The organism is Sulfitobacter sp. SH22, assembly GCF_965641905.1.
Classification (GTDB): Bacteria; Pseudomonadota; Alphaproteobacteria; order Rhodobacterales; family Rhodobacteraceae; genus Sulfitobacter.
The window spans coordinates 1,256,476-1,314,146 of sequence record NZ_OZ282573.1; the positions used below are offsets into that span (position 1 = coordinate 1,256,476).

Consider the following 57,671-nt stretch of genomic DNA (forward strand, 5'->3'; position numbering starts at 1 on the left):
GCAAAAGTAGGTACAATTGAGACGTCCAAATTATCGAACTCGCTCATAATAAGGCGTAGGTAGACGTCAGGAAATGATGTCCGACCGCCGACAAACAAAATGGCCTGACGTTCTGTGCTGTTGTATCTCACTTGGTTAATAGCTTTAGGCATTGAATTTGTTCCAAATATTGGAGCGACTAGACCAAATATCACTACCAAAAAATTTTAGAGGGTTATTGATAAATCTCAATGGGGACTGACTTATCAAGGCAGGGCCTGGCAGGTTTTCGCCAAGGTTGTGGTGGAAAATTTCACCCCTGGCGGAACCCCTTCCTGACCAGAACCTAACACATCGGTTAAAAATACTTCCGGGAAACCAGAAAAACAGATTTCTACAAGCAAGTCAGAACCTTAATATAAGAATCGGGAAAAATATTCCGCATTTTATGCCTTCGATCTAAATCAAAGGGCCTATCTTTTTGGCGTAGATACTAACATTCACCCCATCCCATTGATTAGAATCTACAGTCTGAATTGCTAGATATCGCACCGCTTCTATTCACGCCAATCTGATCTTGTCGCAATGATGTGACGTTCAACAGGAACCGGCATTCAAATAGAAATCCCACCTTTTAGATGAGCGGTGGATCTGGCGGATGCCCCCAAAGAAAGCATTTATCATGTCAAATGGTAGACACGGACACCACCACGGTGGCAACAACTACGTACCGATGGGCAACCAAAGCCAGGAACAAGATCAGGCGCAGGCCGAAGCACAGCTTCAGGCGCAATTGCAGGGTCAGGGCCAGCTTCAGGGTCAGGGCCAATCGCAAACCAGCGAAAGCGAGAACCTGAACGGCAACGGTAACCTGAATGGTAACGGTAACCTGAACGGCAACGGTAACCTGAACGGTAACCTGAACCTGAACGGAAACGAAAACAACGCTTCCAACACCGCCACAAACGAGGCCACCAACACGTCGACCACGACTGTGACAGTCGATGTCGGGGTCACCGGCGCCTTCGATATGACGGACTATGTGCCATCGGACGATGACTTTGCAGACATCGACCTGAGCGGCGGTGCGTCTGTCGACAATATCCTGATGGCCAAGGGCGATGTGAACTTCGACCCCGGTAACGAGATGAACCTCGATGACATCCTGACCGACGCGCTGACCGGTGCCGGAAATGATGTTGGCCTTGTGAATGCACAGTCGAACAACCTGATCGACAGTGATGTTCTTCACAATGCAACCGTGGGCGGGTCGCTGACCAACAACGGCAGCGCGCATGGTGGCACCGCATCCTCAGGTGACGGCATCGGCACTGGCGCTGCTGCTGCAGAACCCGACTTTGGTGGCCACCCTTGGAAAAATGGTCCTCACGACGATGACGCCGATGGTGCTGTTGCCGGTACATGGGGCAGCGGAAACGGTGATGACGGTTATGTCGCCGGTGAATCCCTGTCTTCGGCATCTGCAACCGTTGATACCACAGCGTTCAACCAGAGCATTGTGATGGGTGCCAACATCCTCGGCAACACAGTCGATATGTCCGTGGTCGGTGGCAACATGAACTCCACCTACATCGGTGACGACAGCTCAGACGGCGCATAAACCGTTTGACCGTGACCGGCCCTACCGGTCGCCAATAACAACACCTCGCGCGAGAACAACTCGCGCGGGGCGCATAAAATTCCGAGGCACCACCGAGCAGATAATAATAATAACTGGTGGTCAAAATGCTTATCGATAGAACATCCGAAATCGTTGCCCATTTTATTGGTGCATTTGAAACGGCCTTGGACGGTTCGAGGTTTAGAAGCGAAATTGATGGTTTTCGTCATCGCCAAACTCAAGACCCCTCCTTTGACGATCAATCCTCACAGACGGTAGCTGCGCGCGCTCCATATGCGCTGGATGGATATGCAGCGGGTCTGTCGCCCTTATGGCTCACACCCGATGCCCCCGCACCCCTTGCGGTGTCAGGTCACCATCCCCTTCAATTGCCCTTCCTCAAGGCAAAGGCGGAACTGGTCGTCGACGATGCCCAGGACTTCCCGTTTTTTGAACCGGCCAAGCAGAGTGCTGGCGGTTTCACGGTGTCATCCCCGATGCCCGGCTCGGTTGCATTCGTCTCTCAGCAAACCAACTATCTGATCGATCACGACTTTTTCGGCGATATCGACGCAGGGAGCTTCATTGCCCCCGACATACTGGACCAGCAGCTTGAGACCCTGTGGCAAGCGGCCCAGCCGATGATGCCGGGCACAAATGGCGACCCGCTTACCCTGATCCTTGAGGGGTCAACGATGGGTGAAACATTCGCTGAGAACTACTTGGAAAGTGCCTCGGCCGCAGAAGCAATGGGCGGACAGGTGTCATTTCTGTCGGGTCCGGCCATCGGTGAAATCACCGTCAACGGGGCCGACCAAGACGCCATGCCCGATCTCGACAATCTTCTTCCCACATATCTGCAAGCCAAAAACGACGCGGCCCAGGCAGAGGATGCCATGGCCGCCGACAGCTTTCTCACCCCGACGGGTAATGCGGGCACTGCCGCCGCGTTTTTCGACGTCGAAGCCGGCCACAGCGTCATTGCAGGCGGCAATATGGAGATCAACGAAACCGTGATCGTTGCCCAACATGTAGATGCGCCTGTCATTGCAGTTATGGGCGATATGGTAGCGATTTCGGCGATTGCACAGGTCAACGTCATCCATGACTACAATTCCGGCGCGACGAACATCTCGCCGATGAATACATCCATCAATGCCGCGATGTTCGCCTCACAGCACAGTGTAACGTCAGATGCGGCACCAACTGCTGCCTTTCCGGTGAATGTCACAGCGATTGTCACGCGCGTCGATGCCGATCTGATTTCGGTCAACTGGATTCATCAATACAACTACATGTCCGACCATGACACGGCCCAGATCACCTTCTCGGGCGAAGACAGCTTTCTCGATTTCGGCGACAACGTGCTGTTCAATCAGGTCAGCCTTTTGGAATTTGCGCAGGGCTATGACCTGATCATTGTCGGCGGAAACATGTACGATATGTCGCTGATTTTCCAGACAAATATTCTGTTTGATGACGATGCGGTGCATGTGGCGGGGGCCGGTCCCTATTCTGCCTCCATGGGCGACAATCTTGCCTATAACATGGCCTTGATCCAGTCGAACTCCATCGACAGCTACATCGAGATGGACAGCATTTTCGCCCAAGCAGGGGCCGATCTGGCAGCAGGGGCGCGCGTGTTGTCGGATGACGTTCAAAACCACGAGGTGTTCGACGGCCATGCCCCTTTGAACATCCTGTATATTTCCGGCGACCTCATCAACGTCTCTGCAATCGAACAGACCAATATCATCGGCGATGCAGATCAGGTCGCGTTCGAAGTCGAAGCGCTTTTGGCCGGGTCGGATTCAATTCCAACCACCACGACCGGGTCAAACGCCGCAGTCAATATGGCGACGATCCAGAACTACGGGGCTGATTCAACGATCATGGTGGGCGGCGAGGTCTATGACGACCTGCTGCTGTATCAGGCAGAACTGATCGACACAGACGCCCAGCCCCTTGGCGCGCCCCCCCTCGCCTCAGAGGCGGTCGTCTTTCTTGCCGAGGATATGATCGACCCCGACCTCGGCGACACCGGAATGGTTTCGCAATCTCCGGATTTCACCAGCTCTGACGTCGACATGATGGGCTCCATCGTAACCTGAAGCATTTGAATTACCGGAGAAGCGCCTTGAAAGACTCTGACCACACCAGTGAACCATACCCGCACGAGGCAACGAAGTCGGAACCTTTAAAATTGAAACCCGAAATGGGGGCCGAGGTAATGGACAAACTGTCTGATGGCCCCCATTCCGGCCCCGTCATCGACCAACCCAGCAACGCAGACCGGCAAAAGGAAGCGACCCTTGCAGCGGCGGGCGGTGGTGGCGGCAAAGGCGCGGATACGGTACCCTTTCACAAGCGGATCGGGCCTGACGGTTTTGCCGATGCCCTGAAAAAAGGCGTGCGGGCGGTCCGGCGCAATCTCATGTTCGTCATGATCCTGACCCTTGGGACCAATATCCTGATCCTCGCGATCCCGATCTATCTTTTCCAGATTTCGGACCGGGTTTTGACAAGCAGGTCCGTTGATACGCTGGTGATGCTGACAATCGTGATCGTTGGCGCGATTTTGGTGCAAACGATACTGGATTCCCTGCGACGGTTCATCCTGATGCGAAGCGCCGTTGAAGTGGCCGCGCGTCTGGGGGCCCCGATCCTGAGCGCCGCCGCCCATGCCTCGTTGCAGGGCAACGGCAAGGAATACCAGACCCTGTCCGACCTGCAGCAGGTGCGCGGGTTCCTTGTGTCAGGGACGCTGATCTCCTTTCTGGATGTCCCCTTTGCCCCGCTGTTTCTATCGGTGATTTTCCTTGTCCACCCGCATCTTGGCATGATCGTGGTCAGCAGTTCGTTGCTGTTGCTTGTCATCGCAATCGTGAACCAGAAAATGACCGCCAAACCCTTTGCCGAGGCGAACATGGCCCAAAGCCGCGCGAACATGCATCTCGATTCAATGGCCCGCAACAGCCAGATTATCAACGCGATGGCCATGGTGCCCGAAGCCGTGCGCATCTGGGGCAAGGACACGGCAGGCTCACTTACCGCACAGGTGCGTGCCCAGGACCGCAACATCATTTTTGCCTCCATCAGCCGGGGCGCGCGGCTGTTGACGCAGATCGGCATGTTGGGTTGGGGGGCCAATCTGGCACTGCAAGGGGAGATCACCGGCGGCATGGTGATTGCGGCCTCTATCATCGCGGGGCGCGCGCTGGCCCCCATCGAAGGGTCGATCGAGGGGTGGAATTCGTTTCTGTTGTCGCGCGCGGCGTATGGGCGGATCAACGATCTGATGCGCCGCTCGCGGGTGCGGTTCGAACGGCTGGTTCTGCCTGATCCACAGGGCCGTCTTGATGTTGAACGCCTGCTATATGTGCCCGGCGGCACCAAACAGGTCATTCTGAACGGGCTCAGCTTCCACCTTGATCCCGGCGAAACCCTTGCTGTCATTGGCAACTCTGGCGCGGGCAAAACCACCTTGGGGAAAATGCTGGTCGGCTCCATTCTGCCAACCTCGGGCAGTGTGCGTCTGGACCTGATGGATATCCGCAACTGGGACCCGCGCCAACTGGGCGAAAGTATCGGATATGTGCCGCAAGATGTGCAGCTGTTCCCCGGAACGATCAAAGACAACATCGCCCGAATGCGCGACGACGCCACTGACGCAGACATCCACCGCGCCGCAGTGCTGGCAGACGTCAACGACATGATTGCAGCCCTGCCCCACGGCTATGAAACCATGGTCGCCGCTGACGGATCACCGCTGTCGGGCGGGCAAAAGCAGCGTGTCGCCCTGGCGCGCGCCTTCTTTGGCAAGACCCGCTTGCTGGTGCTTGACGAACCGAACTCCAACCTTGATGCGGCAGGCGATCTGGCCCTAGCGCGGGCCATCCAGCACGCCAAAGACAACAAGATCACCGTTGTTGTCATCACCCAAAAGCCGTCGCTTTTGAAGGTTGTCGACAAGATCATGATGGTCGCGGACGGGAATGTTGCGCTGTTTGGCTATCGTGATCCGGTGTTGCAAAAACTCGCCGAACGCAGCGCAAGCGCGAACGCCACCCCACAGGAGATTTCGTCATGAGACATGCCCCAACCGCGATTATTGACGCCACATGGTATGACGATGTGCCCCGGTCGATCAGGGGTCACGTGATATTCGGCACTTTCCTGATCATCTCCGCATTCGGGGGTTTCGGATATTGGGCCACCCAAGCGCCGCTTGCCGCGGCGGTTGTGTCGCAAGGCAGCTTTATCGCCACCGGACGCAACAAGATTGTCCAGCATCTGGAGGGCGGCATCATCGAACAGATCTATGTCGCCGAAGGTGATATGGTCGAAGCGGGGCAAGTTCTGGTCCGGCTCGACGAGACATCGGCGCTTGGCAAGGAACGGGAACTTTTCCTCAGGCAGGTTCGACTGGAAGTCGCTCAGGCGCGGTTCAATTCCGAATACAAACAAGAGAACACGCTCAGGTTTCCGCCGCATCTGGAAAAACTGCGCGCCGATCTGGAAGTCGCCACAATGATGGAGAACCAGTCTTTGGGGTTCACCGTGTCGATGCAGGGCCTGAAAAACGACATCGGCCTGCTGGAGCGCAGCATCGAGGCGCTTGGGATCAGGTCAAGCGGCTATCAAAGCCAGCTTGAAGCAACGCAGATTCAGGTCGCCATTCTGGCAGAGGAACTGGCCGATAAACAGACGTTGCTAGACCGCGGTCTTGTGCGCCGGACCGACGTAAACACCGTTCGACGCGCCATTGCCGAAGCCGAAGGTCAGGTTGGCCGCCTCACCGCCGAGATAAACGAGATTTCCGAAGTCCGCGATCGCTATACCGCGCAGATTGAACAGACTTTGGGGGAACACCGTGATAAGGCGCTTGATGAATTGCAGGTCGTAGAGGCGGAACTTGACGGCATTCGCGAACAGGTGCGCACGGCGCAAGAAGTGCTCAACAGGGTCGATATCACGGCCCCTGTTTCAGGCACGATCGTACGGCTGTATTACCATACGGCGGGCGGTGTGGTTGAAAGCGGCAAAGCCATCGTCGAGATTTTGCCATCGGCCGAACCCCTGATCATCGAAGCCCAAGTCCCGCGTACGAATATCGACAGTGTCAAAATCGGCTTGCACGCAACGATCCGGCTTTCTGCCCTGAACCAACGCACCACGCCGGTGCTTGAGGGCAAGGTTTTCTATGTCTCTGCGGATACGATTACCGACCAGAATTCAACCGCCCAGCAAGAGGTATACCTGACCCGCATTTCGATCGAACCCGAAGAATTGCTGAGAGTGCCCGGTTTTTCCCCCACCCCCGGGATGCCGGCAGAGATCATGATCCAGACCGACGAACGGACCTTCGTGCAATATCTCATGAAACCGATCCTCGACAGCATGTCGCGCGCTTTCCGCGAAAGGTAGCGATCCGTCGCGCGCGACAGGCATAGAGCGCCAGATCGGGTGGTCGTGTGTCGCGCGCGGTGCGACGTCGATCAAGCTATTGATATGTAGAACTCTTCTATCGGAACGCCCCCTTGGTTCGACCCCATGCAGGCACGCGTGCAAGGCGCGCCCCCTCGCGATGGGTCCGAAACAGCACCGGATTGAAGGCCGCCTCGCCGCCAATCACACAAAGCGTTCACCAGCCCCCCAAACCGCAGTTGCAAGGATCACGCAGCGGGTAGCCCCTAACGCCCCACAGCGGCTTTGATCCTTCCATTGTATGCGGTAGGTACAGTCAAACCGAATGATGCGGCGTCAGCTTTGCAAGCTTGCAAAGCTGGTTCGGCGGGTGCACTCGAAATAACACAATGAACTGTAATATGCTTGAACCTGACCAGCTCCCTCGCACGTTGAACGACTATTATAACCGTGCCCGTGACAGCATGAGTTCGGAAAACCGCGCATATTTCCTGTCCGGTGCCGGCGGCGAAGAAACGTTGTTGGCGAATGAAGAGGCCTTTGTTCGCGCACGCATCACGCCACGGCCGCTGCGCGAAATGGGCGGCGGATCAACGGCGACCTCAGTGTTAGGCCAACGGCTTGCGGCACCCCTTCTGATTGCGCCCTTTGCCTATCACCGGTTGCTGCACCCTTCGGGTGAGATCGCAACGGCCCAGGGTGCCGGGGCACAGTCGATCAAGATGATCCTCAGCGCGCAAAGCAGTGTGGAGTTGACCAATGTGCAAGCGGCTGCGCAAGGCTGCGACTGGTTCCAGCTTTACTGGATGGGCAGCCGGCAGGCCACGCTTGAGCTGGCGGAAATGGCCTTGGCGGCGGGGTTCGGCACGCTTGTCTTGACCATCGATGCACCAGTGCAAGGCGTTCGGGACCGCGAGATAGAGGCCGGTTTTCAATTGCCGCCTGACATGAGCGCGGTGAATTTAGCGCGGTTCGCCCCGCCCCGTTTCACCGCACCAGACGAAGGGCAATCGTTTATTTTCGACCGCATCGCGCATCATTTGCCAAATTGGGACGATGTCGCCTGGCTTGTTGAAACGGTGCAGGTGCCGGTTCTATTGAAAGGCATCCTGCACCCCGAGGATGCCGCCCGCGCGGTCTCCATCGGGGCCGCTGGCGTGATTGTATCGAACCACGGCGGGCGTGTCCTGGACAGGGCCCCTGCGACCCTCGACGTGCTGCCGACAATCGTCGAACGGGTCGGGCCGGACTATCCTGTGCTTATGGATGGCGGCATCCGCCGCGGTGTCGATATTTTCGTCGCTCTTGCCTTGGGGGCAAAGGCCGTTTTGATCGGCCGCCCTGTGGTGTGCGGTCTTGCCGTTGCAGGTGAACTGGGCGTCAGCCATGTGTTGCGCCTGCTGCGCGACGAATTGGAGGTTTCCATGCTGCTGTGCGGATGCGCCAGCATCGACGACATCACGCCGGATATGGTTCACCTAAAGCTGTAACGCAGCGGGATCATCAGGGTGAATTGATCACCAACTAGGTAATTGGGCGGTGTCGGCATCTTTTCCAACTGCTCGACCGTCCTGACCGCTGCGCCATCAAGGATCGGCGACCCCGAAGATTGCGCCACTTCCGTCGACACCAGCACCCCATAGCGATCAAGGGTAAAACGGATCTGGACCTCCCCTTCGATGCGGGCACTGCGTGCTTTTGCCGGATAGGTCTTGGCCCCGCTGATCAACAACACAATGCTCTTTTGCCAGTCGCGAATTGCCTCGGTCTGCTTGGCGGTCAAGCCTTCGCTCGCCGCTTCGGCACTGTCTGCCTCGGTTTCGGCCTGCACCCCTGCGACCGACTGCTCGGAGGCTGCGCGGTCCTCGGCCCCGACCTGACTTTCCGCGTCGATCTGGTCGGGGTCATGCTCGGTGGCGATCTCTTCGGCAAGATTTTCCGTTTCGGCTTCGGGCTCCGGCGCGGCAACGCCGAATTTCAGGCTTTCATCTTCGACATCATAGGGGATTTGGCTCAGGATAGGCTGTTCGGCGGCCTGCGCTGCCTCAACCACCTCGGGGCTTTCGGTCACGGTCGGGGCCTGCTGGCTTTCCTCTTGGGCGAGGCTGTCCTCCTCCAAGGCGGACGGGGCCGCGATGATATCCGACAGATCAAACATGATCGCACCCGTGATGCCTTCGGGCTGGGTTTCATCCAGCTCGGGCTCGGGTGTCTTGCTCAGGATTTGCGCCGGAAATCCGATGTGCAAAGCGGCGCTGAATGCGATGGCACCCAGCCAGAAGACCGGCTTTGTGCTGCGCGTCGTATAGGTCAGGCTCATGGTTGATCTGCCGCTAACGCCCCGTCCGCATCGGGGGTTTGGGCGACGTTTTCATCCAGCCCGACCAGACCGACTTTCAGAAAACCATCGGCCCGAAGGACATTCATGACCCGGATAAATTCGCCGTAAGGCACTGATTTGTCGGCGCGAATGTAAATGCGCGTGTCACGTTTTTGCAGCGTTGCAATGCCAACGTCGATAAACAGCCTGTCATGGGTGGTGCTGGTCTCTCCGACCGACAGGGCCAGATCTTCGGTGATGGTGATAAACACCGGATCCGCCGACCGCACCGGAGCATCGGCAACCGCCACGGGCAATTCAACCGGAATATCGACCGTGGAAAGCGGCGCTGCGATCATGAAGATGATCAGCAGAACCAGCATGACGTCGATAAAGGGTGTGACGTTGATCTCGCTGTTTTCGCTCAGATCACCATCATCGTCAGCGCGAAGCCGGGAAGCCATGTCGATTACTCCGCCGCTGGTACTGAAACTGATGCCAGCCGGGGCTGACGCGGCTTTGCGCTTTCGTCCTTGGTGGCCAGATCAAGATCGCGCGACAGGGTGCGTTCAACAAGCGCACCGGCATCCGCCAGCATGACCTTGTAGCCCCCCATGCCACGCGCCAGAATGTTGTAAAAAATCACGGCGGGAATAGCGGCAACAAGCCCGATGGCGGTGGCCAGCAATGCCTCGGCGATACCCGGTGCGACGATGGCCAGATTGGTCGTGTTGCTTTCTGAAATGGAGATAAAGCTGTTCATGATCCCCCAGACCGTGCCGAACAATCCGACAAACGGCGCGGTTGACCCGACATTGGCCAAAACCCCCGCGCCAAGGCTCATACGCCGTGCGGCTCCTGCCTCGATCCGCGAAATCTCGGAACCGACCCTTTCCTTGATGCCCGCTTTCATCGCGGCCCCCTCGCCCGAACAGGCCCGCTCGCGTTGTGCGGCGCGCACCATCTGCCCGACAACCCCCTGTTTGCGCGCAAATTTTTCTTGCGCGGCAAGCAACGTTCCTGACCGGTCCAAGTCACGGTAGCGGCGGCGCAGCACGCCACGTTCCCACCGCAGGATCATGATTTTGGCCGCAAAGATCACCCAAACCAAGGCAGAGGCGAAAAGCAGCGACAGCATGACGCCTTTCACCACCCAGTCAGCCGCCATGAACATGCCAAGGGGCGACATCTCGTTGTGGCCCGCGTCCTCAAGCATCGTTGTGAAGGTTTCAAGATCAAACGCGGCTGCCGGACCAGCGGCGGCGATCCCAATGAAAATAACGGCGGAAATCGGGGAATATTTCATGTCTCAGGTCTCTGCCCATGTGCGAATAAGGTTGTGATAAATGCCGGTCAGCCGGACCGTTTCGGTGGCGTTTGATCCGATTGTTGTGCTGAGCGACTGAATGGATTGATCCAGATCGAACAAGATCCGGCGATGCGCGTCGGACCTGATCATGCTTTGCAGCCAAAAAAACGACGAAACCCGCGCGCCACGGGTAACGGGTGTCACCTCATGCAGGCTTGTCGCCGGATACAGGATCATATCCCCGGCGGGCAGTTTCACCGTTTGCGTGCCGTAATGGTCCTCGATCACAAGCTCGCCGCCGTCATAGTCCTCGGGCGCGCTTAGAAACAGGGTCATCGACAGATCAGTGCGCAGACGTTCCTGGGTCAGCGGGTTGACCCGGATCGCGTTGTCGATGTGCGACCCAAAGGTTTCCGCCTGCTCGTATTTGTTGAACATGGGCGGCAAAATGCGGGCCGGCAGTGCGGCAGAAATAAACAGCGGGTCTGCCGTCAGTTTTTGCAGAATGAACTTGCCCAGGGTCTGGGCGGCATCCGATGCGGCTGGCAACTGCTGGTTCCGCTTCACCTCGATGGATTGCGGGCCGGCGGTGGTTGATCCGTCTTCCCAATCGGCGGCATCCAGATGCGCGCGCACCTGATTGACCTCATCTTTGCTCAGGACGGAGGGGATCGTGATTAGCATGGCAGAACCTCTGGTCGGTGCGGGCAACCCGAAAGCTGCCCGCAGTGATGGTTTTCGGATTAGAATTTCATTTCGTACGAGACCGAAATTTCACGGCCAGGTGCGACATAGGTGAAGGGTGTTCCCGAACGGTAGGCAGCGTCATAGACGATCGTGTCTGCGACATTGGTGATGCCCATCTTGAGCGTGGCATTATCGGCAACTTCGTATTCACCCAAAAGATCGAAGGTCCAGGCATCCGGCAGGGACCGGCCATTTGCAGCCGTGCTGCCCAGATCAATCGCGCCCTGATAGTTGACACGCCCGCCCAGCATCAGCTTGTCGGTGACCTGATACGTCGCAAGAATGTTGATCTGTTCATGGGCAACATTCGCCACCGACAGACCGACATTGTCACTGTCTGCGCTCTCCAGAATTTTGCTGTTCATGAAATTCGCACCGCCAAACAGGCTAAGCCGGTCATTCACTTTGCCAGCAACCCCCAGTTCGAGGCCGCGGATACGGTATTTCAACGTATCAGAGGTTACAGTCGCCCCGCGCGGTCCGATATCTTCGCGGGCATTGTCCTTGGTCGTTTGATAAAGCGCCGCCGTCAGCAACAGATCAGGCGAGAAGCTGAACTTGGCCCCCAGTTCGAGCGAGGTGTTTTTTTCCGGTGCCAACCCCGAGCCGTTGGTATCAAGGCCGCCGTAAAAACCACCGCCCGCTTCCAGCTCTTGTCCGGCCGGATTGGTCGAGGTTGCCGCCGCCCCATAGACATTCAGCCGGTCGCTGAGGGCGTATGTCGTGCCAAGGTTCCAGTTGAACATGACGTCGTCGCGGGCAAGGGTATAAGCTGTCCCGCCGCTGATGCCCGACCGTTCGATATCATAGATATCCACCCGCACGCCGCCGTTTACCTTCAGCCGGTCCGACAAGGTGACCGTGTCGAGCGCATAAAGCGAGGTGGTTTTGACCGTGGTCGCTGTGACATCCGTGCCCAGTTGCGGTTGCTCGCCGCTCCAGCAGCCCTCTGCGATGGGGTCAGGGTTAATTGCGTCGACGGTGCAGCCGTTCTGACCTGAGGGCGGCAGATAGTCTTCACTGCTCAGGTTTGAATAGCTCCGTTTTTCGATCTCTTCGCGCGATGCGGCCAGACCAAAGACAAACTTGTGATTTGCCCCGCCGAAATACCTTTCGCCTGCCAGCTCAAGCACATTGGCGATCACATCGGTTTCCTGATTCCAGCTTTTGAAGCTCAGCCCGACCTGCCAGTCCTCCGGATTGGCGGAATCGTTGTCGATCAAACGGCTGGGTGCGGTCAGGACATAATCATTCGTGGATTTCGACAGCCGCAAGGTGTTGGTAAGCGTCAAACCGTTGCCAAAGGAATATTGCGCCTTTGCCGTACCCACCGTTTCTTCGACGGTCTGGAAATCGCGCCCCGGAACACCATAGAATGTGGTACGGTCGACCCCGTATTCCGTCACCGGACCCACCACACCCAGATCGGCATTGTTCACAAACGGCACCCCCCAATCGGGTGTTTGCTCGATCTTGGTGTAGCTCAGGTTCCCTTCCAGTATCAGCGCCTCGGTCGCCTTGAAACGCACCGCCATTGCAGCACCTTCGCGGTCGTCGGTCACAACATCACGCCCCGCCACGGCACCGTCTTGCAACAGCCCGTTGAACCGCAGCTGAACGCGGTCATTGATCACCTTGTTGGTGTCGATGGTTTGGCGCACGGTCGATGCGTCGGTGACGGTCGTGACGATGCGTGTGAAATCAATGTCCTGAGGGCTTTTGGAAATGATATCGAGCGCACCACCTGTGGTCCCCCGCCCACCGACAGTCCCCGCCGGCCCTTTGGTGACTTCGACCTGTTCGGTGTTGAATGTCTCGGCGACGCCGGTGCCCGGGCTACGAACGCCATCGGTATAGACGTCGTTATTGGCCTTGAACCCGCGGATATAAATGTTGTCCCCGAAAGAATTGCCGCCTTCGCCGAACCCAAGCGATATCCCCGGCGTCGAACGGGCGATCTCTCGGACGCTGGTCGTACCGGTGGTTTCCAGAACTTCCTGGGTGATGGCCGTCACAGTCCGAGGGGTGTCTTTCAGCGGGCCGGGCATCCGGCTGTTTGCAAGGCTATTGGCTTTGAACGGGGAATTCGGATCTGCATAGCTACTTCCACCCGCCGCCGCTTTTGCCGCGGCAAGGGCTGTGGCTGCTGCCAGTTCCTGTGCTTCGCGCTCTGCCGCTTCTTGCGGGGCGCATACCGCCGTTCCGGCCAATGCTGGCGTGCAGACCGCAGGTGCTGCCACGCGCGGTTTCGCAGCGCGGCGCGGTGCAGGCTTGGATTTTGCAGGTTTGCGTACCGGGCGCGCTTCTTCGGTGGTTTCCACCTCGACCGTGGGCAGAATGATCAGATCGGTGTCCTGCGCGGACGCACCTGTCGTCATACAGGCCATTGCCAAGGAAGCCCCAAAGCCCCCGATAATAAGGGCAGAGTTTCTTTGGGGTTTGCCCGAGCAAACGCTATTTTCAGGAATTCGACGCATTGGTCCCTCGCTATGAATGTTCAACTTTTACGCTGGCTGCTCATAGAGAGGTTCGCTTGCTTTAGGCGGGAACGCTTAATCCGACTGTTTTAGTAAGTAAAGGCCTTTTCTTTGATTTTTTGATGGTTTACGGGCACTCACCCCGCCCAGACCGCTGAATGCAGATCAAAGGTTGGAGATTCCAGTGGAAGCTTGGTACCCGATAAAGTTCTCGGCCGATGTCCAGCGTGCCTATCCCCTGCACCTGATGCAAAGCTTCATGCCACCTGTCAGATTGGCATCGGCCTGATTGCTTTTATCGGCCATGGGATTTGGGATTTAGGATCAGATGCTATACCCCGACGTGTTAAGCAACACGCCATCACGGCCCGATTCAATGCCAGCCGTCCCTGCTCTGGCACGATCCAAACTTGCCCAAGCCGCGCAGGCCCCCGTTCTGCCCTTCGCAAAAGCTGCCCTGCGGGGGCTCTCTTGGATGCGCCACAGAAAAAGGGGTGCCACAAAGACACCCCAAGGTTCACATGACCATGCTCATTAGTTTACCGCTCGTTTTGTCTTATGCCTGCGGCTTGGTCAGCGTCAGGGGCGAGCGCACCCGCCCCGGATTCAATTTCAATTCGGCGTGGCGGTCGGGGTTGGTTTTGCCCCTGACAAGCGGCACCAACCGCCCGACCGTCACTATTTCTTAGCTACAGCCGGATGTCCCGCCGCAGGTGTTGCACTTCATGCAGGTGCCGTTGCGGACCAGCGTGTAATTGCCGCATTCGCCGCAGGCTTCGCCCTCATAGCCCTGCATTTTCGCCTTGGTGCGCGCGTCGATCCCGACAGCACCGCTGGAAACTGCGGTGGTCGATGACATCGACGTGGACACCGATTGCGCAACCGCAGTAGTTCCGGCGTCCAGCACCGCAAGATCGGCCATGCCGTGCCCGCCTTGCATCAAGACCAGTTCCTGCGGCATCCGGTTGCGCAGATATCCGGTGGAGCTGATCTGTTTCAGCACTTCCAACGACCGCGTCGCGGCGCTCTCGGAAATCTCGGACACGTTGCGCACGCCTTCTTCTTCGCCGCGACCGATGGTGTCGAAGGACGCGCCTTCGGGTTTCACATGCGCCAGATCGGTGCGGTCCAGATAGGACACAGCCAGTTCGCGGAAGATATAGTCAAGGATCGACGTTGCATTCTTGATGCTGTCGTTGCCCTGAACCATGCCTGCGGGTTCGAACTTGGTAAAGGTGAAGGCATCGACGAATTCCTCGAGCGGCACGCCATATTGCAGACCAACCGACACGGCGATGGCAAAGTTGTTCATCATCGCGCGGAAACCCGCACCTTCCTTGTGCATGTCGATAAAGATTTCGCCCAGCTTGCCGTCGCCATATTCGCCGGTGCGCAGATAAACCTTGTGGCCGCCAACGATGGCCTTTTGGGTATAGCCCTTGCGACGCTGAGGCATCTTTTCGCGGTGCGATTTGATGATCTCTTTGACGATGACCTTTTCGACGATCTTTTCGGCCAGAACCACGGTTTTTTCGTGCATGCTGCCCGATTCCAGCGTTTCTGCTGCTTCGTCATCATCCTCGACCAGCGCCGATGCCAAAGGCTGCGACAGTTTCGATCCGTCACGGTACAAGGCGTTGGCTTTGACACCCAGCGACCAGGACAGTTCATAGGCTTTCTGGCAGTCTTCGATTGTCGCGTCATTCGGCATGTTGATCGTCTTGGAGATCGCACCCGAGATGAACGACTGTGCCGCTGCCATCATGTAGATGTGGCTGTTAACCGACAGATAACGCTTGCCTCTTTTACCGCAGGGGTTGGCGCAATCGAAGATATTGTAGTGCTCTTCCTTGAGGTGCGGTGCACCTTCCAATGTCATGGTGCCGCAAACATGGTCGTTGGCCGCATCGACATCTTTCTTGGAGAACCCAAGGGATTTCAGCAGGTCGAATGTTGGATCATTCAGCATTTCCGCCGGGATACCAAGGACTTGGGTGCAGAATTCTTCGCCCAAAGTCCACTGGTTGAACACAAAGCGGATGTCAAAGGCCTGCGCCAGCGCCGCGTCAACCTTGGCCAGTTCGTTCGCGCCAAAGCCATGGCCCACAAGTGTGGTGTGGTTGATGCCCGGTGCGTTGCCGATGCTGCCGTGACCGACGGCATAGGCGACGATCTCTTCGATCTGGGCCGAACCGTAGCCCAGCTTTTCCAAGGCCGCCGGAACCGACTGGTTGATGATCTTGAAATACCCGCCACCGGCAAGCTTCTTGAACTTCACCAGCGCAAAGTCGGGTTCGATCCCTGTGGTGTCACAATCCATCACCAGACCGATGGTGCCTGTGGGGGCAATCACCGACACTTGTGCGTTGCGATAGCCGTGCTTTTCACCAAGGCGCAGCGCTTCGTCCCATGTGGATGTCGCGATGGCCAGCAGGTTTTGCTGCGGGCAGTTTGCGTGATCCAAAGGCACCGGCTTGACCGCCAGCGCTTCGTAGCCATCGGCATTGCCCATCGACGCGTTGCGGTGGTTGCGGATGACGCGCAGCATGTGGGCCGCGTTTTTCTTGTAGCCCGGGAAGGCCCCCAATTCGCCCGCCATTTCGGCGGATGTGGCATAGGAAACGCCGGTCATGATCGCGGTCAGGGCACCACACAAGGCGCGGCCTTCGTCGCTGTCATAGGAATAGCCCATGTTCATCAGCAACCCGCCGATGTTCGCATAACCCAGACCCAAGGTGCGGAAGTCATAGGACCGCTGCGCGATTTCCTTGGAGGGGAACTGCGCCATCATCACCGAGATTTCGAGTGTCACAGTCCACAAACGCGAGGCGTGCATGTAGTCTTCGACCTGGAATTCGCCGTCCTTGAGGAAGGTCAGAAGGTTCATCGACGCAAGGTTACAGGCCGTGTCGTCAAGGAACATGTATTCGGAACAAGGGTTTGACCCACGGATCGCGCCGTCTTCGGGGCATGTGTGCCATTCGTTGACGGTGTCGTGGTACTGGATGCCCGGATCGGCACAGGCCCATGCGGCGTGGCCAACCTGTTCCCACAAATCGCGGGCACGGATGGTTTTCGACACGCGGCCTGTGGTGCGGTCCAGCAATTCCCAATCGGCGTCTTTTTCAACGGCATGCAGGAAGGCGTTGGTCACGCGGATCGAGTTGTTGGAGTTCTGGCCGGAAACCGACGAATAGGCTTCGGAATCCCAGTCGGTGTCATAGGTCGGGAATTCGATCGAGGTGTGGCCCTGCTTGGCATAATCCAGCACGCGCTTGACGTAGGTCTCGGGGATCGCGCATTTCTTTGCGTCCTTGATCGCGGCTTTCAACTGCTCGTTCTTGGCGGGGTCATAGGCGTCGGCCTGAATGCCGTCCCATGCTTTGATCGCCGCGAACAGCTTGTTCAGCTCGCGTTCGTGCATCTTCGATCCGGCAACGATGGACGCCACTTTTTGCTCTTCGATGACCTTCCAGTTGATGAAGTCTTCGATATCGGGGTGATCCGCATCGACGATCACCATTTTCGCAGCACGGCGCGTGGTGCCACCGGATTTGATCGCACCGGCAGCGCGGTCACCGATTTTCAGGAAACCCATCAGGCCAGACGATTTGCCACCGCCCGACAGCCCCTCGCCTGCACCGCGCAAGCTTGAGAAGTTGGTGCCTGTGCCGGACCCGTATTTGAACAGGCGTGCCTCGCGGACCCACAGATCCATGATGCCGCCATCGCCGACCAGATCATCCGCGACAGACTGAATGAAACAGGCGTGGGGCTGCGGGTGCTCGTAGGAGGATGTCGAGCGGGTCAGCTTGCCGGTTTTGTAGTCCACATAATAGTGACCCTGCGCCGGACCATCGATGCCGTAAGCCCAGTGCAGACCGGTATTGAACCACTGCGGGCTGTTCGGGGCACCGGACTGGGACGCCAGAATGTGGCGCATTTCGTCGTAATAGGCTTGGGCGTCTTCTTCGGTGGTGAAATAGCCACCCTTCCAACCCCAATAGGCCCATGCGCCTGCCAGACGGTCGAAAACCTGCTTTGAAGACGTCTCGCCGCCCATGGTCGCGTCATCGGCAGGAACCGAGCGCCACAGGAATTCTGGCACGCCCTTTTCTTTGACCTTTTTGGTCGCAGAAGGCACGCCGGCTTTGCGGAAATATTTCTGGGCGATCACATCAGAGGCGACCTGGCTCCAGCTCGAGGGGACTTCGACGTTATCGAGGTGAAAAACAACCGATCCGTCCGGGTTGCGAATTTCGGAAACCGTGCTCACGAAATCCAGCTTTGCATATGCATCTTGCCCGGATGTGGTGAATTTTCTTTCGATCTTCATATCTGTCGCCCCATGTGCTCAGCTCAATTTCAAATGACAGGTCCTGACATTGCAGACCGCCCCAACTGCACCGACTTGAGAAAGAGACTGCACCCGCGCGTGACCAATCTGCCCCGCACCAAGCGTTCAAACGTGCGTTGAAGCTGCGTTTGCCTGTCCTGCCTCATTGGTCCGCCGCCTAGCGTTTACCACTAGATGTAGTGGCGTGACCGTCGATTTACACAAACTGACGTATAGAGGCCTATCGGGTCAACGAAAATATTCTGGAATTTCGCGAAGTTCAGGGTTGACCGAACCGGCATTTCTTGAGGCGACCGGACCCGCGGTGATTCAACCCAACGATATACACAAGCTGCCCGTTTTGCCGCCCCTCGAGCCCGCGTGTGGATAAGTCAATAAACCCCAAGGTTTAGCGGCAACCCCTCATCCATCACTTGAGATATCCACACAGTGCTTCACAGCCCTCTGGGGATAATTCGCAAATCAGCATGAAGTAGAAAAAGAATTGCACCACACAAGATGAAGTCCGATTATTGGGTAACCCGACAAGATGTAGACAGTGCTGAAACACAAATACAGCGTTCTGATCTGCATAAAGCAGATCAGGAACACTATATGTGGTGGTTCTTAAAGTGGTCGGGGCGAGAAGATTCGAACTTCCGACCCCCTGTACCCAAAACAGGTGCGCTACCAGGCTGCGCCACGCCCCGACTGAGGCTTACTTAGCCAAAGGTGATCTGATTGAAAAGCCCTAACTTCACAGAAATCGACCGAATTAGCAGGGCCATGCCGGGTTGTGCGCACTAAAGGCCGGATGGCGCAGTTCAGAGCCTGTTTTAATGCCCATTCGCCGTGCCAGCCCGCCATTTATTTCCAGCACCGACAACAGGTTCTCGCCACCCGAGATTACGGTCTCATCCAAAGGCACCGCATTTTCATGGATGTGCTGCACGACACCACGGGAATCAATGAACAACAGATCCAAAGGAATCAGCGTGTTGCGCATCCAGAAGTTCATCGCTTGCGGGCGGTCATAGACAAACAACATCCCCACACCCATGGGCATCGATTTTCGAAACATCAAACCCTGGGCACGCTCGGCCGCGTCATCGGCAACCTCGACCGAGAATCGGGCCTGCCCCCATTCGCCACGTAACGCGACAGACGTGTCAGAACAGCCCGCTGCCGCCGCCTGCCCCGTTGTGCAGGCGTTCAGCGCAAAAAGCGCCGCAAAAAGCGGTGCTAAATAGCTTTTTCGCAATTTAGAATAACGGTTTCCCATGCACGTACCTCAGCGGCCATCTTGCCGCGCTCGCCATTGATCACCCGCAACGCCAAAGCCTCGCCCGGTTGCAGATCGGACAGACCAGACTGGCGCAACACTTCGATATGCAAAAAGATATCATCACTTTTGCCAAACACATTGGCAAAGCCGAACCCTTTGGATTTATCGAACCACTTTACCCGCGCAGGTTCAATCGGTGCCGCAGCCACAATCGCGGGATCAACCCCGACGATTTCGTCCAAGGCAGCGGATTGGCTGGTTTCCGGAGGGTGTATTGCGTGAATTTGCGTCGCCTGGACACCGCGGCTTGTTTCATGTGCGCTCAATTCAACCCGCGCACCATCCGCGATCGAGCTTTGACCGTAATTGCGCAAAACGTTTACATGCAGCAATATATCTGCCCCGCCCTGATCGGAAATGACGAATCCGAACCCCTTGGAAGGATCAAACCATTTTACGGTTCCCGAAATAATATCTGGGGTATGCTCTAAATCTGACACAAATAACCTTTGGTATTCTAAGTGTAGCTCGCCTTCATAATAATCCGGCGCTTTGTTCCATATGATATTATGGGTTTAACCTTGTTACAGTCCAGTCTGATGAAACATCCGCCCGACGCCACACGAACCGGTCATGCAGCCGAAATTCGCCATCTGCCCAAAATTCGATCTCTAGCGGTGCCAAACGATAGCCCCCCCAGAACGGCGGGCGGTCAGGGTCTGTGCCCTGCCTCAGGGTGACCTTGGCAACCTCGGCCATCAACGCGGCGCGGCTGCTCAGCGGGCTGGACTGGTCCGACGCCCATGCACCCAACCGGCTCTTGAGCGAGCGGGACTTGTAATATTCATCCGCTTTCGGCCCGTTTTCCTTGGTAATCAGTCCCCGCGCCCGCACCTGACGGCGCAGTGATTTCCAATGCATCACAAAGGCGGCCTTGCCCGCGTGATCAAGCTCTTGCGCCTTAGCGCTGGTGTAATTCGTATAAAAAACAAAAGCATCGTCTTCGATGTCCTTGAGCAGGACCATCCGTGCATTTGGCATGCCTTGGGCGTCTACCGTCGACAAAGCAATCGCATTTGGGTCGTTCACCTCGGCCTGCGTGGCCTCGGCCAACCAGCGCTGTGCAATTTCAAACGGATTATCCCCCGCAAACTTGCCTTTACGCGCGTCACTATCTCCCACTGAACCTACTCCCCCTGCCCCAAAGCGCATCTTAGCAAGCCCGTATAACATTTGACACGGCCAAACAACGAAAAGTCGCGCACTCAGAATGAAATGCGCGTATTGGTTGCTCTCGCATGTCTCGGTTTGCCCAGCCTTGCTGAAAAACAATCAATGGCATAAACCAGTGTCAACATAACAAGATAGTCGAAGGAAAAAGAATGGCAAATGACCTGATGGCAGGCAAACGTGGGCTCATCATGGGTCTTGCGAATGACAAGTCGATTGCCTGGGGCATCGCGCGCGCCCTTGCAGATGCAGGTGCCGAGCTGGCATTTTCCTATCAAGGTGACGCCCTGAAAAAACGCGTTGATCCTTTGGCCGCCCAATTGGGCAGCGATATGGTGCTGCCCTGCGATGTCGGCTCGGAAGAGTCGATTGACGCGCTGTTCGACGGCATCAAGGAACGCTGGAACAGCATCGACTTTGTCGTCCATGCCATCGGCTTTTCCGACAAGAACGAATTGCGCGGCCGCTATGTCGATACCAGCCGCGGCAATTTCGCAATGTCGATGGACATCTCGGTCTACTCCTTTACCGCCGTGATGCAACGCGCGGAAAAAATGATGACCAAAGGCGGCAGCGCCGTCACCCTCACCTATTATGGCGCTGAAAAAGTCATGCCCCATTATAATGTCATGGGCGTGGCCAAGGCCGCCCTCGAAGCATCGGTCAAATATCTGGCCGAAGACCTTGGCAAGGACGGCATCCGCGTCAATGCCATCAGCGCGGGCCCTATCAAAACACTCGCGGCCTCGGGCATCGGCGATTTCCGCTACATCATGAAATGGAACGAATACAACTCGCCCCTGCGCCGCAATGTCACGATTGATGACGTCGGCAAATCCGCCTTGTTCCTGCTCAGCGATCTGGGGTCCGGGACCACGGGCGAAAACCTCCATGTGGATGCAGGATATCATGTGGTCGGCATGAAGGCCGTCGATGCACCCGATATGGCAAAGGAATAAACGGATGAGCAAAGACCCCTCGCGCCTGCCCCATGAAAAGGGCTTTCACATCAGCTGGGACCAGATCCACCGCGACAGCCGCGCATTGGCCTGGCGCCTGGACGGGTTGGGCCCCGATGATGGCGCATGGCGCGCCGTCGTGGCGATCACACGCGGTGGCATGGCCCCCGCGATGATCGCAGCCCGCGAACTCGACATACGCACCGTTGATACGATCTCGATCAAATCCTACGACCATCAGGACCAGTCCGACGCCGTCGTGCTCAAGGCACCGGATGCCGAGCTGATGGGCGACGGCACCGGTATCCTGATCATCGACGATCTGGTGGATTCCGGTAAAACCCTTGAAATCGTGCGCAAACTTTATCCAAATGCACATCTGGCCACAGTCTATGCAAAACCCAAGGGCCGCCCGCAGGTTGATACTTTCATCACCGAGGTCAGCCAGGACACATGGATATTCTTTCCATGGGACATGGCCCTGCAATATGTCGAGCCGTACCGCGGCAAGGACTGAGCCAGAAAGATTCTATGCCTTCGGCGAGGATTTTAGACCATTTGGAATGAAGACGCGCACTGCGTCCCGCTTCTCTGGCTCCTAAATATCCTCGCCGAAGGCATCCGCCCTTGACCACAGGAACCTGCATCCGATGTTGACGCGCACCGCTTCCACCTTTGCCCCGCCCGTGATGGAGGCCCGCCGCTGGTTGGCAGGCGTTGAATTCCCGGCAGACCGGCCGTTGATCAATGTCAGCCAGGCCGCCCCTGTCGATCCGCCCCCGCAAGCGATGCGCGAAGCAATGGCGCAGGTCGCTTTGACAAATGACGACGCACATCTTTACGGTCCCGTGCTGGGGTTGCCCGAGTTGCGGGCCGAGCTGGCGTTGCAGAGTTCGGCGCATTACGCGGGTCGAATTGACGCCGCGCAGACTGCAATCACCTCCGGATGCAATCAGGCTTTTGCCGCGGCCATCGCAACCTTGTGCAGCGAGGGGGACGAAGTAATCCTGCCAACCCCTTGGTATTTCAACCATAAAATGTGGCTGGACATGTCAGGCGCGACTGCGGTTGCCTTGAAGACCGGGCCTGACCTCTTGCCGGACCCCAAACAGGCGGCGGCGCTGATTACGGACCGGACCCGTGCAATTGCGATTGTCACGCCGAACAACCCCGGCGGTGTCGAATATCCTGCCGAACTGGTTCAGGCGTTCTTTGATCTGGCGCGCGCCCATGGCATCGCCCTGATCGTGGATGAAACCTACCGCGATTTTGACAGCCGGTCAGGCCCGCCTCATGCGCTGTTCCAGGATCCGGACTGGCAAGATACGCTGATACATCTTTATTCCTTTTCCAAGGCATACCGCCTGACCGGCCACCGCGTCGGCGCGATGATCGCATCCCCTGCACGGCTGGCCGAGGTTGAAAAATTTCTGGACACCGTCGCCATCTGTCCCGGCCAGATCGGCCAGCATGCAGCCTTGTGGGGGATGCAAAATCTGTCGCAATGGCTGGCGGGTGAACGCGATGAAATCCTCGCGCGGCGCAAGGCGATCACCGACAACATGCCCAAGCTGGACGCCAAAGGCTGGACGCTGTTGGGGCTTGGCGGGTATTTCGCCTATCTTGCGCATCCTTTCGAAGAGAGATCGGACCAGCTGGCCCGGCGGATGGTGCGCGAGCAGAGTATTCTGTGTCTGCCCGGCACGATGTTCTGCCCTCAGGATGACCCCAGTGGCGCGTGTCAGGTGCGGATCGCCTTTGCGAATCTGGATGCGGATGGAATTGCCGTGCTGTTTGACAGGATGGCCCGGCTTTAACGGACCTCTTGCCCCCCTGCCGCGCACCGCATAGATAGGTTCAAACGCGCTAAAAGGGTAAGATCATGAAAGCCAAAGGCAATAGCCTCACGAAAACCGCAGTCTGGGTATTGATGGGCCTGCTGATCCTTGGCCTTGGCGGCTTTGGCGCGGTCAACCTGTCGGGCAATATACGCACGGTTGGCAAGGTCGGGGACAAGGAAATCTCGGTCGATAACTATGCCCGCGAGCTGCAACAGCAGATCCGCAGTATTGAAAGCCAGACCGGCGAAACGCTGCCCTTTCAGCAAGCTCAGGCCATCGGTCTGGATCGCGCCGTTTTGCAGCGCCTTGTCCGCCTGCGCGCGCTGGATAACGAAGCCGAGCAGATGGGCCTGTCCATCGGCGACGAGAACCTGCGCCAGCGGATCGTCGAAATCCCTGCGTTTCAGGGTGTGAGCGGCGATTTTGACCGCGAGGGGTACCGCTTTGCGCTTCAGCAGGCCGGGCTGAGCGAGAGCGAGTTCGAAGTGTCGTTGCGCGAAGAAGCGGGCCGCACCTTGTTGCAAGACGCGATCACCAGCGGCGTTGCCATGCCCGATGCTTTTGCCAAGACGTTGGTCGATTATGTCGGCGCGAAACGCAGCTTTACCTGGGCGGCCCTGAACGAGGTCGATCTGGCCGCACCCGTTCCTGCCCCGACGGATGCGCAATTGCAGACCTATTATGATGAAAACACCGATCAGTTTATGCTGCCTGCCAGCAAATCGATCACCTATATTCTGCTGACCCCCGGCGACGTGCTGGACGAAGTCGAAGTATCCGACGCTGATTTGCAGCAAGCCTATGAAGAGCGTTCCGCCGAATATATCCAGCCCGAACGCCGCCTGGTGGAACGTTTGGTTTTTGCCGACGAGACAAGCGCCGATCAGGCCGCAGCAGCGCTTGAAGTCAATGGCACAACCTTTGAAGCACTGGTTCTGGACCGGGGTCTGGCCCTTGAGGATGTGGATATGGGCGATGTGGCCCAGCAGGATCTGGGGGCCGCTGGTGATGCGGTCTTTGCCGCCGAAGTCGAGGATGTCGTGGGGCCGCTGCCCACCAATCTGGGCCCTGCATTGTTCCGCATCAACGGTGTTTTGCCGTCGCTGAACACCACCTTCGAAGAAGCCCGCCCCGCCTTGCAGCAAGATCTTGCAGGCGACCGTGCGATCCGCCAGGTCGAAGTCCGCGCCCGCGATCTGGACGATCAGCTTGCCGGTGGTGCCACGCTTGAGCAACTGGCCGAAGAAACCAAGATGACCCTTGGCAAGATCGAATGGACCCAAGACAGTGACGAAGACATCGCCGGTTACGCCGGTTTCCGCGAGGCCGCCGCGGGTCTGACCGCAGATGATTTCCCCAAGATCGACCAGTTGGAAGACGGCAGCGTTTATGCGATGCGTCTGGACGGCACATTGGATGAACGCGCCAATCCGTTTGACGACGCGCGCGCTGATGTTGTGGCCGCCTGGACAGCCGATCAGGTCAGCCAGGCGCTTGTCGCGCAGGCGGAAACCGCCAAAACCGCGCTTGAGGCCGGGTCTGATTTCGAAAGCCTGGGGCTGACCCCAACAGCACAGACCGACCTGACCCGCGATGCGGTGATCAACGGCACCCCGTCCGACATGTTGAAACTCGTATTCGACGCCGCCCCCGGTGATATCCGCGTGGTTCAAGGCGATGATACTGTCATTGTCCTGCGGGTTGATGGCGTGACAGACGCGCAGGAAAGCGCGCAAAACCAGCAACTTCTGGCGCAATTGGCTGGTCAGCTCAGCCAGCAGCTTAGTCAGGATATCTTTGCGATCTATTCTGACGATGTGGTGCGCCGTGCGGTTCCGCTGGTCGATCAACAGGCGGTGAATGCCGTCCATGTGAACTTCCCCTAAAGAAGGCCCCCCATGTCCCTGACCCCTGATTTCGACAGCTTTGCCGCAGGATATGCGGCGGGTAAAAACCAGATCGTCTATACCCGTCTGGCCGCTGACCTTGATACGCCTGTGTCCTTGATGCTCAAGCTGACGGGAGATGCGCAGAACGCTTTTGTGCTGGAATCTGTCACGGGCGGCGAAGTGCGCGGGCGCTATTCGATTATCGGGATGAAACCTGATCTGATCTGGCGCTGCAAGGGCACGACATCGGCCGTGAACCGCGCCGCGCGCTATGATGCGGATGCGTTTGAAGATGTTGCCGGCAACCCGCTGGATACCCTGCGCGGGCTGATCGCTGAATCAAAGATCGACCTGCCTGCCGACCTGCCCCAAGCCGCCGCCGGTCTGTTCGGCTATCTGGGCTATGACATGATCCGGCTGGTTGAACATCTGCCCAATGTGAACCCCGATACGCTGGGTCTCCCGGATGCGATGATGCTGCGCCCGTCGGTGATTGCGGTGCTGGACGGTGTCAAAGGTGAGGTGACAATCGTGTCCCCCGCTTGGGTGTCCGACGGCCAATCCGCCAAGGCCGCCTATGCGCAGGCAGGCGAACGTGTGATGGATGCCGTGCGCGATCTGGAACGGTCCATGCCCGGCACCAGCCGCGATCTGGGCGAGGCGCATGAAGAATCCGCACCCGTCAGCAATTTCACCCGCGAGGGCTATAAATCCGCGATCGAAAAGGCCCGCGAATATATCGTTGCGGGCGATATCTTTCAGGTGGTGCCGTCGCAACGCTGGGCGCAGGGTTTCTCGCAGCCGCCGTTCTCGTTGTACCGCAGCCTGCGCCGCACCAACCCGTCGCCGTTCATGTTCTACTTCAATTTTGGCGATTTCCATGTTGTGGGGGCCAGCCCTGAAATCCTTGTCCGCGTCTTTGGCAAGGAAATCACCATTCGCCCCGTTGCAGGCACCCGCCGTCGCGGGGCCACCCCCGAGGAAGACCGCGCCCTTGAGGCAGATCTGCTGGCCGACCAAAAAGAACTGGCCGAGCATTTGATGCTGCTGGATCTGGGCCGCAACGATGTGGGCCGTGTGGCCAAGATCGGCACCGTGCGCCCCACCGAAGAATTTATCGTCGAACGCTATAGCCACGTGATGCACATCGTGTCCAACGTGGTGGGCGAATTGCGCGACGACCGGGACGCGCTGGATGCGTTCTTTGCCGGGATGCCTGCGGGCACCGTGTCAGGTGCCCCCAAGGTCCGCGCGATGGAGATCATCGACGAGCTGGAGCCGGAAAAACGCGGGCTTTATGGCGGCGGTGTCGGCTATTTCAGTGCGGGCGGTGATATGGACATGTGCATCGCCCTGCGTACTGCCGTGATCAAGGATAAAACCCTGTATATTCAAGCGGGTGGCGGGGTTGTCTATGACAGCGATGCCGAGGCGGAATATATGGAAACCGTGCATAAATCCGACGCCATCCGCCGTGCGGCTGCCGATGCGGCGCGGTTCTCGGGACGAGGTAACATCTAAATATGCCCAATCAGGTGCCTTTTGAAATCGCGGGTCAAAAGGTGGCTCCCGGCACCCGCGCACAGTTCGACCTGCCGATTTCGATCTTGCCCGATCACACGCCTGTGGGCCTGTCGCTTGAAGTGATCCACGGCAAGCGCGAGGGCCCCACGATGTTCGTCAGCGCCGCTGTGCATGGCGATGAACTGATCGGGGTCGAGATCGTGCGCCGCTTGCTGCGCACCCCGCAGCTGAAATCCCTGCGCGGCACCTTGCTGGTGGTGCCTGTGGTGAACTCTTTCGGGTTTATCAACCGCTCACGCTACCTGCCCGACCGCCGCGATCTGAACCGCTGCTTTCCGGGGCATCCCTCGGGGTCTTTGGGGTCTCGGCTCGCGCATATTTTCCTCAATGATGTGGTTTTGCGCTGCGATTTCGGCATCGACCTGCACTCAGCCGCGATCCACCGGACCAACCTGCCGCAGGTGCGGATTTCGCCCTCCGATCCGGTCACGCGGCGCATGGCGATCAACTTTGCCGCCCCGGTCGTTCTGACCTCGCCGCTGCGCGACGGATCATTGCGGGCCGTTGCATCGGCCAAGGGCACGCCCGTGCTGCTGTACGAGGCGGGCGAAGGGTTGCGTTTTGACGAAATGGCTGTGCGGGCGGGCGTTGCCGGTATCTTGCGGGTCATGCATGCCGAAGACATGCTGCCCGCCAAAGGCATCGCCCCCTCGCGCCGTCAGTCCCATGTCTGTTCCAGTTCAACCTGGCTGCGCGCCCCCGTGGGCGGGCTGCTGCGCACCTTCCGCGCCGAAGGTGAAACGGTCAAGGAAGGCGACGCGCTGGCCACGGTATCCGACCCGTTCGGCAAAACCGAAGAAGATATTATCGCCCCTGCTGACGGTATCCTGATCGGCCGTGCGATCCTGCCGGTGGTGAACGAAGGCGATGCCGTGTTCCATCTGGCCAAGCTGCTGCCGCGCGCCGTGGCCGACACGGTCGAGGACATGATCACACAGCTCGAAAGCGATCCGCTGTTCGACGAAGACGAAATTATCTAGCGTTATTCGCCTTTTGCATTCAACAGCACGGCAGAAATCGGGGCCAGCGCGACCTGGCTCGCGCGGTCCTGCAACCCCCAGACCAGCAAGGCCGATATCGTCTCGGGGCGCATCCGGCCCAGCATGATCACCGATCCTTCGATCCCTGCTTTGAACGCCGCCTGATCCAGAAAACGGCGGATCACGGTGGGCGTCTGGTCTTTGCTGTCAAAGTCGCGGAAGATCGGGGACGCGGGCACGCCTTCCTTGACCGCCAGCTTTGGCATGGTGTTCAAACCCTTGTCCTGACTGACCAAACCATAGCCGCCTTGCGCAAGAATTGCGGTGACCTGATCCGCGACGTCGCGGTTGGGCTGCAAGCCTGCCCCCGTCCCTTCCAACACGCCCACAACTTCGGGCATCCGGCTGAACGCGACCGCTAAGGTGGTTTCTGCATCAGAGGCTATGGCACCTTCCGGCAGGTCAACCATGGCCATCACTTCAAAACCTTCGTTGCGGTAAATCGCCATACGTTCGGCAGCGTCGGCAAGGGTCATGTCCACGGCAAAGCTGATCGGATAGGGAAAACTGCGCAGGGCGGCAATGCCCACTTCGCCCCCATCAAGATCACTGCCTTGGTCGATCAGCAAAATGCTCATCAACGGTTTTTCCTGAGTATTTGCAAAGGGTTGTGAATAGCGCGTAATTGCCCGCGCGCCGATGGACGGCGCGGCTTCGGCATCGGTCTGACCGCCGCTGCTTGCCGTTGGCAAGCGGTTGATCGTAACGCGTGCGCCGCCGTCATCCGCAGTCGGGGTATCACCTGTCGGTATCGCTGTGCCTGTTGTTTCAAAAGCGCGGCGGGTTTGGATGGTTGGCACCGGCGTTTCTTTTGGCTCGACAGTGACTGTCTTGATCTCGGGAACCTCGGCTGGGGGCTCTGCTACCGGTGCCTCGACAGGCTCTGCGACGGGGGCCTCCTCCACAACCACTTTCTCGACCGGCGGTACAGACGGGGCCGTTGACACGGGGGGGGCTGCCTGGGTCACGATGTCGACGGTATCAGGGGCCGGCGGCTCCATCGGGGCAAGCGCCAGCGGGTTTTGCAGCACCGGTTCATCCGCGGAAATATCGGGTGCTGTGCTTTCGGTCATTTGCGCTGGCGCTTCGATATCCTGAATCGCCTCGGGTTGGGCAAGCGGGGCAATCATGGCCTCGATCTTGACGTCTTCAACGCTGTCTTGCAGCGGAGCTTCGACCACCGCAACCGGCTCTGTCACGGGTTGGGTTTCATCCATCTCGGGGATGATTGCAGGAACGCTTGCGGGCTCTCCCGTATCGATCTTGGCCGGTCCGGTATCCGCAATTTTGGGTGGCGTGCTGATCGGCACCATGAAAGACACGATACCAGCCACCAAAATGCTGAACACACCACCAATGATGATGCCTCCAAGAAAACCGCGTGCCATGATTGAAATACTCCTGCTTTTTGTTCCTGCATTGGCCGCTCTGCGGACCTGGTGCCCTTGACGATAGGTCTTAAGCCTGAACATGTAATGGCGAACATTATACCGTGGTTTGGTGCCAATCCTCTAGCCCTAAACCCCCGCCTGAACGCAAAGAATTGCCCTATGCTACTGCTGATAGATAATTACGACAGTTTCACTTACAATTTGGTGCATTATCTAGGCGATTTAGGAGCCGAGGTCGATATTCGGCGAAATGATGCCATTTCCGTTGAGGATGCCATCGCGATGAACCCTGCGGGCATCATCCTGTCCCCGGGTCCGTGCGACCCCGATCAGGCGGGCATTTGCCTGCCCTTGACCAAAGCGGCCGCCGATGCGGGTGTGCCGCTGCTGGGGGTGTGTTTGGGTCATCAGACCTTGGGTCAGGCATTCGGCGGCAAGGTCGTGCGCGCCGGCGAGATTGTGCATGGCAAGATGGGCCAGATGCACCACACGGGCAAAGGTGTCTTTGCCGGCCTGCCCTCGCCCTTTGCCGCGACACGGTATCATTCGTTGGTGGTCGAACGCGCCAGCCTGCCCGATTGCCTTGAGGTTACGGCAGAACTTGAGGACGGCACGATCATGGGACTTCAACACCGCGAGTTGCCCTTGCACGGTGTGCAGTTTCACCCCGAATCCATCCGGTCGGAACATGGCCACCAGATGCTGCAAAACTTTCTCAACGTCATAAAGGTGCCCGCATGAGCGAACGTCTGAAACCGCTGATTGATGCGGCTGCGACTGGCCCGCTGACCCGCGATCAGGCCGAAGAGGCCTTTGAAATCCTGTTCGATGGCGAAGCAACGCCCAGCCAGATCGGCGGGTTTTTGATGGCGCTGCGCACGCGCGGCGAAACCGTGGATGAATATGCCGCTGCCGCCTATGTCATGCGCGCTAAATGCCATCCGGTGACTGCGCCCGAAGGCGCGATCGACATTGTCGGCACCGGTGGCGACGGCAAAGGCACGTTGAACATTTCAACGGCAACCGCCTTTGTGGTGGCGGGCGCTGGCGTGGTCGTGGCCAAACACGGCAACCGCAACCTGTCGTCCAAATCCGGTGCCGCCGATGCGCTGACCCAGATGGGTCTGAAGGTCATGGTCGGCCCCAAAGTGGTCGAGGCCTGCCTGAAAGAGGCCGGAATCGGTTTCATGATGGCCCCCATGCACCATCCCGCCATCGCCCATGTGATGCCGACCCGGTCCGAACTGGGAACCCGCACGATTTTCAACATCCTCGGCCCGCTGACCAACCCGGCCAGCGTGAAACGGCAACTGACCGGTGCCTATCGCCGCGATCTGATCCGGCCCATGGCAGAAACCCTTGGCGCATTGGGGTCTGAAAAGGCGTGGCTGGTGCACGGGTCCGACGGCACCGATGAATTGACCATCACCGGGGTCAGCTGGGTTGCCGCGTTGAACCCCGACGGCACCATTACCGAATTCGAGATCACCCCCGAGGACGCCGGCCTGCCCGTGCATCCGTTCGAGGATATCGTCGGCGGCACCCCCGAAGAAAACGCGATTGCGTTCAACGCGTTGCTGGATGGCGCGCCCTCTGCCTATCGCGATGCGGTGTTGTTGAACGCCGCCGCTGCTTTGGTTGTCGCCGATGCCGCGCCCGATCTGAAAACCGGCGTTGAAATGGCCCGCGCCAGCATCGACAGCGGGGCCGCGCGCGACAAGATCACCCAAGTGGCCCGCATCACGCAAGCCAGTTGATGTTCGATCTGTCCACCCTTGGCGCGTGGCGCGATCTGCCGTTTTTTGACGAAACCCTGCCGGGGATCGAAGCTGCCTTGGCGCAGGACGATCGACTGATCCTGCCGCCACGGGATCAGGTATTTGCCGCCCTTGAACGGACCCAGCCCGATGACGTGCGGGTGGTCATCCTTGGTCAGGATCCATACCCCACGCCGGGCCACGCCCACGGGCTGGCGTTTTCGGCTGCCGCTGACACACACCCCCTGCCACGGTCTTTATCAAACATATTCAAAGAGATGCAGGCCGACATTGACGCATCACCCGAAGATGCCGACCTGCATTTCTGGGCCGCACAGGGTGTCTTGTTGCTGAATACCACCCTCACCGTGCCTGCGGGTGCGGCGGGTGATCATGCGAAACTGGGCTGGCACATCCTGACCGCGCAAATCCTGCACCGCCTGTCCGACCGCCCTCGCGTCTATCTGCTGTGGGGGGCCCATGCCCACAAGGTCGCCAAAGACGTGGACCCGCGCGCGAACCTCAAGATCGAAACAGCGCATCCATCGCCCCTGTCTGCGCGGCGCGGCTTTTTCGGCTCGCAGCCCTTTTCACGCAGCAATGACTGGTTGCAGGCACAAGGCCAAACCGCCATAAACTGGGCAACCCCGGAGACATCATGACAGACACCATCCTAGACAAGATCAAAGCCTACAAGCTCGAAGAGGTCGCGGCCGACAAAGCCGCAAAACCCCTTGAGGCCGTGGAGGCCGACGCCCGCGCCGCATCACCCGTGCGCCCCTTTGCCGATGCCCTGTTCGATGCCGCCCGCGAAGGGTACGGCCTGATCGCCGAGGTCAAGAAAGCCAGCCCGTCCAAAGGGTTGATCCGCGCCGATTTCGACCCCGCAGCATTGGCAGCCGCCTATGCGGCAAGCGGTGCGACATGCCTTTCAATCCTGACCGACACGCCCAGTTTTCAGGGTGCCAAAGACTACCTTGTCGCCGCCCGCGAGGCCTGCACCCTGCCCGTCTTGCGTAAAGATTTCATGTACGACACCTATCAGGTGGCCGAAGCCCGCGCTTTGGGGGCTGATTGCATCCTGATCATCATGGCCTCGGTCAGTGACGCACAGGCCCTCGAGCTTGAGGACGCCGCCGCCGAATGGGGCATGGATGCCCTGATCGAAGTACATGACAAGGCCGAACTTGACCGCGCCGCCCAGCTGAAAAGCCGGATGATCGGCATCAACAACCGCAATCTCAAGACCTTTGAAACCTCGCTTGATACCACGCGCAGCCTGTCCAAATATGTCGATATGGACAAGATGATCGTGTCTGAATCGGGGCTGAACACCCCTGATGATCTGGCAGATATGGCGAAATACGGGGCGCGCGTGTTCCTGATCGGCGAAAGCCTGATGCGTCAAGACGACGTAGAGGCCGCCACACGCACGCTTCTTGCCAATCCGTTTCGCCCCGGAGGGATGTAAATGAGCCTGACGCATTTTGATGGCAAGGGCGATGCCCATATGGTCGATGTCTCGGACAAGCCGATGACGTCGCGGATCGCTGTCGCTGAGACCTACATCAAGATGCAGCGCGAAACCTTTGATATTATTACAGAAGGTCGCGCAAAAAAGGGTGACGTGATGGGCGTTGCGCGTCTGGCTGGTATCATGGCCGCCAAACGCACATCCGATCTGATCCCGCTGTGTCATCCGCTGCCGATCACCAAAGTATCGGTTGAATTGACCCCAGACGCCGACCTGCCCGGCCTGCGCATCGAGGCGACAGTGAAAACCACCGGCCAGACCGGCGTCGAGATGGAGGCATTGACCGCCGCATCCGTCACCGCACTTACCGTCTATGACATGGCCAAAGCCGTGGACAAGGGCATGGAAATCGGCGGGCTGCGCGTCATGCTCAAGGACGGCGGCAAATCGGGCCGCTACGAAGCATCATGATTTCAGTCGAAACCGCCCTGTCGCACCTGTTTGATCTTGTCGCCCCCATGGGTGTTGAAACCGTCCCCCTGCGCCACGCCGCAGGACGGGTATTGGCCGAAGACGTCACGACACCCCTGACCCAACCGCCCTTTGCGGCCTCATCGATGGATGGCTATGCCCTGCACCGCGCCGAGGTTGAGCCCGATGCGATGTTCAAGGTGATCGGCGAAGCCGCCGCTGGCCACCGCTTTGACGGGGTCGTGAAAGCCGGACAGGCCGTGCGGATTTTCACCGGTGCCCCGATCCCCGAAGGCGCTGATTTCGTCGTGATCCAGGAAGACACAAGCCGCCGTGGCGATCTGCTGATGCTGGGCCATGACATTGACGGCAAAGACAATATCCGCCCCGCCGGTGGTGATTTCAAAGCCGGCGATGTGATGACCGCCCCGCGCGTCTTGCGGCCCGCCGATATCGCCCTGCTTGCCGCGATGAACATTGCCGAAGTGCCCGTTCACATTGCCCCGCAGATCGCGATCATCGCCACGGGGGATGAATTGGTGCAGCCGGGTGAAACACCCGGACCCGACCAGATTATCGCGTCAAACACCTATGGTCTGGCTGCGATGCTTGAACAGATCGGGGCGCGCTGCCGGTTGATCCCCATTGCGCGGGACACCGCCGCATCGCTGACCCAGTCGTTCAAACTCGCCCAAGGGGCCGATCTGATCATTACCATTGGCGGGGCCTCGGTCGGAGATCACGATCTGGTTGCCCCCGTTGCTGCCGAACTGGGCATGGAACAGGCGTTTTATAAGGTCGCGATGCGCCCCGGAAAACCGTTGATGGCCGGAAAACTGGGCAAGACGCCGATGATCGGCCTGCCGGGAAACCCCGTGTCTGCCATGGTCTGCGGCGTGGTGTTTGTGGCCCCCGTGCTACGCAAGATGCTTGGGCTGGCTGGCAAAGCTGCCCCCCGTACCCCGATGCCGCTGGCCTTGGATCTGCCCAAAGGCGGGCCGCGCACCCATTTCATGCGGGCCTTGGTGCGCGATGGTGCGGTGCATCCGGAAAGCAATCAGGACAGTTCGTTGCTAAGCGTTCTGGCCCAGGCGGATGTGCTGATGATACGCCCCGCCGATGATCCGGCGCGCCAATCGGGCGAAATGATGGAGTGTATCCCGCTGTAGCGTTGACACAAAACAAGAACATCACTAGAACAAACCCAAACCAATAATCTCAGGGGATGTTCGGATGCTAACCAAAAAACAACTCGACCTGCTGGCTTTCATTCACAAGCGCGTTCAGCGCGACGGGGTGCCGCCCAGCTTTGACGAGATGAAAGAAGCATTGGACCTGCGGTCGAAATCCGGCATCCACCGTCTGATTACAGCGCTTGAGGAACGCGGATTTATCCGCCGTCTGGCCCACCGTGCGCGCGCGATCGAGGTTGTGAAACTGCCCGACAGCATGGGTGGATTGCCCGGTTCCGGCTTTACCCCCCGCGTGATTGACGGGGATCGCCCCGACGCCCCGCCGCCGCGCGCCGCCCAGTCTGTATCGGGGTCCGCGACGGATATTCCGATGATGGGCCGCATCGCCGCCGGTGTCCCGATCGAGGCAATTACCACAATGACCCATTCCGTGGCTGTTCCGGGCAACATGATCAGCGGCAGCGGCGAACACTATGCCCTTGAAGTCAAAGGCGATTCGATGATCGACGCGGGCATTAACGACGGTGACGTTGTGGTGATCCGCGAGACCTCTGTCGCGGATGACGGCGATATCGTGGTGGCACTGGTCGACGATCACGAGGCGACGCTCAAGACCTTCAAACGCCACGGCAGCTCAATCGCGCTGGAGGCGGCGAACCCAGCCTATGAAACGCGGGTGTTCCCGTCGGATATGGTCAAGGTTCAGGGGCGTTTGGTCGGTTTGATCCGCACCTATTGATCTGGGAACTGGCCGGATCAATCATCTGGCCAGTGCGTCCACAACCGCGAGCCCGCCCTTTGGCGGGCCGTTTGCATTTTGATCTGCCCGTTTTCCAGACGCATCGAAATCGCACCGGTCTGACGCAGATATTTCGGGTCAAGGATCAGGCAATCGCCCAAGCTCTTTTCAAGCACCACCGAGGTCACGATGATCTGCCCTGACGTGCAGCGCCCGAATGCCGCAACGGCGCGTTTGCCTGACAGGTGGATGATTTGCTGGCCCGCGACCCGCATATCCGGCCGCCACCGGTCAGCGGCATCCGCCTGCATGGTCCCGTCCCCGTCATTCTCCAGCCAGTTTCGGGCGATAAACCCTGCCCCTTTGGCCTTGCTCAGGGCGCGTCCTTGCGGGGTGATGATGCCAACCAGATTTCCTGTATCCGCGATCAACACCATGGGCCGCTCTGCCTGATACCACAGGGCGAATCCCGCGATCACAGCCGCAATACCCGCAAACCGCAGCCGCCCCTGCCACAACAGCACCCATAAAAACCCGAGCGCCAGCAAGGGCAGCACCCAGACCCCCGGCCCTTTTACATGACCCTGCGCACCTTCGATATCCGCCACAAACGCCGCCACAGCCAAGATCCAGCGCAGGCCCAGCCCCATGATCCACAGCGCAAGATGGTCCAGCCCCAAGGGGGCCAGCACCAGCGCCCCGACCGCCGCAGGCATCACCAGCAGCCCCATCAAGGGCACAGACAGCAGGTTCGCGATCAGCCCGAAATGGGCAATTGTATTGAAATGCGCCGCCCCCACAGGGGCCGTGAACAGCCCTGCCACCGCAGACGATATAAAGGTCGCCACCGCCGGGGCCAGCCATTTGGGGCCCAGCGACAACTGCCCGTCGCGCAGCCAGCCGAACACCGCCACCAACGCCGTCGTCGCCGCGAATGACATCTGGAACCCCGGCCCCATCAACGCCTCTGGCCGCAGGATCAACACCAGCGTCGCGGCTATCGCCACGGCCCGCAGGCTAAGCGCGCGCCGCCCCAGCATCAGCGCCCCCAAGGCCACCGCAACCATCACAAACGCCCGTTCGGTCGCCACATTGCCCCCCCGACAGCGCCAGATATCCGGTCGCGGCAACCAGCGCGCCCGCCGCCGCAATACTGCGCGTCGGCCAGCGGAGCGCGACCCAAGGGACCAGGCTGAGGACCAGACGCAATGCCCCGAACACGACCGCGCTCAGCAACCCCATATGCAGACCCGAAATCGCCAGCAGATGCGCCAGATTGCTGGCCCGCAGGTCAAACAGGGCGGTTTGGCTGATGGCACTGCGATCCCCCGTTGTGATCGCGGTTGCAAAGCCGCCGATATCGCCCCCGAGCGCCGCTTGCACGCGGGCGGACGCCGCCATGCGCACCCGCAGCACCATCAGACCGGCGCGGCCCTGCGCTGCGGGTGCTGCCCCCAGCACCGGATTTCGGGTATAGCCGACAGCCCCCAAACGCGCGAACCACGCATGGCGCTGGAAATCAAAGCCGCCCGGTTCAACCGGACCGCTGGGGGGCGACAAATGCCCCGTTGTCATCACGCGCAACCCCGGTTCGGCGGCGATGCTGTGGCTTTGATCGCCGTGCAGCGACACCCGCACCCGCATCGGTGTCCGCTCGGCAGACACCCTTTCCAGCACCACGCGGTCAAGGGTCAGGCGCAGCGCGTCGGACTGGCTGCGGTCAATCCCGACGATCCGCCCCTCGATTGCACCGTAATAGCGCCAGCCCAACACCGGCCCGCCAACCGCATGGGCGCGCAAGGCGGCCAGATCAAAGCCGATCATCCCCAACGCAACGGCCACCGCAACAGGGGCCGCCGCATCGGGCAGGTGCCGCGAGAGCAACAGCAACACCCCCGCGCCCGCCATCAGCCCCAGCAAGACGGGCAGCGCGGGTTCGGCCCTGACCATGAAATAGCCGCCGATCCCGATCGCCAGACAGACGGGCACCCAGCCGAACAGATGGCCACGCTGCTGTAACATCATCTGCGACAGACCTTGCATCAGGCCCATACTTGCCCCCGATCCCCGCACTGGCTAGATAGACCCTGACGCTACCCGCTGCGTGGTTAGCAAAAGATAAACGGCCCCCTGCCAGAGCGGGGAAACCGTACCATTTCACTGAAAGGACACCCCATATGACACAGCCTGTCGTCACCCGCTTTGCCCCTTCTCCGACCGGCTATCTGCATATTGGCGGGGCGCGGACGGCCCTTTTCAGCTGGCTTTATGCGCGCGGCCGTGGCGGCAAATTCTTGCTGCGCATCGAAGACACCGACCGTGTGCGCTATACCCCCGAAGCCACCGATGCGATCTTGCAGGGCCTTGCGTGGCTGGGGCTGGATCATGACGGTGATGTTGTCAGCCAGTTTGAAAATGCCGCGCGTCACGCCGAGGTCGCCCTTGAACTTCTGGCTGCCGGCAAGGCCTATAAATGCTTTGCCAGCCAGGAAGAAATCGCTGAATTCCGCGATACGGCAAAGGCCGAAGGCCGCAGCACGCTGTATCATTCGCCTTGGCGCGATGCTGACCCATCGACCCACCCTGACGCGCCTTATGTTGTGCGCATCAAGGCCCCCCAAACCGGCGAGACGATCATCCACGACCGCGTGCAGGGCGATGTGAAAATCGGCAATGACCAGCTGGATGATATGGTTCTGCTCCGCTCTGATGGTACCCCGGTTTATATGCTGGCCGTTGTCGTTGACGACCATGATATGGGCGTGACCCATGTGATCCGTGGCGACGACCACCTGAACAATGCCGCACGCCAGATGATGATCTATCACGCGATGGGCTGGGACGTGCCGGTTTGGGCGCATATCCCGCTGATTCACGGACCCGACGGCAAGAAATTGTCGAAACGCCACGGGGCTTTGGGCGCGCAGGAATATCAGGCGATGGGCTATCCTGCCGCCGGTATGCGCAACTATCTCGCCCGTCTGGGCTGGAGCCATGGCGACGACGAGTTTTTCACCGACGAGCAGGCAAAAGAATGGTTCGATCTGGACGGCATTCGCAAAAGCCCCGCACAGTTTGATTTGAAAAAGCTGGAAAATATCTGCGGCCAGCATATTGCCGTCGCCGATGATGCCGCATTGCGGCACGAGATCGAGGGATATTTGGCCGCCGCTGGCCTGCCTGCCCTCACGTCGCAACAAGGTGATGGTTTGGAACGGGCCATGTATTGCCTCAAGGAACGCGCCAAAACCTTCCCCGAACTCCTTGAAAAAGCAGAGTTTGTTCTGGCCAGCCGCCCCATTGTACCGGACGAGAAAGCAGCCAAGAACCTGGATGATGTATCCCGTGGTATACTGAGCGAATTGACGCCGCAGTTGCAGAATGTTAACTGGGACAGAGAAACGCTAGAAGAGGCGTTAAACGGCTTTGCAGCCGCACATGATACTAAATTTGGCAAGTTGGCTGGGCCTTTGCGCTCTGCCCTTGCAGGTCGGACAGCGACCCCGTCGGTATTCGATATGATGCTGATTTTGGGGCGTGACGAAAGCCTTGCCAGATTGCAGGATGCAGCAAATTGAGAGATGCTTAAGCAAATCTCAACTTAAAGCGAGATAACACAACGCACGGGCCACTTCAGGCCGGTGCCGGACGGTGGGCAGAACGCACATCGCCAACGGTAGAAAGGGACTTCATGGCCGAGAGTACAAAATCAGCAACGTTGACCATCGACGGTAAAAGCTTTGAATTACCTATTTATTCCCCGACTGTAGGGCCGGATGTCATGGATATCCGCAAGCTTTACGCGCAGGCGAATGTCTTTACCTATGACCCGGGTTTTACGTCTACTGCCGCTTGCGACAGCACGATCACCTTTATTGATGGCGACGAAGGTGTGTTGCTGCACCGTGGCTATCCGATTGATCAGCTCGCCAGCGAGTCGCATTACCTTGAGGTGTGCTATTTGCTGCTGAACGGCGAACTGCCGTCGCCAACACAGCTGGAAGAGTTCGAGGAACTGGTCACCAACCACACCATGATCCACGAACAGATGATTAATTTCTTCCGTGGTTTCCGCCGTGATGCGCATCCAATGGCGATCATGGTCGGCGTTGTGGGCGCAATGTCTGCATTCTATCATGACAGCACCGACGTGAACGACGCGCACCAGCGCGAAGTCGCGACGATCCGTTTGATTGCCAAGATGCCAACCATTGCGGCGATGGCGTATAAATATACCATCGGCCAACCCTTTATCTATCCACGCAATGACGTCGATTATGCCGGTAACTTCCTGCGCATGTGCTTTGCCGTCCCTGCAGAAGATTACGTTGTTGACCCGATCCTGGCCCGCGCGATGGACCGGATCTTTACCTTGCATGCCGACCACGAGCAAAACGCCTCGACCTCGACCGTGCGTCTGGCGTCCTCCTCGGGCGCGAACCCGTTCGCCTGTATCGCGGCGGGCATCGCCTGTCTTTGGGGCCCTGCCCACGGGGGTGCGAACCAGGCCTGTCTTGAAATGCTCAAGGAAATCGGCACGCCGGACCGGATTCCAGAATTCATCGCCCGCGCCAAGGACAAGAATGATCCGTTCCGTCTGATGGGCTTTGGCCACCGGGTTTACAAAAACTTTGACCCGCGCGCGACCGTGATGAAGGAAAGCGCGGACGAAGTTCTCGAACTGCTCGGCGTTGAAAACAACCCGATCCTGCAGGTCGCCAAGGAACTGGAAAAACAGGCACTGGAAGATCCGTATTTCGCGGATAAGAAGCTGTTCCCCAACGTTGATTTCTATTCCGGCATCATTCTTGAGGCCATGGGCTTCCCGACGTCGATGTTCACGCCTATCTTTGCATTGGCCCGCACCGTTGGTTGGATTTCCCAGTGGAAAGAACAAATTAGCGATCCACAGATGAAAATCGGCCGTCCGCGCCAGCTGTATCTGGGCGAAGGCAAACGCGATTACGTCGACATCGAAAAACGCTAATCGCAGCGTAGAAATGACGAAAACGCCCTGCCATCTGGCGGGGCGTTTTTCGTTGGGGCCATCCTGTGATTGATCAAAATCAATGACAATTGCGCCGGTAAATCACAGCACCCACTGGAATTAGAATCACGGTCAAACCGGCCGGCTGATCAAAGCCGCCAATTCGCCCAAATTGTTTCGGCCTATTTTCCGGTATATCGAAACCAAACCGCAGAATTACGACATTTCTGTGTTTTTGTTTCCGCCTGTTGGACAATCAGCGAACTTGATTGACCCACACCCCCGATCGTCAATAGATTAACGATAATTGCTGAGGTTTAGCATCTGTCCTTGCCGTAAAATAACGCAGGGTTTGGCAGGCTGGCTGGCATCTCGCTTAAAAAAACAAAGGATGCAGTGATGGCAGTTCCAGCTTCTTATGCCGGTCTAGAATGGGACACTGCGACCAGCCTGACATCCAAAAACGCCTTGAAACAGCATTCACCGCAAGGGTCTTTGGTGCACGACAGCGACCAGAATTGTGATCAGATCGCGGTCGTCTATAACAAAGGCCAGACACCCCCCCGAATTACGGTCAAGCAGGTATCTGGCTCGGTTCATACGGTCCTGGCGGACGGGATTGCCGTGGCTGTGGTTGCCAGCGCAACACGCCCCACCTTGAACCCCGACGACGTATTGCTGATCGAACGGTCGGTCTGACCGATCCGCTTACCGCCCTTCGAACTTCGCAATCCGCTTTTGCAAAAACGCGATCACACCCTCTTTGAAATCCCGCGATTGGCCGCATTTGCCTTGCTCGCGGGCTTCTAGTGCCAGCTGGCCCTCAAAGGAATTGTCCCAGCTTTCACGAATGGCCTTTTTGGCCGAGGCATAGGCCAGCGTCGGACCGCTTGCCAGTTGCGCTGCTTTTGCACGCCAATGGGCGTCAAAGCCCGCATCCGGCACCGCTTCCCAGATCATCCCCCAGTCATCCGCCTGACGGGCGCTGATCTTGTCTGCGAACAGGGCCGCGCCCATTGCCTTGGCCATGCCCATCTGACGCGGCAGCGTATAAGTGCCGCCTGCGTCGGGGATCAGCCCGATGCGGGTAAAAGCCTGAAGAAAATAAGCCGATTCCGTTGCAATAACGATGTCGGTCGCCAGCGCCAGATTTGCACCCGCACCGGCTGCGGCACCGTTTACCGCGGCAATGGTCGGCACCGGGCAATTGGTAATCGCGCGCAGCATGGGGGCGTATTCATCGCGCAGGGTCCGTTCCAGATCCATAGACGCACCGCCGTTGCTGTCGCCCAAATCCTGGCCCGAACAGAACGCCCGCCCCGCCCCTGTTACGACCACGCAGCGCGCCTGTTTGCCGCCCTGAACGAAGGCATGTTCGATCTCGGCACGCATCTGGGTGGTCAGCGCGTTCATCTTGTCAGCGCGGTTCAGGGTGATCACCGCAAGGCCATCGGTCACGTCAAAATTTAGGGTCTGGTAGTCCATCAATCAGGTCCAATCTGCATGTTTGCACGCAGTGTACCCAATGCCGCCCTCAGGGCCAGCGAAACCAAGCGTTATTTGTTCAGAATATCATCCAAACGGGCCTGTTCTTCAGCGCTAAGCGGGGTTTGATCCGCGGCGGGTGCCGTAGACCGCCCGCGCAGATAGCCATAGCCCAGCCCCGCAGCAAGCAGCAGCATCAACGGCCCCGCCGCCCAAAGCAGCCAGGTCGACCCCGACGCAGGCGGATTAAGCAGAACATATTCGCCATAGCGGTTGACGATGAAATCCACCGCTTCCTGGTCACTATCCCCCGCAACCAGCCGTTCGCGCAGCAAAATCCGCAGATCGCGGGCAAGGCTGGCGTTGCTCTCGTCGATGCTTTCGTTGCGACACACAAGGCAGCGCAAGCCCTTTGACAGGTCGCGGGCCCGTTCCTCAAGCACCGGATCCGACAGGATCTCGTCCGGTTGCACGGCCCAGGCGGGGGTGACCACCAGCAGCATAAATGCGATCAAAAGCGCCCTCATTCTGCTGGCACCTGTGTTGGTCGTTTGGCCGCACCGGCTGCGATACGAAACCGCCTGTCCGACAAGCTTAGCAAACCGCCCAAGGCCATCAGCGCACAGCCGATCCAGATCCAGTTGGTCAACGGCTTGATATATGTCCGCACCACCCAGCCGCCGTCGTCCTGTTCATCGCCAATCACCACATACACGTCGCGCGCGAGGTTATAGTCGATTGCCGCTTCGGTCGTGGGCATTTCAGCGACGGGATAAAACCGCTTTTCGGGCCGCAATTGCGCGATTTCAACACCGTTCTGGAACAAGGTCACATAGCCGGTGGTCGCCATATAGTTCGGGCCTTGCAACCGTTCGACGTTATCGAGCTGAACGGTATAGCTGCCCACCTCGACCGAGCCGCCGATAGGAACGGCACGAATGTCATCCACGCTCCACGCGGTGATGCCGGCAATGCCGGCCATGGTGATCCCGAGCCCGGCATGGGCAAGCATCTTGCCCCAATCGGCCCGTGGCAACCGTGTCAGACGGCGCAAGCGCCCCTGCCCGCGTCCGGTACGCCCCAGCAGGTCAACAACCGTCCCCATCACGATCCACGCGCCAAGAAACAAGCCGACCGGCCCCAACAGGCTGCGCCCGCTCTGCATCGCAAAGGCCAGGCCGCCAACCGCAATCGCCAGCACAAACACATAGCGCAGCGGCTTTAGCGCGCGCCCGATCTGCGCACGTTTCCACGGCAAGGCCGATCCGATCGGCAGGACCAAGCCCAGCACTACCATAAAGGGCGTGAATGCCGCGTTAAAGAACGGCGGCCCCACGCTTAGCTTGCGGTCAAAGAACATCTCGGCCAGCAGCGGCCACATCGTCCCGATAAAGACGACAAAACACGCAACCGCCAGCAACACGTTATTCACCAACAAGGCGGATTCACGGCTGACAATGCCGAACACGCCCTTTGCCTCAAGCGCGGAGGCACGCATGGCAAACAGCACCAAAGCGCCGCCCATGAAGAACGCCATGATCATCAGGATAAACACACCGCGTTCGGGGTCGTTGGCAAAGGCATGCACGGACGTCAGCAAGCCCGAGCGCACGATAAATGTGCCGATCAGCGAAAAGCCGAAAGCAAGGATCGCCAGCAGGATTGTCCAGCTTTTCAGGCTCTCGCGTTTTTCCACCACGATGGCAGAATGCAACAGTGCCACCGCCAGCAGCCACGGCATAAACGAAGCGTTTTCAACAGGATCCCAGAACCAGAAGCCGCCCCAGCCCAATTCGTAATAGGCCCACCAGGACCCAAGCGCGATGCCGATTGTCAGGAAAATCCAGGCCGCCAATGTCCAAGGGCGCACCCAACGGCCCCAAGCGGCATCAATGCGCCCTTCGATCAGCGCTGCAACGGCAAAGCTGAAGGTCATCGACAGGCCGACATAGCCCAAATAGAGGAACGGCGGGTGAAAGGCCAAACCGGGGTCTTGCAACAGCGGGTTCAAATCCTGCCCGTCAAAGGGCGGTGTCGCCAGACGCAAGAACGGGTTCGATGTGAACAGGATAAAGCCATAGAAAGCGACGCCAATCGCGGCCTGAACCCCCAGCACACGGGCCCGCAGGCTTTGAGGCAGGTTGCCCCCGAACCAGGCTGCCATGGCACCAAACAGCGATACAATCAGCACCCAAAGCAGCATCGACCCTTCGTGGTTGCCCCATGTGCCGCTGATTTTATACAGCATCGGCTTCATCGAATGGCTGTTCAACACCACCAGTCGAAGCGAGAAATCAGAGGTGATAAACGCCCACATCAACGCGCCAAAGGCCAATGCCGTCAGGGCAAATTGCGCACCCGCGGCGGGTTCGGCAACGGCCATCCACCCGGGCCAGCGTTTGTAGGCACCAATCAGGGGCACGACCATCTGAAAGATGGCCACACCAAAGGCGAGGATAAGGGCGAAATGTCCGAGTTCTGTAATCATGGTGCATTATAGGCCGCAAACGCGCCCCATGCCATGCCGATTAACGCCCTCGTAGCGCGCAAAGCGTCGCAGCTAGGCCGCCGCTTTGCGCCAATCCTCAAGTGCAGGGTTATCTGCGGCCTCGATCACCGCCAAAGACAGGGCCGCATCGCCCCCCGTAGCAGCCACCTGCACCGAATCGTGGCGCAGCGCGTTGATCGACCGGATATTGCCCACCACCTGCGGCACCTGCGCAATGGTTCGCACGATAGAGCGTTGGAATTCCTGGGTTTTCACCTGATGCCGCGCCCCGAAATAGAACGATACGATCACCCCCAACAACCACCAAAGCGGCTCTGGCACCAATGCGATCCCCTGCATACGGGCCGCAAACCAGATCGGGTCGACCATGGCCGCTACGAAAAGCCCAAGCGTGCCAAGCGCAAGCGCAGGGCGTGGCACCCGGTTCAACCCGTCCATAAACCGGTCAAACCCGCCTTTGCGTTCAATCGCGAATTCGGCGGCATATTGCGCCATCGCCTGATCTTGCGCCTCGGCAGAGCGTTGCGCGCCTTTTTCGGCGTTTTCGCGAAACACTTCAACCGTGTCGCGCACCATCGCCCCGCCATTGCCAAACACCAACCCAACGACCTTGTCGATCAACCCCATGACGCTGTCCTTTCGCTGAATGCCGATTGGCTTAGGTGGTATTTCGGGGCGATAAATGCCTCGGCGCGCGTGATCCAACCGCCTTTGCCGCCTGCCCGCGTGCGCGCATATTTGCGGCTTGCAGGTCGCCGATCCGCCAGTGTGAAATAGTAATTCCGCCGGGCAATGCCGTAAGCATCCACCAATTCCTGCGGGGCTTTGGCATAGGCGTCCTGGGCTACCGCATGGCTTTGCGCCCCCAGCACGCCGTCGACGGCGATATCGTACCCCATGCTGCGCAAAAGCCGCTGCAAGATCTTCACCGCATTGCTGCCTGCGTTAACATACATATCGAAAACGCTTGGGTGCAGCGCATCGGGCAGCCCTCCGATCAAAGGCGCGTGGAAATAATGCCGGATGAATATATTAACCGCGTCGGATTGGCTCAGGCTGCGCAGATCGCGTTGATCGACCACACCGTCGTGGTTCAGGTCGATCCCCAATCGCCGCATCGTGTGGATCGTAACGCCAAAATTTGTCGCCCCGCCCGGATCATCGGGATCATTCACAAACCCGCCTTCACGGGCCACGATGTCCCTCGCGATGTCTTTGACAGAATACATTGAACGGCCCCCTTGCACATTTCACTGCGACAAGGGTGCTGGGTCATTCGTTAACTTAGGGAAAGCGGCCCGTTCGGTCCTAGCTTTCAGGCTCGACGTAAACACCTTGCGCCTTGAGGGCGTCAACGACCTCTTTTGGCATGTATGTCTCGTCATGTTTGGCAAGGATTTCAGTCGCTTCGAACACGCCGTTGATGTAGCGCCCTGTGCCGACCATCCCTTGGTTTTCCTCGAACAAGTCGGGCAAAACACCGGTATAGGTGGCCGGAATAACCGCCCCGCCATCGGTCACGGAAAAGCGGATTGTCTCTCCGTCACCGCGCACAAGCGACCCTTCGGCCACCAGCCCGCCAATGCGAAACACCTCGTTCGGGCCGGGCGGTTCCGCGATCACCTGACTGGGGGCGCGGAAAAAGTTGATCCCGTCGCGCATCGCGTAACCGATCAATGCGGTGGACAGAACCAATGCCACCACCGCCACTGCGATCACCTGAATTCGACGCTGCTTTTTAAGACTTTTCATCGGACCTCAAGGGAATAGCGGAGCCATCATCAGCCCCTCTGTCTCTTCAATACCTAACATGACATTGGCATTTTGCAACGCCTGCCCGCTTGACCCTTTGGTCAGGTTATCAAGTGCTGCAATCACAATCGTGCGCCCTTCGATCCGGTCTGCAACAACACCGATGTGGCAAAAGTTCGATCCGCGAATGTGGCGCGTGCTGGGGGCCTCGCCCATCGGCAATACCTCGATGAACGGCTCGTCGGCATAGGCCGCCATGAACGTATCGTGAATGACCTGCGCATCGCCTTTGACATACACGGTCGCCAGAATGCCGCGGTTGGCGGGAATCAAATGCGGGGTGAACTGCACTTTGACCGGGCGGCCCGCGATGGCCGAAAACTCCTGATCGAATTCACCCAGATGCCGGTGCGTACCGCCGACGGAATAGGCGTGGTACCCTTCGGACAATTCGGCATGCAGCAGGTTTTCCTTGAGCGACCGACCCGCACCGGAAACGGCGCATTTCAGATCAAGGATGATATCATCCAGATCAATCACACCCTTTTCGATCAGGGGACGCAGCGCAAACTGCCCTGTCGCCGCATTACAGCCCGTACCCGCGACCAAACGCGCGGTCTTGATCTCGTCGCGGTAGAATTCGGTCAGCCCGTAAACCGCCTCTTTCTGCTGCTCCAAGGCGGCGTGGGGGTTGCCGTACCACTTGGTATATTCTTCGGGGTCGCGGAGCCGGAAATCGGCAGACAGGTCCACGATTTTCAGGTCCTTGGGCAGCGCCGCGATCACTTCCTGACTGGTCTTGTGCGGCAGCGCGCAAAAGCACAGATCGATGTCCGAGAAATCAATATCCTCGATCAAAACAAGCGCCGGAAGATCCAGATGGCGCAGATGTGGAAACACTTCGGCCATGGTCTGACCCGCCTTGGAGTTCGCGCCCAAGGCCTTGATTTGCATCGAAGAATGGTTGGCGATCAACCGGATCAGTTCAGCGCCGGTATAGCCGGAGGCACCAAGAATAGCGATGTTATACATTGTGTCGGGTTCCGTTCGGAAAAATATCAAAGGGTCGTTAAGCGGCTTGAAAAGTCAACGGTCGTCGCAAGAACTGCGTCGCCCTGCTGCTGACTTTCTTGGGGTCGCCCGTGGTCAGAAATGCCGCCTCGCCCGTGCCCATCATATTGGGATGGCGTTTCAGATAGTCACCCAGACTGCGCGCCACCAGATTGGCCTGACTGAACACTTTTACATCCGGTCCAAGCGCATCCTGAAAGGTTTCCAGCATCAGCGGATAATGGGTGCACCCCAGGATTGCTGCCTGCGGCTTTGGCATTTTGCGCTGCAAGGCGTCCACGTGGCTGCGCACCAGCGCTTCGGCAAGGATGAAATCACCGTCCTCGATCGCGTCCACCACCCCCCCACAGGCCTGCGCCTCCACGTCGACGCCAATCGCGCGGAACGCCAATTCACGTTGAAACGCGCGGCTGGCCACTGTGGCAGGCGTCGCAAACAACGCCACATGTTTCAGATCGACTTCGCGCGGGGGTGAATTATCGCCCCACTCGCGTTCGGTCATCGCCTCGATCAAGGGCACGAACACCCCCAAAACGCGCTTGTCGGCTGGCACCCAGGATTCCTGCATGCGCCGCAATGCGGCCGCCGATGCCGTGTTGCAGGCCAAGATCACCAGATCGCAACCCGCGTCAAACAGCCGTTGGGTCGCAGCGACGGTCAGATTGTAAATGTCATCGGCAGTGCGCACGCCATAGGGCGCATGGGCGCTGTCGGCCAAATAGACGAAATCAACGTCAGGCAACTGCTTTTGCACTGCATCCCAGACGGTCAACCCGCCGAGGCCCGAATCGAAAATACCAACTGCCATATTCTTTTGCCGTCACCTGTCGGCGCGATGCCGATCTTCAAATTCAAAGCCCAGATCAAAGGTCTTGGCCGGGTCTGGTGACAACTCATACGTGGCTTTGCGCAGGAAATCCATCATCGCTTTTGCGTCTTTTGCCAAAGGGTTCAGCACATTCCTGCCGATCGGCTCCCCGATCACCACGCGCACCGGCGTATCGACACGTTTGCGGAATTCCTTGATCAGCAGACCCAAGCGCAAACTGCTGTGCAAATGGCTGGCAATCTGGAACAGACGGCTGGTGTGACCGTCGAAATAGATCGGCACAACAGTGGCTTGCGACTTGCCGATCATCCGCGCGGTAAAACTGCGCCAACCGGGGTCCATCGGCTTGGAAAACGGCCGCGCGCCGGTGCTGACCGTGCCACCGGGAAAGACGCCGATTGCGCCGCCCTGCCCCAGATAATCAAGCGCGGTCTTGCGCGTGTGCAGGTTCAGGGCAAGTGCTGCCTTGTCCGCGTCAAAGCTGATCGGCAACAGGTGCCGGTTCAAATCAGGCGCACGGTTAAACACCGAATGCGCCATGATTTTAAAGTCACCCCGCGTGCGTGACATGATATGGCCCAGCATCAGCCCGTCCAGAATACCATACGGGTGGTTTGCCAAGAATATCACAGGCCCCGTGGCGGGAATGCTGTCCAGACTGCCACCCACCACGTCAAGGCTCAGCCCATAGCGCTGCACCATCACGTCAAAAAAGCACCCGCCGGCGGCCATGTCCTGCTCGTACCCCGACGCCCGCTTGATCAGCCCCAACCGGCCCGTCGAATTCTCGATCAAGCGGATGAAGGCACGGCCCGGCTTGCTGCGCACCGAATGGGCATAGCTGATTTCGCGGGCAAAAAACGGTTTTGGCTGGCCCATTTCAGGATCCCTCTTGGATGACGGTCTTGCCATATGCCGTTTTCATGACAAGCGCATGACAGCCAGCCCCTATTCTGCGGCTTTTGACGTCGTTGTGCCTCCTGTGCGGATCACGGCCAGCAGTTCCTCGCGACGTTTGGCTGCTTTTGCCTCGTTCGCCTGCTTGACGGGGCCAAAGCCGCGAATTTGCAAGGGAAGCTCGGCCAGCGCGATGATCGCCTCGCGGGTCTGGTCGGTCAGTTTGGGCAACACGTCTTTCATGTCGGCCTCGTACTGCTTGATCAGCGCCCGCTCCATCCGGCGTTCCTCGGTCCGGCCAAAGGGATCAAACGGCGTGCCGCGCAAAACCTTGAGCCGTTTGAGCACCGACAACGGCGTTTCCAGCCATTCGCCAAAGGCGCGTTTCATCGGGCGTCCATCCGCGCCGGTTTTTGACAGCATCGGCGGGGCAAGGTTAAAGGTGATCTTCGGGGCACCGTCGAATTCGGCATCCACCTTGGCCCGCGTCGATTTGAGCAACCGCGCAACCTCGTATTCATCCTTGTAAGACAACAGCTTGTGATAGCCCAAGGCCACCGCTTCCTTGAGCGCTTTGTCGGTGATCGGCTCCAGCATTCTGGCATAGCGTTTGGCCAGCCCCTTGCCCTGATAATCTGTCAGGTGGTTCATCCGGAAGGCGATTTTCTCGTCCAGCGTTTTTGGCATTTGCACCACATTGGGCGTGATGACCTGCGCGGCCTCGGCAGGATAAAGCACGGCCCAACGGCCCAGCTCGAACGCTTTGAGGTTGCGTTCAACCGCCGCCCCATTCAGCCGGATCGCGTCTTGAAGCGCCTCAAGCGACAGAGGGATAAGCCCCTTTTGCCACGCCGCACCAAAGATCATCATGTTGGAATAGATCGAATCCCCCAGCGTCGCCTTGGCCAGATCCGACGCATCAAACAGCGCCACATCGTCTTTCAACCGCGCCTCAAGCGCGAGGGTCAGGCGGTCGTAGGGCATCTTGAATTCCGTATCACGGGTGAAATCGCCCGTGATGATCTGATGCGAGTTCACCACAGCGCCTGTGCGCCCCGTGCGGGTCAGACCCAGCGTTTTGGTGCCCGCAGACACCACCAGATCGCCCCCGATCAGCGCATCCGCTTCGCCGGTCGCCACGCGAATGGCGCTGATATCTTCGGGGCGGTTGGCCAGACGGCAATGGATGTGCACCGCACCGCCCTTTTGCGCCAGCCCCGCCATTTCCATCATCCCAGCGCCTTTGCCGTCAATCTGCGCGGCCTGCGCCAGCACGGCACCGATGGTCACAACGCCCGTGCCGCCAACGCCCGTGATCACCACGTTGAACGTGCCATCAATGGCAGGCAGCGCAGGCATCGGGAGATCGGGTATTTTGACTTCGGTTGTCGGGTCTTTGCGGATTTTAGCGCCTTCAAGCGTTACGAAAGACGGGCAAAACCCTTTGACGCAGGAAAAATCCTTGTTGCAGGACGATTGATCAATCATCCGCTTGCGCCCCAGTTCCGTCTCTGCCGGAACGATGGATACGCAGTTGGATTGCACCCCGCAATCACCACAGCCTTCGCAGACATCGGTGTTGATGAACACGCGCTTGTCGGGGTCGGGAAACAGCCCGCGCTTGCGGCGGCGGCGTTTTTCGGCAGCGCAGGTCTGGATATAGACGATGGCACTGACGCCTTTGTGCTTGGTGAAATTCTGCTGAACCGTTTGCAGCTCGGCACGCTCGAACATTGGCACACCCTTAAAGGCCGCCGGGTCCACGTCTTCTTTCTCGTCGTAAACCACAGCGATGTTCTTGACCCCCATCGCGCCCAGCTCTGCCACGATGCGCGGTGCATCCAGATCGCCTTCGTTATGCTGGCCGCCGGTCATGGCAACTGCATCATTATACAGGATTTTATAGGTAATGTTGGTCTTGGCCGCGACGGCAGCGCGGATCGCCTGAATGCCCGAGTGGTTATAGGTCCCATCCCCGAGGTTCTGGAACACATGGTCACGGGTCGAGAAATGCGATTCACCGATCCAGTTCGCGCCCTCGCCCCCCATGTGCGTGTAACCGGTGGTCTCGCGGTCCATCCACTGCACCATGTAATGGCACCCGATCCCCGCATAGGCGCGGCTGCCTTCGGGCAGTTTGGTCGACGAATTATGCGGGCAACCCGAACAGAAATACGGGATACGCGCGGCGATATCTTCGGCATTGTCGGCACGGCGCGCCGTGTCCAGCGCTTCCATCCCGGCCTTGATACCATCAGTGTTGCGGCCTTCCTCGATCAGGATATTGCCCAGCTTTTCGGCGATCCAGATCGGGTCAAGGGCCGCACGGGTCGGGAACAGCTCTTCGCCATGCTCCATCCCGGCACCACCCCCCTTGTGCCAGCCATAGACCCGGCGGTGCGTGTCCGAGAACAGGGCCTCTTTGATCTGGATCTCGATCAGCTTGCGCTTTTCTTCGACCACAACAACCAGATCCAGCCCCTCGGCCCATTTGTGAAAGCCCTTCATATCCAGCGGAAAGGTCTGCCCGACCTTGTACAACGTGATGCCCAGCCGTTCGGCCTCGTTCTCGTCGATGTTCAGCAGGCTCATGGCGTGCAGCAGGTCCAGCCAGTTCTTGCCCGCCGCCACAAAGCCGATCTTGGCACCGGGCTTGCCCCACATGCGCTTGTCGATCTTGTTGGCATGTGAAAACGCCTCGGCGGCAAAGCGTTTGTGGTCGATCATCCGCGATTCCTGCAAATGCGGCGTATCAACCAGCCGGATGTTCAACCCACCCTCGGGCATGTCAAAATCAGGCGTGACCAACTGCATCCGGTGCGGATCACCATTCACGACCGATGTCGCCTCGACCGTGTCTTTCATCGTCTTCAGGCCAACCCAAAGCCCTGAAAACCGCGACAACGCCCAGCCATAGATGCCGTAATCCATAATCTCTTGCACACCGGCAGGGCTGACGATGGGCATATAGGCATCCATCATCGCCCATTCGGACTGGTGCAGCACGGTCGAGGATTCGCCGGTGTGGTCATCCCCCATCGCCATTAGCACGCCGCCATGCTTGGACGACCCCGCCATATTGGCGTGGCGCATCACATCGCCCGACCGGTCAACCCCCGGCCCCTTGCCGTACCACAGGCCAAAGACACCGTCGTATTTTCCCTCGCCGCGCAATTCGGCCTGTTGCGTGCCCCACAGGGCGGTCGCGGCCAGATCTTCGTTCAACCCGGCTTCGAACAACACGTCATATTCCGCCAAAGGCTTGGCCGCGCGTTCCATCTGCAAATCAACGGCACCCAGCGGCGATCCGCGATAGCCGGTCACATAGCCCGCGGTGTTCAGCCCGGCGGCGCGGTCGCGCGCCTTTTGCATCATCATCATACGCACCAACGCTTGCGTACCGTTCAGCAAAACGGGGGACTTTTCCAAGTCAAACCGATCATTCAAAGAAATCTTTTGCGTACCCATGGCGCGTCCTCCCCTACGTGCGATTGATGCATAAGGATCAATCTAGGTCATAAACGCTGACCTGTCTAGCGTTGTGTTTCCGTCCACCAACCGGGCAACCTGACGAAAAAATAGACATACGCCACAGGATGTTTATCCTTTGGATATAATGTTGCAGCGCAGCATGGCGTAGGGTTGTTTTTAGTATGCATTTAGCGCAAACACAGTGATCTTCAGGAAAAGATCATCCTTATAAAGGAAGTCCTCATGGATTGGGACAAGCTTAGAATTTTTCATGCTGTCGCGGATGCCGGCAGCCTGACCCATGCTGGCGAAAAGCTGAACCTGTCCCAATCCGCCGTCAGCCGGCAGATTCGCGGGCTTGAGGAACAGCTGAACACCAATCTTTTCCACCGACATGCGCGCGGGCTGATTCTGACCGAACAGGGCGAATTGCTTTTTGATGCCACCGCCGCGATGAGCAAACGGCTCGATACCGCCGCCGCACGGATTCGCGACAGCGAAGAAGAAGTGTTTGGCGAATTGCGTGTCACCACCACCACCGGCTTTGGCACCCTATGGCTCGCCCCGCGCCTGCCAAAGCTTTACGAGAAATATCCCGACCTCAAGGTGGACCTGATGTTGGAAGAACGGGTCCTGGACCTGCCCATGCGCGAGGCAGATGTCGCCATTCGCATGAAGGAACCGTCGCAGGCCGATCTGGTTCGCAAGAAGCTGATGATGATCAAGATGTGCCTTTATGCGTCGCCCGCCTATCTGGCCGAACACGGCACGCCCCAACGGCTGGAGGATATGTCCGACCACCGGCTGATCTGCCAGAACACCGACAGCGATCAGGTGAATGCCGGTTTGCAGCTGGTCCAGCAGTTGATGATGTATGATGTGCGTTCGATGCTGACCGTAAACAACTATTTCGGCGTGTTGCAGGGCGTGATCCACAATTTGGGCATCGGCGTCTTGCCCGATTACCTGATCGAAGACTTCCCCGACCTTGTTCAGGTGCTGCCTGATATTGAGTCGGCTGACGTGCCGGTGTTCCTCGCCTACCCCGAAGAATTGCGCGCCTCCAAGCGGGTTGCCGCCTTCAAGGACTTTGTCCAGGACGAGATTATCACCCACCGCAAACACCTGCGGCACCGCAAAAACGCCTAGCCATGCATTTTTCGCATAGCGGTCATGCCGAAATAATTCAAGTTCAGCCTTGATCCGAGCACAACCGCCGCCTAATTGGGCGGTATGGAGACAGACGCCTTCGGGCTGTCACTTCATACCTCCCTGTTGGACTTGGCCGAGCTTTATGCTCGGCCTTTTTTTTGCCAGCCCGCCAACTGCGCCTTTACGTGCTGCCTTTGGCCTTTTCCCCGCGCCAGCCTTACTCTAAGAGTACCGCCATATCTGCCAGGGGGATATCCGCACCATGACCGAACCAGCCATCACGCCAGACCTTATCGCCAGCCACGGGATCAATGACGACGAATACAAACGTCTTCTTGATATCATCGGGCGCGAACCCACCTTTACCGAGCTTGGGATCTTCTCGGCCATGTGGAACGAACATTGTTCCTATAAGTCGTCCAAGAAATGGCTGCGCACCTTGCCCACCGAAGGACCGCAGGTCATTTGCGGCCCCGGCGAAAACGCGGGCATCGTTGATATCGGTGACGGCCAGGCGCTGGTCTTCAAGATGGAAAGCCACAACCACCCGTCGTATATCGAACCCTATCAGGGTGCGGCGACCGGCGTTGGCGGCATTTTGCGCGATGTCTTTACAATGGGTGCCCGTCCCATCGCAGCCATGAACTCGCTCAGCTTCGGGTCGCCCGATCACCACAAGACGCGCCAGCTGGTGCACGGTGTGGTCGCGGGCGTTGGCGGCTACGGCAACTGCTTTGGCGTGCCGACCGTCGGCGGCGAAGTCCGCTTTGACACGGCCTATGACGGCAACTGCCTTGTGAACGCATTCGCCGCCGGTCTGGCCGACACAGACAAGATTTTCTACTCCGCAGCCTCGGGCGTCGGCATGCCTGTTGTGTATCTGGGTGCGAAAACCGGCCGCGACGGTGTTGGCGGTGCCACAATGGCATCGGCCGAATTTGACGACACAATCGAAGACAAACGCCCCACAGTGCAGGTCGGTGACCCCTTCACCGAAAAGCGCCTGATGGAAGCCACGCTTGAATTGATGGCCACCGGTGCCGTGATCTCTATCCAGGATATGGGTGCCGCGGGCCTGACCTGTTCCGCGGTTGAAATGGGCGACAAGGGCAACCTTGGTGTGCGTCTGGACCTTGAAAAAGTGCCAACCCGCGAACTCAACATGACCGCCTACGAAATGATGCTGTCCGAATCCCAAGAACGCATGCTGATGGTTCTGCGCCCCGAGCTTGAGGCCGAAGCCAAAGCCGTGTTCGACAAATGGGACCTTGATTTCGCCATCGTCGGTGAAACAATCGCCGAGGACCGCTTCTTGATCGTGCACAACGGCGAGGTCAAAGCCGACCTGCCGCTGAAAGCGCTGTCAGGCAATGCCCCCGAATATGACCGCCCCTGGGTCGAAACCCCTGCCGCCGAACCCCTGTCGGATGTGCCCGGTGTTGACCCGATCGACGGCTTGCGCGCGTTGGTGGCCAGCCCGAACTATGCTTCCAAAGCGTGGGTTTACGAACAATACGACACCATGGTCATGGGCGACAGCACCCGTACCCCCGGTCTGGGATCAGGCATTGTGCGGGTGCATGGTACCGACAAGGCCATCGCCTTTACCTCGGATGTGACGCCGCGCTATGTCAAAGCCAACCCCTTCGAGGGGGGCAAACAGGCCGTCGCCGAAGCCTATCGCAACCTGTGCGCCGTTGGTGCCCTGCCCTTGGCGACAACCGACAACATGAACTTTGGTAACCCCGAAAAGCCCGAGATCATGGGCCAGTTCGTCTGCGCGATCAAAGGCATCAGCGAAGCGGTATCGGCGCTGGACATGCCCATCGTGTCGGGCAACGTGTCGCTGTATAACGAAACCGACGGCAAAGGCATTCTGCCCACCCCCACCATCGGCGCTGTGGGTCTGCTGAACCATATCGACGACATCATCGGCAAAGACGTCCGGGAAGGCCATGTGGCGCTGGTTCTGGGCGCGACAGAGGGCCATCTGGGTCAATCTGCCCTGCTGCTTGAAGTGTTCAACCGCCGCGATGGCGATGCGCCAAGCGTCGATCTGGCAGCCGAAAAAGCCCATGGCGAATTTATCCGCAACAACCGCGCGATGATCAAAGCCTGTACCGACCTGTCCGACGGGGGCCTTGCCCTGGCCGCCTTCGAAATGGCGGATGCAGCGGGTGTTGGCGTTTCGCTCGACTCGGCCGACACGCAAACCTTGTTTGGCGAAGATCAGGCGCGCTATCTGATTGCGTGCAACTTTGATCAAGCCGAAGCGTTGATGATTGCAGCCTCCCAAGCCGGGCTGCATCTGGAAAGTGTCGGCAAATTCGGCGGCGATCAGGTCACCCTTGGGGGCGTCACCGCACCGCTGGCCGAACTGAGCGCGACGTATCGCAACACCTTTGCCGAGACCTTTGCCTAATTCACATAGGCAAGTAATCTAAAACCCCAAAGCCCCGTCAGACATCTGTTTGGCGGGGCTTTTTCATGGGTGATTTTTCATGAGTGATGGCGTCAGGACTTCGGGGGTTCCAGCATCCCCATCAGCCGCGCCTTTTCCCCCATATCATCGGGCCGGGAAATCACCTGCGCCAGCTCTTCCAAAGACGCGATTGAATGACCGGCGCGAAAGCTGTCCACATGGGGCAACATCGCGCGGATGCCTGCGGCCTTGGGCGCGAAACCGTCCCACCGCAACAGTGGATTAAGCCAGATCAACCGCCGCGCCGTCAGGTGCAGCCGCTGCATCTGACGCGCCAGATCGTCGGGATTGTCGCGGTCCAGCCCGTCGGTGATCAGCAATACAACAGCGCCCTGCCCCATGACCCGCCGCGACCAGTCACGGTTGAACGCCTCGATACAGGCCCCGATGCGCGTGCCGCCTTCCCAGTCCTGCGCCTGCGCGCCAGCAGCCTTGAGCGCCGCATCCACATCGCGGGTCGCCAGATGGCGGGTAATGTTGGTCAACTGGGTGCCAAAGGTAAAGGCGTGGACGCGTGCCCACCCCGCCCCCTTGGCATTGCTCACCGCATGCAGGAAATGCAGCACAACGCGGGAATACTGGCTCATCGAGCCCGAGATGTCGCAAAGCACAACCAGATTGGGGTACCGCGGGCGCGGCTTTTTGAGCGTAAGTTTATGCATTTCACCACCGCGCCGCAGGGCCGCGCGCATGGATTTTTGAACATCAATGCGCCCGTTCGGCGATGTCATGCTGCGCCGCGAGGGCATGGGTTTCACCGGCAGAGTCAGCCGCGCCAGCATCCGCTTGGCTTGCGCCATCTCGGCAAGGCTCATTTGTTCGAAATCAAGACTGCGCAGACGTTCCTGCGACGACATGGTCAGGCTTGCATCGACCTCGATCAATGTTTCCTCGGGCTCTTTCTCCGCACCGTCTTCCTGCTGGGGGGCCTCGGCACCGTCCAATAATGCTTCGGCCGCGCGTTTTTCGGCGGCTTGGGCGGGGCGGTCTTCCTGCACCCCGCGAATGGCGGGCAACATCGCCGCCATCATATGTTCCAGATAGCGCGGATCGCGCCAGTAGAGGCGGAAAAGCTGTGCAAAAACCGTGCGGTGTTCGGGGCGGTTCACGAAACAGGCATGCAGCGTCCAGTAGAAATCGACCTTGTCGGTAAAGCCCGCCGCCTCGACCGCACGAATGGCGTCGATGACCCGCCCCGGCCCGATCGGCAAGCCCGCACGGCGCAAGGCGCGGGCGAAATGGGTGATATTGCCGGCAAGTTTCGGGTTATCGGGGAGTTCAAGATCGGGAAGTTCGGCCATGACTTAGACCCCGGGGGGCTGTCTGCCCCCCGGCCCCCCCGAGGATTTTTTTCCATTTGGAATGAAAAAGGCGGTCATTTGGCCGGGTCCAGACTTGCCTTGGCCTGATCGAGGATGCGCTTCGCCTCGGAGCCGTGGAGTTTGGCAATGTCGTCTTGGTATTTCAAGATCGCGCCAAGCGTGTCGGCGATGACTTGAGGGCTGAGGGTGATGACATCAAGCGCCAGAAGGCATTTCGCCCAGTCGATTGTTTCGGCAACGCCGGGTTTCTTGAACAGGTCTTCGGTGCGCAACTGCTGGACAAAGGCCACCACCTCACGGCTGAGGGCTTCGGAGGCTTCGGGCGCGCGGGCCCTGAGAATTTCCATCTCGCGGTCGAAATCCGGATAATCCACCCAATGATACAGACAACGGCGTTTCAGCGCGTCATGGACCTCGCGGGTGCGGTTGGAGGTCAGGATCACGATGGGCGGTTCGGGGGCTTTGATCGTGCCAAGTTCGGGGATCGTGACCTGAAAATCGCTGAGCGCTTCGAGCAGGAAGGCCTCGAACGGGGCATCGGTGCGGTCAAGTTCGTCGATCAAAAGGATCGGTGCGCCGCGTTCGTCCGGGCGCATTGCCTCGAGCAGCGGGCGTTCAATGAGGAATTCATCGCTGAACAATTCG

General features: G+C 58.7%; 46 protein-coding genes, 1 tRNA gene and 1 pseudogene (2 of these 48 only partly in view). 23 read left to right on the forward strand and 25 right to left on the reverse strand.

The window, feature by feature from the left end:
• A protein-coding gene (locus ACSQ13_RS08185) for a response regulator transcription factor (protein WP_255200127.1) crosses the window boundary here: on the reverse strand, positions 1 to 152 show its beginning. Its footprint begins 568 nt before the window's first position; the window shows 152 of its 720 coding nt (coding positions 1–152); its start codon is at positions 150 to 152; the stop codon falls past the left edge of the window.
• 509 nt (positions 153 to 661) lie between these two features.
• On the opposite strand from ACSQ13_RS08185, the gene ACSQ13_RS08190 reads away from it, so the two are divergent.
• The 5 genes from ACSQ13_RS08190 (at position 662) to ACSQ13_RS08210 (ending at position 8,517) form a co-directional block, all read left to right on the forward strand.
• Positions 662 to 1,600 carry a hypothetical protein gene (locus ACSQ13_RS08190; protein ID WP_176249284.1) on the forward strand — a complete coding sequence of 313 codons (939 nt, stop codon included), beginning with the start codon at positions 662 to 664 and terminating at the stop codon, positions 1,598 to 1,600.
• A 125-nt stretch (positions 1,601 to 1,725) separates the two neighbouring features.
• Positions 1,726 to 3,711, forward strand: coding sequence for a hypothetical protein (locus ACSQ13_RS08195; protein WP_295512213.1), 1,986 nt, complete (start codon positions 1,726 to 1,728; stop codon positions 3,709 to 3,711).
• A 119-nt stretch (positions 3,712 to 3,830) separates the two neighbouring features.
• Entirely contained in the window at positions 3,831 to 5,690 is a 1,860-nt protein-coding gene (locus tag ACSQ13_RS08200) for a type I secretion system permease/ATPase (RefSeq protein ID WP_255200128.1), read from the forward strand.
• Complete coding sequence (locus ACSQ13_RS08205) at positions 5,687 to 7,027, forward strand: HlyD family type I secretion periplasmic adaptor subunit (RefSeq protein WP_176249286.1); 1,341 nt, start codon at positions 5,687 to 5,689, stop codon at positions 7,025 to 7,027. Before ACSQ13_RS08200 ends, ACSQ13_RS08205 begins: the two co-directional genes overlap by 4 nt.
• A 401-nt stretch (positions 7,028 to 7,428) precedes the next feature.
• Positions 7,429 to 8,517 carry an alpha-hydroxy acid oxidase gene (locus ACSQ13_RS08210; RefSeq protein ID WP_295512212.1) on the forward strand — a complete coding sequence of 363 codons (1,089 nt, stop codon included), beginning with the start codon at positions 7,429 to 7,431 and terminating at the stop codon, positions 8,515 to 8,517.
• Here ACSQ13_RS08210 and ACSQ13_RS08215 read toward each other — a convergent pair.
• The 10 genes from ACSQ13_RS08215 to pdxH form a co-directional block, all read right to left on the reverse strand.
• Positions 8,502 to 9,347 carry an energy transducer TonB gene (locus ACSQ13_RS08215; RefSeq protein WP_176249287.1) on the reverse strand — a complete coding sequence of 282 codons (846 nt, stop codon included), beginning with the start codon at positions 9,345 to 9,347 and terminating at the stop codon, positions 8,502 to 8,504. The genes ACSQ13_RS08210 and ACSQ13_RS08215 overlap by 16 nt on opposite strands.
• Positions 9,344 to 9,811 (reverse strand): biopolymer transporter ExbD, encoded by a 468-nt coding sequence (locus tag ACSQ13_RS08220; RefSeq protein WP_295512211.1) that lies wholly within the window; start codon positions 9,809 to 9,811, stop codon positions 9,344 to 9,346. Before ACSQ13_RS08220 ends, ACSQ13_RS08215 begins: the two co-directional genes overlap by 4 nt.
• Positions 9,812 to 9,816: 5 nt before the next feature.
• The gene (gene exbB, locus ACSQ13_RS08225) at positions 9,817 to 10,653 is read right to left on the reverse strand and encodes a tonB-system energizer ExbB (RefSeq protein WP_295512209.1); all 837 of its coding nucleotides are present in this window, start codon (positions 10,651 to 10,653) and stop codon (positions 9,817 to 9,819) included.
• Positions 10,654 to 10,656: 3 nt separating this feature from the next.
• On the reverse strand, positions 10,657 to 11,340 hold the full coding sequence (locus tag ACSQ13_RS08230) for a Fe2+-dependent dioxygenase (protein ID WP_176249290.1): 684 nt from the start codon (positions 11,338 to 11,340) through the stop codon (positions 10,657 to 10,659).
• Between the two features lie 59 nt (positions 11,341 to 11,399).
• Entirely contained in the window at positions 11,400 to 13,781 is a 2,382-nt protein-coding gene (locus ACSQ13_RS08235; RefSeq protein ID WP_295512207.1) for a TonB-dependent receptor, read from the reverse strand.
• 784 nt (positions 13,782 to 14,565) lie between these two features.
• A complete protein-coding gene (locus ACSQ13_RS08240) occupies positions 14,566 to 18,216 on the reverse strand; it encodes a vitamin B12-dependent ribonucleotide reductase (protein ID WP_295512206.1) in 3,651 nt (1,216 codons plus the stop codon).
• 633 nt (positions 18,217 to 18,849) lie between these two features.
• A tRNA-Pro gene (locus tag ACSQ13_RS08245) sits at positions 18,850 to 18,926 on the reverse strand.
• A 65-nt stretch (positions 18,927 to 18,991) separates the two neighbouring features.
• On the reverse strand, positions 18,992 to 19,498 hold the full coding sequence (locus ACSQ13_RS08250) for a DUF192 domain-containing protein (RefSeq protein WP_176249293.1): 507 nt from the start codon (positions 19,496 to 19,498) through the stop codon (positions 18,992 to 18,994).
• Positions 19,459 to 20,001 (reverse strand): cold-shock protein, encoded by a 543-nt coding sequence (locus ACSQ13_RS08255; protein ID WP_295512204.1) that lies wholly within the window; start codon positions 19,999 to 20,001, stop codon positions 19,459 to 19,461. Before ACSQ13_RS08255 ends, ACSQ13_RS08250 begins: the two co-directional genes overlap by 40 nt.
• 67 nt (positions 20,002 to 20,068) lie before the next feature.
• Entirely contained in the window at positions 20,069 to 20,683 is a 615-nt protein-coding gene (gene pdxH / locus ACSQ13_RS08260; RefSeq protein ID WP_255200131.1) for a pyridoxamine 5'-phosphate oxidase, read from the reverse strand.
• 200 nt (positions 20,684 to 20,883) lie between these two features.
• Between pdxH and fabI the strand changes: the two genes are divergently transcribed.
• From fabI to ACSQ13_RS08290, 6 genes are all read left to right on the forward strand, one after another.
• Positions 20,884 to 21,690, forward strand: coding sequence for an enoyl-ACP reductase FabI (gene fabI / locus ACSQ13_RS08265; protein WP_176249296.1), 807 nt, complete (start codon positions 20,884 to 20,886; stop codon positions 21,688 to 21,690).
• Between the two features lie 4 nt (positions 21,691 to 21,694).
• Positions 21,695 to 22,207 carry a xanthine phosphoribosyltransferase gene (gene gpt / locus ACSQ13_RS08270; RefSeq protein ID WP_295512203.1) on the forward strand — a complete coding sequence of 171 codons (513 nt, stop codon included), beginning with the start codon at positions 21,695 to 21,697 and terminating at the stop codon, positions 22,205 to 22,207.
• Between the two features lie 172 nt (positions 22,208 to 22,379).
• On the forward strand, positions 22,380 to 23,507 hold the full coding sequence (locus ACSQ13_RS08275; RefSeq protein WP_435988247.1) for an aminotransferase: 1,128 nt from the start codon (positions 22,380 to 22,382) through the stop codon (positions 23,505 to 23,507).
• 65 nt (positions 23,508 to 23,572) lie between these two features.
• Complete coding sequence (locus ACSQ13_RS08280; RefSeq protein ID WP_295512201.1) at positions 23,573 to 25,417, forward strand: peptidyl-prolyl cis-trans isomerase; 1,845 nt, start codon at positions 23,573 to 23,575, stop codon at positions 25,415 to 25,417.
• A 12-nt stretch (positions 25,418 to 25,429) separates the two neighbouring features.
• Positions 25,430 to 26,941 carry an anthranilate synthase component I gene (gene trpE / locus ACSQ13_RS08285; protein ID WP_176249300.1) on the forward strand — a complete coding sequence of 504 codons (1,512 nt, stop codon included), beginning with the start codon at positions 25,430 to 25,432 and terminating at the stop codon, positions 26,939 to 26,941.
• A gap of 2 nt (positions 26,942 to 26,943) precedes the next feature.
• On the forward strand, positions 26,944 to 27,984 hold the full coding sequence (locus ACSQ13_RS08290) for a succinylglutamate desuccinylase/aspartoacylase family protein (protein WP_176249301.1): 1,041 nt from the start codon (positions 26,944 to 26,946) through the stop codon (positions 27,982 to 27,984).
• Between the two features lie 2 nt (positions 27,985 to 27,986).
• Here the strand turns inward: ACSQ13_RS08290 and ACSQ13_RS08295 are convergent, their stop codons facing one another.
• Positions 27,987 to 29,432 (reverse strand): divergent polysaccharide deacetylase family protein, encoded by a 1,446-nt coding sequence (locus tag ACSQ13_RS08295; protein WP_295512198.1) that lies wholly within the window; start codon positions 29,430 to 29,432, stop codon positions 27,987 to 27,989.
• A 162-nt stretch (positions 29,433 to 29,594) separates the two neighbouring features.
• Here ACSQ13_RS08295 and ACSQ13_RS08300 point away from each other — a divergent pair, with 162 nt between their 5' ends.
• The 7 genes from ACSQ13_RS08300 to lexA all read left to right on the forward strand — a co-directional run bounded on the left by ACSQ13_RS08300 (position 29,595) and on the right by lexA (position 35,069).
• Positions 29,595 to 30,176 (forward strand): anthranilate synthase component II, encoded by a 582-nt coding sequence (locus ACSQ13_RS08300; RefSeq protein WP_295512196.1) that lies wholly within the window; start codon positions 29,595 to 29,597, stop codon positions 30,174 to 30,176.
• Complete coding sequence (gene trpD, locus ACSQ13_RS08305; protein WP_176249304.1) at positions 30,173 to 31,192, forward strand: anthranilate phosphoribosyltransferase; 1,020 nt, start codon at positions 30,173 to 30,175, stop codon at positions 31,190 to 31,192. Before ACSQ13_RS08300 ends, trpD begins: the two co-directional genes overlap by 4 nt.
• Positions 31,192 to 31,854 (forward strand): uracil-DNA glycosylase, encoded by a 663-nt coding sequence (locus ACSQ13_RS08310; protein WP_295512194.1) that lies wholly within the window; start codon positions 31,192 to 31,194, stop codon positions 31,852 to 31,854. The genes trpD and ACSQ13_RS08310 overlap by 1 nt, the downstream gene beginning before the upstream one ends.
• Complete coding sequence (trpC, locus tag ACSQ13_RS08315) at positions 31,851 to 32,663, forward strand: indole-3-glycerol phosphate synthase TrpC (RefSeq protein WP_295512192.1); 813 nt, start codon at positions 31,851 to 31,853, stop codon at positions 32,661 to 32,663. The genes ACSQ13_RS08310 and trpC overlap by 4 nt, the downstream gene beginning before the upstream one ends.
• Entirely contained in the window at positions 32,664 to 33,137 is a 474-nt protein-coding gene (moaC, locus tag ACSQ13_RS08320; protein WP_295512190.1) for a cyclic pyranopterin monophosphate synthase MoaC, read from the forward strand.
• Complete coding sequence (locus ACSQ13_RS08325; protein ID WP_295512188.1) at positions 33,134 to 34,306, forward strand: molybdopterin molybdotransferase MoeA; 1,173 nt, start codon at positions 33,134 to 33,136, stop codon at positions 34,304 to 34,306. Before moaC ends, ACSQ13_RS08325 begins: the two co-directional genes overlap by 4 nt.
• A 64-nt stretch (positions 34,307 to 34,370) precedes the next feature.
• Positions 34,371 to 35,069 (forward strand): transcriptional repressor LexA, encoded by a 699-nt coding sequence (lexA, locus tag ACSQ13_RS08330; RefSeq protein WP_176249309.1) that lies wholly within the window; start codon positions 34,371 to 34,373, stop codon positions 35,067 to 35,069.
• A 17-nt stretch (positions 35,070 to 35,086) separates the two neighbouring features.
• Here lexA and ACSQ13_RS08335 read toward each other — a convergent pair.
• Positions 35,087 to 37,121, reverse strand: a pseudogene (locus ACSQ13_RS08335) (ComEC/Rec2 family competence protein).
• A gap of 125 nt (positions 37,122 to 37,246) precedes the next feature.
• Between ACSQ13_RS08335 and gltX the strand changes: the two are divergent.
• From gltX to ACSQ13_RS08350, 3 genes are all read left to right on the forward strand, one after another.
• Entirely contained in the window at positions 37,247 to 38,647 is a 1,401-nt protein-coding gene (gene gltX / locus ACSQ13_RS08340; protein ID WP_176249311.1) for a glutamate--tRNA ligase, read from the forward strand.
• Between the two features lie 113 nt (positions 38,648 to 38,760).
• Positions 38,761 to 40,056: a citrate synthase gene (gltA, locus tag ACSQ13_RS08345; RefSeq protein WP_176249312.1), complete on the forward strand. Its 1,296-nt coding sequence runs from the start codon at positions 38,761 to 38,763 to the stop codon at positions 40,054 to 40,056.
• A gap of 399 nt (positions 40,057 to 40,455) precedes the next feature.
• The gene (locus tag ACSQ13_RS08350) at positions 40,456 to 40,755 is read left to right on the forward strand and encodes a hypothetical protein (RefSeq protein ID WP_176249313.1); all 300 of its coding nucleotides are present in this window, start codon (positions 40,456 to 40,458) and stop codon (positions 40,753 to 40,755) included.
• 9 nt (positions 40,756 to 40,764) lie between these two features.
• On the opposite strand, the gene ACSQ13_RS08355 is transcribed toward ACSQ13_RS08350, so the two are convergent.
• The 10 genes from ACSQ13_RS08355 to ACSQ13_RS08400 all read right to left on the reverse strand — a co-directional run bounded on the left by ACSQ13_RS08355 (position 40,765) and on the right by ACSQ13_RS08400 (position 52,067).
• On the reverse strand, positions 40,765 to 41,541 hold the full coding sequence (locus ACSQ13_RS08355; protein ID WP_176249314.1) for an enoyl-CoA hydratase-related protein: 777 nt from the start codon (positions 41,539 to 41,541) through the stop codon (positions 40,765 to 40,767).
• Between the two features lie 71 nt (positions 41,542 to 41,612).
• Positions 41,613 to 42,068, reverse strand: coding sequence for a cytochrome c-type biogenesis protein (locus ACSQ13_RS08360; protein WP_176249315.1), 456 nt, complete (start codon positions 42,066 to 42,068; stop codon positions 41,613 to 41,615).
• Positions 42,065 to 44,029, reverse strand: a complete 1,965-nt coding sequence (locus ACSQ13_RS08365) for a heme lyase CcmF/NrfE family subunit (protein WP_295512182.1) — start codon at positions 44,027 to 44,029, stop codon at positions 42,065 to 42,067. The genes ACSQ13_RS08360 and ACSQ13_RS08365 overlap by 4 nt, the downstream gene beginning before the upstream one ends.
• Before the next feature lie 72 nt (positions 44,030 to 44,101).
• The gene (locus ACSQ13_RS08370) at positions 44,102 to 44,677 is read right to left on the reverse strand and encodes a holin family protein (RefSeq protein WP_176249317.1); all 576 of its coding nucleotides are present in this window, start codon (positions 44,675 to 44,677) and stop codon (positions 44,102 to 44,104) included.
• Positions 44,668 to 45,279, reverse strand: coding sequence for a holin-associated N-acetylmuramidase (locus tag ACSQ13_RS08375; protein ID WP_176249318.1), 612 nt, complete (start codon positions 45,277 to 45,279; stop codon positions 44,668 to 44,670). The genes ACSQ13_RS08370 and ACSQ13_RS08375 overlap by 10 nt, the downstream gene beginning before the upstream one ends.
• Positions 45,280 to 45,358: 79 nt before the next feature.
• Entirely contained in the window at positions 45,359 to 45,802 is a 444-nt protein-coding gene (gene ccmE / locus ACSQ13_RS08380) for a cytochrome c maturation protein CcmE (protein ID WP_176249319.1), read from the reverse strand.
• A gap of 6 nt (positions 45,803 to 45,808) precedes the next feature.
• Entirely contained in the window at positions 45,809 to 46,834 is a 1,026-nt protein-coding gene (gene argC / locus ACSQ13_RS08385; RefSeq protein WP_295512178.1) for an N-acetyl-gamma-glutamyl-phosphate reductase, read from the reverse strand.
• Between the two features lie 37 nt (positions 46,835 to 46,871).
• On the reverse strand, positions 46,872 to 47,681 hold the full coding sequence (locus tag ACSQ13_RS08390; protein ID WP_176249321.1) for a glutamate racemase: 810 nt from the start codon (positions 47,679 to 47,681) through the stop codon (positions 46,872 to 46,874).
• 12 nt (positions 47,682 to 47,693) lie between these two features.
• The gene (locus ACSQ13_RS08395) at positions 47,694 to 48,581 is read right to left on the reverse strand and encodes a lysophospholipid acyltransferase family protein (protein WP_176249322.1); all 888 of its coding nucleotides are present in this window, start codon (positions 48,579 to 48,581) and stop codon (positions 47,694 to 47,696) included.
• 69 nt (positions 48,582 to 48,650) lie between these two features.
• Complete coding sequence (locus tag ACSQ13_RS08400) at positions 48,651 to 52,067, reverse strand: indolepyruvate ferredoxin oxidoreductase family protein (protein ID WP_295512176.1); 3,417 nt, start codon at positions 52,065 to 52,067, stop codon at positions 48,651 to 48,653.
• A gap of 246 nt (positions 52,068 to 52,313) precedes the next feature.
• Here ACSQ13_RS08400 and ACSQ13_RS08405 point away from each other — a divergent pair, with 246 nt between their 5' ends.
• On the forward strand, positions 52,314 to 53,219 hold the full coding sequence (locus ACSQ13_RS08405) for a LysR family transcriptional regulator (protein WP_176249324.1): 906 nt from the start codon (positions 52,314 to 52,316) through the stop codon (positions 53,217 to 53,219).
• Positions 53,220 to 53,484: 265 nt separating this feature from the next.
• On the forward strand, positions 53,485 to 55,644 hold the full coding sequence (purL, locus tag ACSQ13_RS08410) for a phosphoribosylformylglycinamidine synthase subunit PurL (protein WP_295512175.1): 2,160 nt from the start codon (positions 53,485 to 53,487) through the stop codon (positions 55,642 to 55,644).
• Between the two features lie 92 nt (positions 55,645 to 55,736).
• On the opposite strand, the gene ACSQ13_RS08415 is transcribed toward purL, so the two are convergent.
• Together ACSQ13_RS08415 and ACSQ13_RS08420 are read right to left on the reverse strand one after the other, a co-directional pair.
• Positions 55,737 to 57,005: a vWA domain-containing protein gene (locus tag ACSQ13_RS08415; RefSeq protein ID WP_295512174.1), complete on the reverse strand. Its 1,269-nt coding sequence runs from the start codon at positions 57,003 to 57,005 to the stop codon at positions 55,737 to 55,739.
• 74 nt (positions 57,006 to 57,079) lie between these two features.
• On the reverse strand, positions 57,080 to 57,671 hold the 3' portion of the coding sequence (locus ACSQ13_RS08420) for an AAA family ATPase (protein ID WP_176249327.1). 320 nt of this gene lie beyond the right edge of the window; 592 of the gene's 912 nt are visible here — the last part of the coding sequence; the start codon falls outside the window, past its right edge — the gene reads right to left on this strand; it ends in the stop codon at positions 57,080 to 57,082.

Excerpts from the sequence above, each read along its gene's own strand:
- ACSQ13_RS08190 (WP_176249284.1), top strand. The coding sequence starts at position 662 with ATGTCAAATGGTAGACACGGACACCACCACGGTGGCAACAACTACGTA.
- ACSQ13_RS08195 (WP_295512213.1), top strand. The coding sequence starts at position 1,726 with ATGCTTATCGATAGAACATCCGAAATCGTTGCCCATTTTATTGGTGCA.
- ACSQ13_RS08200 (WP_255200128.1), top strand. The coding sequence starts at position 3,831 with ATGGACAAACTGTCTGATGGCCCCCATTCCGGCCCCGTCATCGACCAA.
- ACSQ13_RS08205 (WP_176249286.1), top strand. The coding sequence starts at position 5,687 with ATGAGACATGCCCCAACCGCGATTATTGACGCCACATGGTATGACGAT.
- ACSQ13_RS08210 (WP_295512212.1), top strand. The coding sequence starts at position 7,429 with ATGCTTGAACCTGACCAGCTCCCTCGCACGTTGAACGACTATTATAAC.
- ACSQ13_RS08215 (WP_176249287.1), bottom strand. The coding sequence starts at position 9,347 with ATGAGCCTGACCTATACGACGCGCAGCACAAAGCCGGTCTTCTGGCTG.
- ACSQ13_RS08220 (WP_295512211.1), bottom strand. The coding sequence starts at position 9,811 with ATGGCTTCCCGGCTTCGCGCTGACGATGATGGTGATCTGAGCGAAAAC.
- exbB (WP_295512209.1), bottom strand. The coding sequence starts at position 10,653 with ATGAAATATTCCCCGATTTCCGCCGTTATTTTCATTGGGATCGCCGCC.
- ACSQ13_RS08230 (WP_176249290.1), bottom strand. The coding sequence starts at position 11,340 with ATGCTAATCACGATCCCCTCCGTCCTGAGCAAAGATGAGGTCAATCAG.
- ACSQ13_RS08235 (WP_295512207.1), bottom strand. The coding sequence starts at position 13,781 with ATGACGACAGGTGCGTCCGCGCAGGACACCGATCTGATCATTCTGCCC.
- ACSQ13_RS08240 (WP_295512206.1), bottom strand. The coding sequence starts at position 18,216 with ATGAAGATCGAAAGAAAATTCACCACATCCGGGCAAGATGCATATGCA.
- ACSQ13_RS08250 (WP_176249293.1), bottom strand. The coding sequence starts at position 19,498 with ATGGGAAACCGTTATTCTAAATTGCGAAAAAGCTATTTAGCACCGCTT.
- fabI (WP_176249296.1), top strand. The coding sequence starts at position 20,884 with ATGGCAAATGACCTGATGGCAGGCAAACGTGGGCTCATCATGGGTCTT.
- gpt (WP_295512203.1), top strand. The coding sequence starts at position 21,695 with ATGAGCAAAGACCCCTCGCGCCTGCCCCATGAAAAGGGCTTTCACATC.
- ACSQ13_RS08275 (WP_435988247.1), top strand. The coding sequence starts at position 22,380 with ATGGAGGCCCGCCGCTGGTTGGCAGGCGTTGAATTCCCGGCAGACCGG.
- ACSQ13_RS08280 (WP_295512201.1), top strand. The coding sequence starts at position 23,573 with ATGAAAGCCAAAGGCAATAGCCTCACGAAAACCGCAGTCTGGGTATTG.
- trpE (WP_176249300.1), top strand. The coding sequence starts at position 25,430 with ATGTCCCTGACCCCTGATTTCGACAGCTTTGCCGCAGGATATGCGGCG.
- ACSQ13_RS08290 (WP_176249301.1), top strand. The coding sequence starts at position 26,944 with ATGCCCAATCAGGTGCCTTTTGAAATCGCGGGTCAAAAGGTGGCTCCC.
- ACSQ13_RS08295 (WP_295512198.1), bottom strand. The coding sequence starts at position 29,432 with ATGGCACGCGGTTTTCTTGGAGGCATCATCATTGGTGGTGTGTTCAGC.
- ACSQ13_RS08300 (WP_295512196.1), top strand. The coding sequence starts at position 29,595 with ATGCTACTGCTGATAGATAATTACGACAGTTTCACTTACAATTTGGTG.
- trpD (WP_176249304.1), top strand. The coding sequence starts at position 30,173 with ATGAGCGAACGTCTGAAACCGCTGATTGATGCGGCTGCGACTGGCCCG.
- ACSQ13_RS08310 (WP_295512194.1), top strand. The coding sequence starts at position 31,192 with ATGTTCGATCTGTCCACCCTTGGCGCGTGGCGCGATCTGCCGTTTTTT.
- trpC (WP_295512192.1), top strand. The coding sequence starts at position 31,851 with ATGACAGACACCATCCTAGACAAGATCAAAGCCTACAAGCTCGAAGAG.
- moaC (WP_295512190.1), top strand. The coding sequence starts at position 32,664 with ATGAGCCTGACGCATTTTGATGGCAAGGGCGATGCCCATATGGTCGAT.
- ACSQ13_RS08325 (WP_295512188.1), top strand. The coding sequence starts at position 33,134 with ATGATTTCAGTCGAAACCGCCCTGTCGCACCTGTTTGATCTTGTCGCC.
- lexA (WP_176249309.1), top strand. The coding sequence starts at position 34,371 with ATGCTAACCAAAAAACAACTCGACCTGCTGGCTTTCATTCACAAGCGC.
- gltX (WP_176249311.1), top strand. The coding sequence starts at position 37,247 with ATGACACAGCCTGTCGTCACCCGCTTTGCCCCTTCTCCGACCGGCTAT.
- gltA (WP_176249312.1), top strand. The coding sequence starts at position 38,761 with ATGGCCGAGAGTACAAAATCAGCAACGTTGACCATCGACGGTAAAAGC.
- ACSQ13_RS08350 (WP_176249313.1), top strand. The coding sequence starts at position 40,456 with ATGGCAGTTCCAGCTTCTTATGCCGGTCTAGAATGGGACACTGCGACC.
- ACSQ13_RS08355 (WP_176249314.1), bottom strand. The coding sequence starts at position 41,541 with ATGGACTACCAGACCCTAAATTTTGACGTGACCGATGGCCTTGCGGTG.
- ACSQ13_RS08360 (WP_176249315.1), bottom strand. The coding sequence starts at position 42,068 with ATGAGGGCGCTTTTGATCGCATTTATGCTGCTGGTGGTCACCCCCGCC.
- ACSQ13_RS08365 (WP_295512182.1), bottom strand. The coding sequence starts at position 44,029 with ATGATTACAGAACTCGGACATTTCGCCCTTATCCTCGCCTTTGGTGTG.
- ACSQ13_RS08370 (WP_176249317.1), bottom strand. The coding sequence starts at position 44,677 with ATGGGGTTGATCGACAAGGTCGTTGGGTTGGTGTTTGGCAATGGCGGG.
- ACSQ13_RS08375 (WP_176249318.1), bottom strand. The coding sequence starts at position 45,279 with ATGTATTCTGTCAAAGACATCGCGAGGGACATCGTGGCCCGTGAAGGC.
- ccmE (WP_176249319.1), bottom strand. The coding sequence starts at position 45,802 with ATGAAAAGTCTTAAAAAGCAGCGTCGAATTCAGGTGATCGCAGTGGCG.
- argC (WP_295512178.1), bottom strand. The coding sequence starts at position 46,834 with ATGTATAACATCGCTATTCTTGGTGCCTCCGGCTATACCGGCGCTGAA.
- ACSQ13_RS08390 (WP_176249321.1), bottom strand. The coding sequence starts at position 47,681 with ATGGCAGTTGGTATTTTCGATTCGGGCCTCGGCGGGTTGACCGTCTGG.
- ACSQ13_RS08395 (WP_176249322.1), bottom strand. The coding sequence starts at position 48,581 with ATGGGCCAGCCAAAACCGTTTTTTGCCCGCGAAATCAGCTATGCCCAT.
- ACSQ13_RS08400 (WP_295512176.1), bottom strand. The coding sequence starts at position 52,067 with ATGGGTACGCAAAAGATTTCTTTGAATGATCGGTTTGACTTGGAAAAG.
- ACSQ13_RS08405 (WP_176249324.1), top strand. The coding sequence starts at position 52,314 with ATGGATTGGGACAAGCTTAGAATTTTTCATGCTGTCGCGGATGCCGGC.
- purL (WP_295512175.1), top strand. The coding sequence starts at position 53,485 with ATGACCGAACCAGCCATCACGCCAGACCTTATCGCCAGCCACGGGATC.
- ACSQ13_RS08415 (WP_295512174.1), bottom strand. The coding sequence starts at position 57,005 with ATGGCCGAACTTCCCGATCTTGAACTCCCCGATAACCCGAAACTTGCC.